This window comes from Bradyrhizobium sp. USDA 241, from assembly GCF_049739505.1.
Taxonomy (GTDB): domain Bacteria; phylum Pseudomonadota; class Alphaproteobacteria; order Rhizobiales; family Xanthobacteraceae; genus Bradyrhizobium; species Bradyrhizobium liaoningense.
In genome coordinates, this window is sequence record NZ_JBMGPZ010000004.1 from 226,069 (window position 1) to 281,894 (window position 55,826).

At 64.5% G+C, this 55,826-nt stretch carries 52 protein-coding genes and 5 pseudogenes (1 of these 57 running past the window's edge); 20 read left to right on the forward strand and 37 right to left on the reverse strand.

What is annotated here, in order from left to right; translation table 11 throughout:
* Nucleotides 1-82: 82 nt before the first annotated feature.
* Entirely contained in the window at nucleotides 83-1,897 is a 1,815-nt protein-coding gene (gene mutL, locus ABIF91_RS10795) for a DNA mismatch repair endonuclease MutL (protein WP_424579148.1), read from the forward strand.
* Nucleotides 1,898-1,926: 29 nt separating this feature from the next.
* Here the strand turns inward: mutL and rsmD are convergent, their stop codons facing one another.
* A complete protein-coding gene (gene rsmD, locus ABIF91_RS10800; protein ID WP_028176605.1) occupies nucleotides 1,927-2,481 on the reverse strand; it encodes a 16S rRNA (guanine(966)-N(2))-methyltransferase RsmD in 555 nt (184 codons plus the stop codon).
* Between the two features lies 1 nt (nucleotide 2,482).
* A complete protein-coding gene (locus ABIF91_RS10805) occupies nucleotides 2,483-4,567 on the reverse strand; it encodes a pseudouridine synthase (RefSeq protein ID WP_028176604.1) in 2,085 nt (694 codons plus the stop codon).
* A gap of 119 nt (nucleotides 4,568-4,686) precedes the next feature.
* Between ABIF91_RS10805 and ABIF91_RS10810 the strand changes: the two genes are divergently transcribed.
* Complete coding sequence (locus tag ABIF91_RS10810) at nucleotides 4,687-5,145, forward strand: nucleoside deaminase (protein WP_035678381.1); 459 nt, start codon at nucleotides 4,687-4,689, stop codon at nucleotides 5,143-5,145.
* Here the strand turns inward: ABIF91_RS10810 and ABIF91_RS10815 are convergent.
* From ABIF91_RS10815 to ABIF91_RS10830, 4 genes and pseudogenes are all read right to left on the reverse strand, one after another.
* A complete protein-coding gene (locus ABIF91_RS10815; RefSeq protein ID WP_028176602.1) occupies nucleotides 5,142-6,047 on the reverse strand; it encodes an alpha/beta fold hydrolase in 906 nt (301 codons plus the stop codon). The genes ABIF91_RS10810 and ABIF91_RS10815 overlap by 4 nt on opposite strands.
* A gap of 221 nt (nucleotides 6,048-6,268) precedes the next feature.
* Complete coding sequence (gene purD / locus ABIF91_RS10820) at nucleotides 6,269-7,552, reverse strand: phosphoribosylamine--glycine ligase (RefSeq protein ID WP_424579149.1); 1,284 nt, start codon at nucleotides 7,550-7,552, stop codon at nucleotides 6,269-6,271.
* Between the two features lie 641 nt (nucleotides 7,553-8,193).
* Complete coding sequence (locus tag ABIF91_RS10825; RefSeq protein WP_038952271.1) at nucleotides 8,194-9,462, reverse strand: IS256 family transposase; 1,269 nt, start codon at nucleotides 9,460-9,462, stop codon at nucleotides 8,194-8,196.
* Nucleotides 9,463-9,994: 532 nt separating this feature from the next.
* Nucleotides 9,995-10,309, reverse strand: a pseudogene (locus ABIF91_RS10830) (transposase); the annotation flags it as partial.
* Nucleotides 10,310-10,370: 61 nt separating this feature from the next.
* Here ABIF91_RS10830 and ABIF91_RS10835 point away from each other — a divergent pair.
* Nucleotides 10,371-11,597: an IS256 family transposase gene (locus tag ABIF91_RS10835; protein WP_038960272.1), complete on the forward strand. Its 1,227-nt coding sequence runs from the start codon at nucleotides 10,371-10,373 to the stop codon at nucleotides 11,595-11,597.
* 73 nt (nucleotides 11,598-11,670) lie between these two features.
* Here ABIF91_RS10835 and ABIF91_RS10840 read toward each other — a convergent pair.
* The 6 genes and pseudogenes from ABIF91_RS10840 to ABIF91_RS10865 form a co-directional block, all read right to left on the reverse strand.
* Nucleotides 11,671-12,429, reverse strand: a pseudogene (locus tag ABIF91_RS10840) (IS630-like element ISRj1 family transposase); the annotation flags it as partial.
* 55 nt (nucleotides 12,430-12,484) lie between these two features.
* Nucleotides 12,485-13,549, reverse strand: coding sequence for an IS630-like element ISRj1 family transposase (locus ABIF91_RS10845; RefSeq protein ID WP_026192128.1), 1,065 nt, complete (start codon nucleotides 13,547-13,549; stop codon nucleotides 12,485-12,487).
* Between the two features lie 55 nt (nucleotides 13,550-13,604).
* Nucleotides 13,605-14,365, reverse strand: a protein-coding gene (locus tag ABIF91_RS10850) for an IS5 family transposase (protein WP_110115998.1) whose coding sequence is annotated in 2 segments (ribosomal slippage) — nucleotides 13,605-14,026 and nucleotides 14,026-14,365 — 762 coding nt in all. Because the reading frame shifts where the segments join, the coding sequence is not laid out codon by codon here.
* Between the two features lie 75 nt (nucleotides 14,366-14,440).
* Entirely contained in the window at nucleotides 14,441-15,505 is a 1,065-nt protein-coding gene (locus ABIF91_RS10855; protein ID WP_026192128.1) for an IS630-like element ISRj1 family transposase, read from the reverse strand.
* A 273-nt stretch (nucleotides 15,506-15,778) separates the two neighbouring features.
* Complete coding sequence (locus ABIF91_RS10860) at nucleotides 15,779-17,047, reverse strand: IS256 family transposase (RefSeq protein WP_424578651.1); 1,269 nt, start codon at nucleotides 17,045-17,047, stop codon at nucleotides 15,779-15,781.
* A gap of 281 nt (nucleotides 17,048-17,328) precedes the next feature.
* A pseudogene (locus tag ABIF91_RS10865) lies at nucleotides 17,329-18,437 on the reverse strand (IS3-like element ISRj2 family transposase); the annotation flags it as partial.
* Between the two features lie 107 nt (nucleotides 18,438-18,544).
* Here ABIF91_RS10865 and ABIF91_RS10870 point away from each other — a divergent pair.
* The gene (locus ABIF91_RS10870) at nucleotides 18,545-18,766 is read left to right on the forward strand and encodes a hypothetical protein (protein ID WP_155252034.1); all 222 of its coding nucleotides are present in this window, start codon (nucleotides 18,545-18,547) and stop codon (nucleotides 18,764-18,766) included.
* A gap of 224 nt (nucleotides 18,767-18,990) precedes the next feature.
* On the opposite strand, the pseudogene ABIF91_RS10875 reads toward ABIF91_RS10870, so the two are convergent.
* Nucleotides 18,991-19,282 (reverse strand): annotated as a pseudogene (locus tag ABIF91_RS10875) (transcriptional regulator); the annotation flags it as partial.
* A gap of 104 nt (nucleotides 19,283-19,386) precedes the next feature.
* Here ABIF91_RS10875 and ABIF91_RS10880 point away from each other — a divergent pair.
* The gene (locus ABIF91_RS10880) at nucleotides 19,387-20,154 is read left to right on the forward strand and encodes an IclR family transcriptional regulator (protein ID WP_028181264.1); all 768 of its coding nucleotides are present in this window, start codon (nucleotides 19,387-19,389) and stop codon (nucleotides 20,152-20,154) included.
* Nucleotides 20,155-20,345: 191 nt separating this feature from the next.
* On the opposite strand, the gene ABIF91_RS10885 is transcribed toward ABIF91_RS10880, so the two are convergent.
* The 5 genes from ABIF91_RS10885 to ABIF91_RS10905 form a co-directional block, all read right to left on the reverse strand.
* Nucleotides 20,346-20,534 (reverse strand): hypothetical protein, encoded by a 189-nt coding sequence (locus tag ABIF91_RS10885; protein WP_035678281.1) that lies wholly within the window; start codon nucleotides 20,532-20,534, stop codon nucleotides 20,346-20,348.
* A gap of 199 nt (nucleotides 20,535-20,733) precedes the next feature.
* The gene (locus tag ABIF91_RS10890; protein ID WP_028181263.1) at nucleotides 20,734-21,315 is read right to left on the reverse strand and encodes a DUF1349 domain-containing protein; all 582 of its coding nucleotides are present in this window, start codon (nucleotides 21,313-21,315) and stop codon (nucleotides 20,734-20,736) included.
* Between the two features lie 154 nt (nucleotides 21,316-21,469).
* The gene (locus ABIF91_RS10895; protein WP_424579150.1) at nucleotides 21,470-22,228 is read right to left on the reverse strand and encodes an SDR family NAD(P)-dependent oxidoreductase; all 759 of its coding nucleotides are present in this window, start codon (nucleotides 22,226-22,228) and stop codon (nucleotides 21,470-21,472) included.
* Nucleotides 22,225-23,400, reverse strand: coding sequence for an ABC transporter substrate-binding protein (locus tag ABIF91_RS10900; RefSeq protein ID WP_085966611.1), 1,176 nt, complete (start codon nucleotides 23,398-23,400; stop codon nucleotides 22,225-22,227). Before ABIF91_RS10900 ends, ABIF91_RS10895 begins: the two co-directional genes overlap by 4 nt.
* Before the next feature lie 149 nt (nucleotides 23,401-23,549).
* A complete protein-coding gene (locus tag ABIF91_RS10905) occupies nucleotides 23,550-24,350 on the reverse strand; it encodes an acetoacetate decarboxylase family protein (RefSeq protein ID WP_202802238.1) in 801 nt (266 codons plus the stop codon).
* 172 nt (nucleotides 24,351-24,522) lie between these two features.
* Here ABIF91_RS10905 and xseA point away from each other — a divergent pair, with 172 nt between their 5' ends.
* Nucleotides 24,523-26,145 (forward strand): exodeoxyribonuclease VII large subunit, encoded by a 1,623-nt coding sequence (gene xseA, locus ABIF91_RS10910; protein WP_028181259.1) that lies wholly within the window; start codon nucleotides 24,523-24,525, stop codon nucleotides 26,143-26,145.
* Between the two features lie 153 nt (nucleotides 26,146-26,298).
* Here the strand turns inward: xseA and ABIF91_RS10915 are convergent, their stop codons facing one another.
* Together ABIF91_RS10915 and ABIF91_RS10920 are read right to left on the reverse strand one after the other, a co-directional pair.
* Complete coding sequence (locus ABIF91_RS10915) at nucleotides 26,299-26,448, reverse strand: hypothetical protein (protein WP_162832052.1); 150 nt, start codon at nucleotides 26,446-26,448, stop codon at nucleotides 26,299-26,301.
* Between the two features lie 251 nt (nucleotides 26,449-26,699).
* A complete protein-coding gene (locus tag ABIF91_RS10920) occupies nucleotides 26,700-27,524 on the reverse strand; it encodes a dienelactone hydrolase family protein (protein ID WP_028181258.1) in 825 nt (274 codons plus the stop codon).
* A gap of 195 nt (nucleotides 27,525-27,719) precedes the next feature.
* Between ABIF91_RS10920 and ABIF91_RS10925 the strand changes: the two genes are divergently transcribed.
* Nucleotides 27,720-27,947 (forward strand): DUF2093 domain-containing protein, encoded by a 228-nt coding sequence (locus ABIF91_RS10925; RefSeq protein WP_028181257.1) that lies wholly within the window; start codon nucleotides 27,720-27,722, stop codon nucleotides 27,945-27,947.
* Between the two features lie 16 nt (nucleotides 27,948-27,963).
* Here ABIF91_RS10925 and ABIF91_RS10930 read toward each other — a convergent pair whose 3' ends face one another.
* The gene (locus ABIF91_RS10930) at nucleotides 27,964-28,275 is read right to left on the reverse strand and encodes a hypothetical protein (RefSeq protein WP_028181256.1); all 312 of its coding nucleotides are present in this window, start codon (nucleotides 28,273-28,275) and stop codon (nucleotides 27,964-27,966) included.
* A 497-nt stretch (nucleotides 28,276-28,772) separates the two neighbouring features.
* Between ABIF91_RS10930 and ABIF91_RS10935 the strand changes: the two genes are divergently transcribed.
* A complete protein-coding gene (locus ABIF91_RS10935) occupies nucleotides 28,773-28,970 on the forward strand; it encodes a hypothetical protein (protein ID WP_035678297.1) in 198 nt (65 codons plus the stop codon).
* Between the two features lie 254 nt (nucleotides 28,971-29,224).
* On the opposite strand, the gene ABIF91_RS10940 is transcribed toward ABIF91_RS10935, so the two are convergent.
* The 8 genes and pseudogenes from ABIF91_RS10940 to ABIF91_RS10975 form a co-directional block, all read right to left on the reverse strand.
* Complete coding sequence (locus ABIF91_RS10940; RefSeq protein ID WP_028181254.1) at nucleotides 29,225-29,560, reverse strand: GYD domain-containing protein; 336 nt, start codon at nucleotides 29,558-29,560, stop codon at nucleotides 29,225-29,227.
* A gap of 252 nt (nucleotides 29,561-29,812) precedes the next feature.
* Nucleotides 29,813-30,738, reverse strand: a pseudogene (locus ABIF91_RS10945) (IS630 family transposase).
* A gap of 103 nt (nucleotides 30,739-30,841) precedes the next feature.
* A complete protein-coding gene (gene lpxK / locus ABIF91_RS10950) occupies nucleotides 30,842-31,858 on the reverse strand; it encodes a tetraacyldisaccharide 4'-kinase (protein ID WP_028179578.1) in 1,017 nt (338 codons plus the stop codon).
* The gene (locus ABIF91_RS10955) at nucleotides 31,851-33,167 is read right to left on the reverse strand and encodes a 3-deoxy-D-manno-octulosonic acid transferase (protein WP_028179577.1); all 1,317 of its coding nucleotides are present in this window, start codon (nucleotides 33,165-33,167) and stop codon (nucleotides 31,851-31,853) included. The genes lpxK and ABIF91_RS10955 overlap by 8 nt, the downstream gene beginning before the upstream one ends.
* A complete protein-coding gene (locus tag ABIF91_RS10960; RefSeq protein ID WP_028179576.1) occupies nucleotides 33,160-33,879 on the reverse strand; it encodes a lysophospholipid acyltransferase family protein in 720 nt (239 codons plus the stop codon). Before ABIF91_RS10960 ends, ABIF91_RS10955 begins: the two co-directional genes overlap by 8 nt.
* Entirely contained in the window at nucleotides 33,876-34,118 is a 243-nt protein-coding gene (locus tag ABIF91_RS10965) for a DUF4170 domain-containing protein (RefSeq protein ID WP_028179575.1), read from the reverse strand. Before ABIF91_RS10965 ends, ABIF91_RS10960 begins: the two co-directional genes overlap by 4 nt.
* A gap of 60 nt (nucleotides 34,119-34,178) precedes the next feature.
* Nucleotides 34,179-34,997: a 3'(2'),5'-bisphosphate nucleotidase CysQ gene (locus ABIF91_RS10970; RefSeq protein WP_028179574.1), complete on the reverse strand. Its 819-nt coding sequence runs from the start codon at nucleotides 34,995-34,997 to the stop codon at nucleotides 34,179-34,181.
* Nucleotides 34,984-36,387, reverse strand: coding sequence for a TldD/PmbA family protein (locus tag ABIF91_RS10975; protein WP_028179573.1), 1,404 nt, complete (start codon nucleotides 36,385-36,387; stop codon nucleotides 34,984-34,986). Before ABIF91_RS10975 ends, ABIF91_RS10970 begins: the two co-directional genes overlap by 14 nt.
* A 265-nt stretch (nucleotides 36,388-36,652) precedes the next feature.
* Between ABIF91_RS10975 and ABIF91_RS10980 the strand changes: the two genes are divergently transcribed.
* Complete coding sequence (locus ABIF91_RS10980; protein WP_035696821.1) at nucleotides 36,653-37,171, forward strand: DUF6101 family protein; 519 nt, start codon at nucleotides 36,653-36,655, stop codon at nucleotides 37,169-37,171.
* A gap of 112 nt (nucleotides 37,172-37,283) precedes the next feature.
* Here the strand turns inward: ABIF91_RS10980 and ubiA are convergent, their stop codons facing one another.
* Nucleotides 37,284-38,216 carry a 4-hydroxybenzoate octaprenyltransferase gene (gene ubiA, locus ABIF91_RS10985; protein ID WP_028179571.1) on the reverse strand — a complete coding sequence of 311 codons (933 nt, stop codon included), beginning with the start codon at nucleotides 38,214-38,216 and terminating at the stop codon, nucleotides 37,284-37,286.
* Nucleotides 38,213-38,875 (reverse strand): hypothetical protein, encoded by a 663-nt coding sequence (locus tag ABIF91_RS10990; protein WP_028179570.1) that lies wholly within the window; start codon nucleotides 38,873-38,875, stop codon nucleotides 38,213-38,215. Before ABIF91_RS10990 ends, ubiA begins: the two co-directional genes overlap by 4 nt.
* A 209-nt stretch (nucleotides 38,876-39,084) precedes the next feature.
* Here ABIF91_RS10990 and ABIF91_RS10995 point away from each other — a divergent pair, with 209 nt between their 5' ends.
* Nucleotides 39,085-39,840: a 16S rRNA (uracil(1498)-N(3))-methyltransferase gene (locus ABIF91_RS10995; RefSeq protein ID WP_028179569.1), complete on the forward strand. Its 756-nt coding sequence runs from the start codon at nucleotides 39,085-39,087 to the stop codon at nucleotides 39,838-39,840.
* 96 nt (nucleotides 39,841-39,936) lie between these two features.
* On the opposite strand, the gene ABIF91_RS11000 is transcribed toward ABIF91_RS10995, so the two are convergent.
* Nucleotides 39,937-40,947: a helix-turn-helix domain-containing protein gene (locus ABIF91_RS11000; RefSeq protein ID WP_028179568.1), complete on the reverse strand. Its 1,011-nt coding sequence runs from the start codon at nucleotides 40,945-40,947 to the stop codon at nucleotides 39,937-39,939.
* A 10-nt stretch (nucleotides 40,948-40,957) separates the two neighbouring features.
* Entirely contained in the window at nucleotides 40,958-41,596 is a 639-nt protein-coding gene (locus ABIF91_RS11005) for a hypothetical protein (protein ID WP_245285464.1), read from the reverse strand.
* 30 nt (nucleotides 41,597-41,626) lie between these two features.
* On the opposite strand from ABIF91_RS11005, the gene ABIF91_RS11010 reads away from it, so the two are divergent.
* From ABIF91_RS11010 to ABIF91_RS11035, 6 genes are all read left to right on the forward strand, one after another.
* A complete protein-coding gene (locus tag ABIF91_RS11010) occupies nucleotides 41,627-41,950 on the forward strand; it encodes a hypothetical protein (protein WP_050995305.1) in 324 nt (107 codons plus the stop codon).
* A gap of 236 nt (nucleotides 41,951-42,186) precedes the next feature.
* Nucleotides 42,187-43,338: an ATP phosphoribosyltransferase regulatory subunit gene (locus tag ABIF91_RS11015; protein ID WP_028179565.1), complete on the forward strand. Its 1,152-nt coding sequence runs from the start codon at nucleotides 42,187-42,189 to the stop codon at nucleotides 43,336-43,338.
* Between the two features lie 3 nt (nucleotides 43,339-43,341).
* Nucleotides 43,342-44,319, forward strand: a complete 978-nt coding sequence (gene hisG, locus ABIF91_RS11020; protein WP_028179564.1) for an ATP phosphoribosyltransferase — start codon at nucleotides 43,342-43,344, stop codon at nucleotides 44,317-44,319.
* 86 nt (nucleotides 44,320-44,405) lie between these two features.
* Nucleotides 44,406-45,452, forward strand: a complete 1,047-nt coding sequence (locus tag ABIF91_RS11025) for a glycosyltransferase family 2 protein (RefSeq protein WP_028179563.1) — start codon at nucleotides 44,406-44,408, stop codon at nucleotides 45,450-45,452.
* On the forward strand, nucleotides 45,449-46,294 hold the full coding sequence (locus tag ABIF91_RS11030) for a ChbG/HpnK family deacetylase (protein WP_028179562.1): 846 nt from the start codon (nucleotides 45,449-45,451) through the stop codon (nucleotides 46,292-46,294). The genes ABIF91_RS11025 and ABIF91_RS11030 overlap by 4 nt, the downstream gene beginning before the upstream one ends.
* A 126-nt stretch (nucleotides 46,295-46,420) precedes the next feature.
* Nucleotides 46,421-47,239, forward strand: coding sequence for a DUF2076 domain-containing protein (locus ABIF91_RS11035; RefSeq protein ID WP_028179561.1), 819 nt, complete (start codon nucleotides 46,421-46,423; stop codon nucleotides 47,237-47,239).
* Nucleotides 47,240-47,353: 114 nt separating this feature from the next.
* Here the strand turns inward: ABIF91_RS11035 and ABIF91_RS11040 are convergent, their stop codons facing one another.
* The gene (locus tag ABIF91_RS11040; protein ID WP_028179560.1) at nucleotides 47,354-48,154 is read right to left on the reverse strand and encodes a L,D-transpeptidase; all 801 of its coding nucleotides are present in this window, start codon (nucleotides 48,152-48,154) and stop codon (nucleotides 47,354-47,356) included.
* A 315-nt stretch (nucleotides 48,155-48,469) separates the two neighbouring features.
* On the opposite strand from ABIF91_RS11040, the gene ABIF91_RS11045 reads away from it, so the two are divergent.
* Complete coding sequence (locus ABIF91_RS11045; protein ID WP_028179559.1) at nucleotides 48,470-49,249, forward strand: protein phosphatase CheZ; 780 nt, start codon at nucleotides 48,470-48,472, stop codon at nucleotides 49,247-49,249.
* Between the two features lie 177 nt (nucleotides 49,250-49,426).
* On the opposite strand, the gene ABIF91_RS11050 is transcribed toward ABIF91_RS11045, so the two are convergent.
* Nucleotides 49,427-49,948, reverse strand: a complete 522-nt coding sequence (locus ABIF91_RS11050; protein ID WP_028179558.1) for a hypothetical protein — start codon at nucleotides 49,946-49,948, stop codon at nucleotides 49,427-49,429.
* Between the two features lie 316 nt (nucleotides 49,949-50,264).
* On the opposite strand from ABIF91_RS11050, the gene ABIF91_RS11055 reads away from it, so the two are divergent.
* From ABIF91_RS11055 to ABIF91_RS11065, 3 genes are all read left to right on the forward strand, one after another.
* The gene (locus ABIF91_RS11055; RefSeq protein ID WP_008544107.1) at nucleotides 50,265-50,561 is read left to right on the forward strand and encodes a co-chaperone GroES; all 297 of its coding nucleotides are present in this window, start codon (nucleotides 50,265-50,267) and stop codon (nucleotides 50,559-50,561) included.
* A 163-nt stretch (nucleotides 50,562-50,724) separates the two neighbouring features.
* Nucleotides 50,725-52,356: a chaperonin GroEL gene (gene groL / locus ABIF91_RS11060; RefSeq protein WP_028179556.1), complete on the forward strand. Its 1,632-nt coding sequence runs from the start codon at nucleotides 50,725-50,727 to the stop codon at nucleotides 52,354-52,356.
* Nucleotides 52,357-52,497: 141 nt separating this feature from the next.
* Nucleotides 52,498-53,709, forward strand: coding sequence for a hypothetical protein (locus ABIF91_RS11065; RefSeq protein WP_028179555.1), 1,212 nt, complete (start codon nucleotides 52,498-52,500; stop codon nucleotides 53,707-53,709).
* Nucleotides 53,710-53,889: 180 nt separating this feature from the next.
* On the opposite strand, the gene ABIF91_RS11070 is transcribed toward ABIF91_RS11065, so the two are convergent.
* Both ABIF91_RS11070 and ABIF91_RS11075 read right to left on the reverse strand, forming a co-directional pair.
* On the reverse strand, nucleotides 53,890-54,288 hold the full coding sequence (locus ABIF91_RS11070; RefSeq protein WP_028179554.1) for an META domain-containing protein: 399 nt from the start codon (nucleotides 54,286-54,288) through the stop codon (nucleotides 53,890-53,892).
* A gap of 134 nt (nucleotides 54,289-54,422) precedes the next feature.
* Nucleotides 54,423-55,826: the 3' portion of an L-lactate permease gene (locus ABIF91_RS11075; protein ID WP_028179553.1), read on the reverse strand. 261 nt of this gene lie beyond the right edge of the window; the window shows 1,404 of its 1,665 coding nt (coding positions 262-1,665); its start codon lies beyond the right edge, outside the window; it ends in the stop codon at nucleotides 54,423-54,425.

The following is a 55,826-nucleotide window of genomic DNA, read 5'->3' on the forward strand; positions in this document are numbered from 1 at the left end:
GCTGTTGCCCAACGCATGCTTTTGACGCAACACGGCCTAGAATAGAACGTCAACGAATCCAAGACCGAGCCCGATCGAACTCATGCCCGTCCGCCAATTGCCCGAACAGGTCGTCAACCGCATCGCCGCCGGCGAGGTGGTGGAACGTCCGGCGAGCGTGGCCAAGGAGCTGGTCGAGAACGCCATTGATGCCGGCGCGAGCCGCATCGACGTCTTCACCGATGGCGGTGGGCGGCGGCGGATCGGCATCACCGACGACGGCAGCGGCATGACCGCCAAGGATCTCTCGCTCGCGGTCGAGCGCCACGCCACCTCCAAGCTCGACGACGAGGACCTGCTTCAGATCCGCACCCTCGGGTTCCGCGGCGAGGCCTTGCCCTCGATCGGTTCGGTGGCACGGCTGTCCATCACCACGCGACATGCCGGCGAACCGCATGCCTGGGCTCTCACGGTCGAGGGCGGCGAGAAGTCCGAGATCATGCCGGCGGCGCTGGCCCACGGCACACGCGTCGAGGTTGGCGACCTCTTCTACGCGACGCCGGCGCGACTGAAGTTCTTGAAGACCGACCGCACCGAGGCGGAAGCCATCCGCGAGGTGGTGCGGCGCCTTGCGATGGCGCGGCCGGACATTGCCTTCACGCTCGCGGGCGAAGAGCGCGCGCCGGTGACCTGGGCCGCCGCCCTGCCTGGCGCCGCCGGACGGCTGACGCGGCTCGGCGATATTCTGGGAGCCGAATTCCGCAGCCACGCCATCGAGGTTCATGCCGAGCGCGAGGGCGTCGTGGTCGACGGCTATGCGGCGGCGCCGGCGCTGACCAAGGCCAACGCGCTCGGGCAATATCTCTTCGTCAATGGCCGGCCGGTTCGCGACAAGCTGATCCTGGGCGCGGTGCGCGCGGCCTATTCCGATTATTTGCCGCGCGACCGCCATCCGGTGCTGGCGCTGTTCGTCACGCTCGATCCGCGCGAGGTCGACGCCAACGTGCATCCGGCCAAGACCGAGGTGCGCTTCCGCAACGCCGGTCTCGTGCGCGCCCTGATCGTGCACGGGTTGAAGGAGGCCCTCGCCCGCGAGGGCCGGCGCACGGCCGCCAACGGCGGCGAGAACGCATTGTCCTCGTTCCGGCCTGCCTTCACGCCGCCGCGCCCGGCGAGCTGGGACTGGCGCGCCTCGCCATCCGCTCCGGTCGCGCCGTTGCCGTCGTTCGAAGGCTCGGCCGCGCCCGCCTTTGCCGAGCGCGCGCAGGCCGCCTTCGACGTCGGCGCGCCGAGTGCCGATGTCCGGATCGAGACACAGCCAGTCGCCGACCTCGTCGATCGCCCGCTGGGCGCGGCGCGCACGCAGATCCACGAGACCTACATCGTCTCGCAGACCCGCGACGGCCTGATCATCGTCGACCAGCACGCCGCGCATGAGCGCATCGTCTACGAGCGGCTCAAGGCCTCGCTGGCGGCGAACGGCGTGCAGCGGCAGATCCTCTTGATCCCAGAGATCGTCGAGATGGACGAGGCGACCGTCGAGCGCCTGCTCGAGCGCAGCGACGAGCTGGCCTCGTTCGGCCTCGCCATCGAATCCTTCGGCCCCGGCGCAGTCGCGGTGCGCGAGACGCCGTCGCTGCTCGGCAAGACCAATGCCGGTGGACTCTTGCGCGATCTCTCCGAGCACATGGCCGAATGGGACGAGGCGCTGCCGTTGGAGCGCCGTCTGATGCACGTCGCCGCCACCATGGCCTGCCACGGCTCGGTGCGGGCCGGCCGAAGGTTGCGGCCGGAGGAGATGAACGCCCTGCTGCGCGAGATGGAAGAGACGCCGAACTCCGGCCAGTGCAATCACGGCCGGCCGACCTATGTCGAGCTGAAGCTGAGCGACGTGGAGAAGCTGTTCGGGCGGAGGTAGCCCCGATGCCGTAGGATCTCCTACGATCTCTACGGCTTCCTCAAGAACACAAACTCCGTATCGTCGTAGGCGCGCCGCTCCAGCTCCTCGTATCCTTCCGGCGTCACGAATTGCGCGGCCTTCGCCTCCTCCACCACCAGCAGCGCCCCCGGCGTCAGCCAGCCGCCGTCGCGCAGGCTCGCGAGCGCCTTCTCCGCAAATCCCTTGCCATAGGGCGGATCGAGGAACACCAGCGAGAACGGCTCGACGGGATGCGCGGGGCCGAGATCGGTGGCATCGCGGCGATAGACCTTGGTGACGCCGCCGAGGCCGAGCGCCTCGACGTTGTTACGGAGCAGCGCACGCGCCTCTGCCCCATTGTCGACGAACAGCGTGAACTTGGCCCCGCGCGAGGCCGCCTCGATGCCGAGCGCCCCAGTGCCGGCGAAGAGATCGAGCACGCGCGCGTCCTGGATTGGATCCTCATAGGCGTGCACGAGGATGTTGAACACGGACTCGCGCAGGCGATCAGCCGTGGGGCGGATGTCGCGCGAGGACGGTGAGGTCAGATTGCGCCCCTTCAAACGACCGCCGACGACGCGCAAGTCAGTCCTCCCGCGGAGTCAGGTCGCGCTTGCCGTGATAGCCGCGCTTGGGACGGCGTGGCGGGCCATGGCCGGCCGCCTCCATCTCGTTGCGCTCGCGCGCCTCCTCGCTGCCGGTGCGCTGCACCAGCACGCGGCGGCCCTTGCGGTCGTTGATCACGGCGCGCTTGCTGGCGGGCTTGCTCTCGCGGGGCGCATCGTCATCGGCCGCAGACGATTTCTGCGGCACGTCGAACTGCGCGCCCGATTTCTCGATCACCTTGTCGCCGAGCTGCTCGCGCAGCACGCGCGAGCGGACCTCTTCGACTTGACCTTCAGGGATCTCGCCGAGCTGGAACGGGCCGTAGGAGACGCGGATCAGCCGGTTCACCTCGAGCCCGAGATGGGCGCAGACATTGCGCACCTCGCGGTTCTTGCCCTCGCGGATCGCGAACACCAGCCAGACATTGGCGCCCTGGTCGCGCTCAAGTGTCGCCTCGATCGGACCGTACTTGACGCCTTCGATCTCGATGCCGTTCTTGAGCTCGTCGAGCTGCGCCTGCGTGACGTCGCCATGGGCGCGGACGCGATAGCGGCGCAGCCAGCCGGTGTCGGGCAGTTCGAGCGTGCGCGCGAGTCCGCCGTCATTGGTGAGCAGCAACAGGCCCTCGGTGTTGAAGTCGAGCCGGCCGACGCTGATCAGGCGCGGCAGGCCTTCGGGCAGATTGTCGAACACGGTCGGACGCCCCTCGGGGTCGTCATGCGTCGTCATCAGCCCGCGCGGCTTGTGGTAGAGGAACAGCCGGGTGCGCTCACGCTCCGGCAACGGCTTGCCGTCGACCGTGACGACATCGTTCGAGGTGATGTCGAGCGCCGGCGAATTGATCACCCGGCCGTTGACGGTGACGCGGCCCTGCGTGACCATCTCCTCGGCGTCGCGGCGCGAGGCGAGGCCCGCACGCGACAGCACCTTGGCGATGCGCTCGCCGGCCTTCTTCGGCTTCGGCTCTTCTTCCCGCCGCGGCCGGCGATCGAAATCACGATCCCGCTCGCGATAGGCGCCGCGGCCGCCGAAGGCCGGGCGCTTCTCGAAGATCCTGCCGTCGTCCTCGTTCTCACGGCGCGGACGATCGCCGAAACGGCCTTCGCTGCGCGGATGCTCGTGCCAGTCGGAACGGCCCTCGGAGCGCTCGCGAGGACGGTTGAACTTCGGGCGATCACCGCCGCGCTCGCCATCGCCGTCGCGACGGGGCCGATCGAATTTCGGACGATCATCGCGCGCGCGATCGAATTTGGGCCGCTCGCGGAACGGACGTTCGCCCGACGGACGATCGTCGCGCGAACGCGAGAAGCGCGGACGGTCCTCGCCGCCTTCGCGCTTCTGCCAGGGCTTGTCCCCGCTGCGGTCACGATCGCCAAAATCCTTGCGCGGGCCCTTGCTGAAGTCCTTGCGCGGCGGCCGGTCGCCGCGCGGTGCCGCGTCGCGCTTCTGCCAGGGTTTGGACTCGCTGCGCTCGCCACCGCGCGGGCGGTCGCCAAAATCACGCGGACGATCGCTGCGATCGGGCGCGCCCCGCGAGAATTTCCGCTCGCCGTCGAACTTGCGGTCCGGACGATCGCCACGCGGCGTATAGGGCCGCTTGTCGCCAAACTTCTTGTCGCCGAACCGGCCGGCCGGACGGGAGTCGTCGCGATCCCGGGTGCGCGGCGGACGGTCGCCGCCATAGGACGGACGATCACCGCGCGGCTTGAACGGCCGCTTCTCGCCATCGCGCGAGGTGCGATCGGAGAACGGACGGTCGCCGCGCGGCTTGAAGCTGCGCTCGCCGCGCCCCTCGCCACCACGGTCGTCACGCTTGAATTTCGGGCGGTCGCTGAAATCGCGGCGCGGGGCATCGCCCTCCTCGCGGCGGCGGAACGGACGATCACCGCGGTCGGCGCGAGGCGGGCGGCTGTCGCGGTCGCCACGGGGCGGGCGGGCATCGCCCCTGCCCTCACGGCCGCGCTTGGCGAACTTCTTCTCGGGGCCACGCGGCTTGCCGGACCGGCCCTTCGGCGGGCCTCGCCGGCCGCGGGAATCGTTGTCTTTGTCGCTGTCGCGAGGCATGAATATTCTCACTTAGGGGGTGGCCAGAAAGCATTGTGCGTGCTCGCTTCGAGCCGCATGCTCAGGCAAATCCGGTATTCACTCTTGCTGAAGGCGGAGCTAGTAGCAGGTTTCTGGCGATGATACGAGGCATGAAAGCCCCTTCTTTCATGGATTTGGCGCTTCTGACGGCCGAAAATGCCGGAAAATCGGGCGAAGTTCCGATCGGATGCGTCGTGGTCCGCAATTACGAGGTCATCGCCACCGCCGCCAACCGGACGCTGACCGACCATGATCCGACCGCCCACGCCGAGATCATCGCGCTGCGCGAGGCCGCCGCGAAGATCGGCAGCGAGCGCCTGGTCGACTGCGACCTCTACGTGACGCTGGAGCCCTGCACCATGTGTGCGGGCGCGATCTCCTTTGCAAGGATCAGGCGGCTCTATTACGGCGCCGCCGATCCCAAGGGCGGCGCGGTGGAATCCGGCGTGCGCTTCTTTGCCTCGCCGACCTGCCACCACGCACCGGACGTGTACTCCGGCGTCGGCGAGAGCGAGGCGGCGCGGCTGCTCAAGGAGTTCTTTCGCGAGCGGCGTTAACCCGCAGAGAAAAACTCGCGCAGCGCCTTCGCGGTCGCGTCAGGATTCTCCTCGGTCAGGAAGTGCCCGGAATCGACCGGCATGCCCTCCAAATTGGTCGCCCATTGCTTCCACGTGTCCAGCGGCGTCGCGGCGGCCTGGGCGATGCCGGCATTGCCCCACAGCGCCAGCACCGGGATCGTGATCTTCTTGCCGGCCTCGAAATCCGCCTTGTCGAGGTCGTAGTCGAAATAGGCGCCGGCGCGGTAGTCCTCGCACATCGCGTGCACCCGGGCGGGATCGCGGAACGGGGCGAGGTAGTGTTCGAGCGCGCGCGGGTCGATGGCATCGAGCGTCTTCGACTTGGTCTGGCTCGCCATCTTGAAGCGCAGGAAGAACTCGCCATTGCTCGAGATCAGCGTCTCCGGCAGCGGATAGGGCTGCGCCAGGAAGGTCCAGTGATAGATCTTCAGGGCATAGGCGCGGTTGATCCGCTCCCAGTAGTTATAGGTCGGCAGGATGTCGAGCACGGCCAGACGCGACAGCCGGCCGGGATGATCGAGCGCGAGGCGGTAGGAGACGCGGCCGCCGCGGTCGTGGCCGGCGAGCGCGAAGTGCACATGGCCGAGGCGCTCCATCGCCTCGACCATGACTTTCGCCATCGCGCGCTTGCTGTAGGGCATGTGCAGCGCATCGCTTTCGGGCATGTCGGACCAGCCGTAGCCCGGCAGATCGGCGATGATCAGCGTGAAATGGTCGGCAAGCTCAGGTGCCACCTGGTGCCACATCACATGCGTCTCGGAGAAGCCGTGCAGGAGCAGCAGCGGCGGGCCCTTGCCGCCGACGCGAGCGAAGATGCGGCCGAAGGAGGTGTCGATCCATTCGGCGGCAAAGCCCGGATAGAGGTCGGCGAGATCGGACATCTTTTGTATCCCTATCTGGTCTCAGTCCCGGAGCCGCCCCGACAGGACAAAAATATCGAAAACAACCCCATGCACAGTAGCGGTATTATCGGCGGGGCTGCTAACCGCAACAGCTGATTGCACATTCTGGAATATCGATGTGGCGGCGCGGTGACACCCCAACCTCGAATCCCGCAATTGATGCGGTTTGCGGCCCGTCCGGAACGACGAGCCAATTGCTGTCAGTTCCCGGCCTTCTCCGCCTCCACCGCCTGCCAGCCGATGTCGCGGCGGCAGAAACCCTCCGGCCAGCGGATGCGGTCGACGGCCTGATAGGCGCGAGCTTGCGCCTCCGTCACGGTCGCGCCCAGCGCGCAGACGTTGAGCACACGGCCGCCATTGGCGAAGATGGCGCCGTCCTTCGCCACCGTGCCGGCGTGGAAGATCTCGACGGTCTCGACCTCTGCGGCTTCCTCCAGCCCCTCGATGCGCGTGCCCTTCTGGTAGTCGCCGGGATAGCCCTTGGCCGCCATCACCACGGTGAGCGCGCTTTCCTTGTGCCAGCGGAGATCAAAGTTCTTCAGCTGGCCGTCGCAGGCGGCGAGCAGCGCCGGCACGACGTCGCTCATCATGCGCAGCATCAAGACCTGGCATTCGGGATCGCCGAAGCGGACGTTGAACTCGAACAGCTTTGGCCCCTGCGTCGTCAGCATGATGCCGGCATAGAGCACGCCGCGGAACGGCGTGCCGCGCTGCTTCATGCCGGCCACCGTCGGCAGGATGATCTTGGCCATGATCGCGTCGTGGACGGCGGGCGTCACCAGCGGCGTCGGCGAATAGGCGCCCATGCCGCCGGTGTTCGGGCCGACATCGTGGTCGAACACGCGCTTGTGGTCCTGCGCGGAGGCGAGCGGGATCGCGGTGTCGCCGTCGCACAGCGCGAAGAAGCTGATCTCACGGCCGGGCAGAAACTCCTCGATCACGACCTCCGCACCGGCCTCGCCGAAGGCGCCCTCGAACATCATGGCGATGGCGTCCTCCGCCTCGCGCACGGTCTTGGCGACGACGACGCCCTTGCCGGCGGCAAGGCCGTCAGCCTTGACCACGATCGGCGCGCCCTGGCTCTGCACATAGGCGCGGGCGGCATCGGCGTTGGTGAATCGCTCATAGGCGCCGGTCGGAATGCCGAACTCGGTGCACAGCGCCTTGGTAAAACCCTTGGAGCTTTCGAGCTGGGCCGCGACCTTGCTCGGGCCGAACGCCTTGATGCCGGCGGCGGTGAGATCATCGACGATGCCGGCCGCCAGCGGCGTCTCCGGCCCGACCACCACCAGCTCGACCGCGTTCTTTTTGCAGAAGTCGATCACGGCAGCATGATCGGCCACATCGAGCGCCACGCATTCCGCCTCCTTGGCGATGCCGGCATTGCCGGGCGCGCACCAGAATTTGGTCACCAGGGGAGAGGCTGCGATCTTCCACGCCAGGGCGTGTTCGCGGCCGCCGGAACCGAGCAGGAGAATGTGCATCGAAGGCTCAGGATGAGGGGTTTTGCTGGGGCGGAGGTCGCATGAATCGGGGTGGGGCTCAAGGGGGACTAGAACGTGCCCGCGAACTCACGGCGGCGTGCATTGCATTCGCGTCGGTTGCTTTGGGTCGCCTTCGGCCTTGGGTGAACTCGCGAATTGGGCATCCCTGATTTGATTCGCGCGGAGTCAAGGAGCTGTGAATAGGTCTAATAACTGCGGGAGGCTTGTCGCCGGACGCCACGTCGCGCGCGAATCTCTTTTAGGATGAGCAAGTCAGCCGAAGCTGATTCGTCTGATGACGAAAAAACCGGGCTAACCCCTTCCCCAAGGAACGCCCGGCTTCGTGAATCTTGGTGACTTCCTGCGACCCTTTTTTGCCCGTCTCTTATAATTCAGTAATACTGAACGTATGAGTCCGGTCAAGGGGTCCAACACAAAGGACTCAAATTTGAGAAAGACGAAGTTTACGTTCGACGAAGCTGTAGACGTTTGGCTGCGTTATTGGAGTGGTCAGCTTCAGCATGAGATCGCTGCCGACTACCGCATCAATGCGGGGCGCGTTAGTGAGATTCTGACTGAGAAGGATCACACCGGAAGCAAGCAAGTCGGAGCTATGGCTGATTTTGGGTGACGCGGCCTGATCAGGCGGCGTGGCTTTCAGTGTTCGGAATGACTTCGATTCCGTCGATGAACTTTACACCGGCGATGACTTTCGGCAACTGGTTCGTGCTCTTCAATCGCCGCCAGGTCTTCGATGCGGCGTCGATGAGCTTGAACACCATCAGCTTCGCAGTTTGTTGCGACAGCGATCCCTTGGTCCGCACCGTTCGGTGGCGCACCGTGGCGAAGACGCTCTCGATCGGGTTCGAGCTGCGTAGGTGGATCCAGTGCTCAGCAGGGAAGTCGAAGAAGGCGAGCAGCGCATGGCGATCCTTGATCAGGCACTCCACCGCACGTCCGTATTTGACGTGGTATTTCTCGACGAAGACGTCGATCGCGGTTTCAGCTTCGGCCCGGTGTGGGGCCAGATAGATGTTCCGCAGGTCGTTCTTCATGGGGCCCTGCACGGATTTGGCGACCTTGTCGAGTACGTTGCTCACTTTATGGCACCAGCATCGTTGGTGCCGCGTGCCGGGAAAGGCCTCGTCCAGTGCCTTCCAGAAGCCGAGGGCGCCGTCGCCGATGGCGAGTTGCGGGGCAATCCGTAACCCGCGTTGCCGCAGGTCGATCAGGAGTTCGCGCCAGCTCTGCGCGCTCTCGCGCACGCCGACCTGGAAGCCGATCAGCTCCTTCTTGCCTTCCGGCGTGGTGCCAATCAGCACCAGCATGCATTCGCTGTGATCTTCCATGCGGGCCTGCAGGTACACGCCATCGGCCCAGATGTAGACATAGCGACGCGCCGACAGATCGCGTCTCTGCCAGCGTTCGTACTCGACCTGCCAATCGGCCTTCAGGCCGGCGATCACCGAAGGCGACAGGTTCGGCGCATCCTTGCCGAGCAGCGCCGAGAGCGCCTCCTGGAAGTCGCCGGTCGAGATGCCGCGCAAATAGAGGACCGGGATCAAGGCATCCAGGCTCTTCGTCCGCCGCGCCCATAGCGGCAGGATTGCCGAACTGAAGCGGAGGCGGTCGCCTGGCCCGCTCGCTCCGCGGTCGCGGACCTTGGGACGAGCGACCTCCACCGGACCGATGCCGGTCGCAATCTCGCGCACCGGACCGTGCCCATGTCGGACCAGGCGCGCTCGACCGTCGGGCAGCGTCAGATTGGCCGTGCTGGCCAGAAACGCGCCAACCTCGATCTCGATCGCCCTGGCAAGCAGGTCCCGCGCGCCGGCACGAACGATATCGGTCAGTGGATCATCAACCGCGGACGGCTGACGGAAAGCAAGAACATTGGTAGTCTCGGTCATGGCGTATCGCTCTCCTCGAGAGGTTCTGGCAGGCTCGTCACCCGCCTCGATACGCCGCCTTCCTCACACCGTCATCACCCAGATTCCGCCATAGCTCATTGGCTTCTCGGGGCAGAACGAGATGGCTTGCGTCTATTGACAGAGGAGGAGCATGAATCCGTGATCCTCTACGCGAGTTTCCAAAGCTTGCTGATCATCTCAATATTCGCGCGCGCTGCTAACCTCACCAATCCTGACAAAGACAAGCTGTACGGTACCAGCTTTTACGTCGATAAGGCTTGGTGCATTTAAAAAGTGTGGGGTGGCGGACAGGGGCATCGGATGTACCTTGAACCTCCCTTCTACCTACCCGAGGAGCATCCGCTTCATGGGGCAGAACCGATCGTATTTCGTCGGTCCTTTGAGGGCATGTCGAATTACGACCCACCGATAGAGCTCAGTCAGCAGCTCGTTCACTCACTTGGGTTGCACTTCATTGCCGAGCGGAGCGCGTACTGTCGTCTAAATTCGGAGGGTGACCTAGTACCCGGAATCAGAGCTGAGTGATACGGCGGCCTTTGAAACGGCGTTGACGGACCTTTTTCTTGGTCCAGACGAAGGGCTCGGCTCTGTCGTTGTATGCGTTGACGTAGGCATCGATGTGTTCCTGAAGCTGCTTGAGGCTCGTGAAGGAGGTGCCGCTGAGCGACTGCCCCTGCAAGATGGAAAACCATACTTCGACCTGATTGAGCCATGACGCACTTGTCGGCGTGAAATGAAATTGCACGTTGGGGTGGGCCTTGAGCCAGTCCTCGTTCTTTTTATGGGTGTTGAGGTTGTCGAGGATGACGTGAAGCTTGCGGTTCGGAGGGTGTCAGTAACTCGGTGTAAGATGGTTTCTGTGAGTTTACCTTTGACAGGAGACTCACATGGCTACGGATTTTTCACCTGAGATTTTGGACCAGCTTCTTGCCGGGGGCAGCCTCAAGCCAGAAGACTTAGCCGGCGAAGACGGGCTTTTCAGACGACTGAAGAAGGCGCTTCTGGAGCGCGCACTGGGTGCGGAGCTGACCCACCACCTTGGCTATGAGAAGGGCGACCCGGCGGGCCGCGGGTCGGGCAACAGCCGCAACGGCACAAGCAGCAAAGCGCTGTTGACGGACGACGGCGAGATCGAGATCGAGGTGCCGCGCGACCGCGCCGGCACGTTCGAACCGGTGATCGTCGCGAAGGGCCAGACCCGCTTCGACGGCTTCGACGAGAAGATCATCAGTCTCTACGGGCGGGGCATGACGGTACGGGAGATCCAGGGCCATCTGGCCGAGCTCTACGGCACCGAGGTGTCCCCCGATCTGATCAGCAAGGTCACCGACGCGATTCTCGACGAGGTCCGCGAATGGCAGAGCCGGCCGCTGGAAGCGATCTATCCGGTGGTCTTCTTCGACGCGCTCAGGGTCAAGATTCGCGATGAGGGGATGGTCAAGAACAAGGCAGTCTACGTCGTGCTGGGCATCACTGCATCGGGCGAGAAAGACGTGCTCGGGCTTTGGATCGAGCAAACCGAAGGCGCCAAATTCTGGCTCAAGGTCATGAACGATCTGAGGAACCGCGGCGTCGCCGACATCCTGATCGCCGTCGTCGACGGTCTGAAGGGCTTTCCCGAGGCGATCAACAGCGTCTTTCCCAAGGCGATGGTCCAGACCTGCATCGTGCATTTGATCCGCAACAGCCTATCCTTCGTGTCCTGGAAGGATCGCAAGGCGATCCTTCCCTCGATCAAGGCGATCTATCATGCCGAGAATGCCGACGCCGCTCTGCTCAGGCTCGAGGACTTCGAAGCCGAGTGGGGCAAGCGCTATCCCGCGATCGGGGCGGCCTGGCGCCGGGCGTGGGAGCACGTCATTCCGTTCTTCGCCTTCGCGCCGGAGATACGCAAAATGATCTATACCACCAACGCGGTCGAGGCGCTGAACCGTTCGCTGCGCAAGATCATCAAAACACGCGGCAGCTTCCCCAACGACGAGGCGGCGATGAAGCTGCTTTACCTCGCCATCAGAAATGCCGGCATCCATTGGCGACGACCGGTTGCATGGACGGCCGCAATGGGCCAGTTTGCCATCCAGTTCGGCGAGCGCTTTGCAGGCTCAGCGGACTGACCCCATGGGGTCAGTCCGCTGACCCCGCAAACCCCTCACAGAGACGCTCTTACACAAAACTTCTGACACTCCCGCGGTTCGGAAAAGTCGCGGTGACGCTGTTCATGAAATCGAGAAACTCGACGCGGCGCCGGCGTTTTGAATGGGTCGCGATGATCTTTCCGGTGGCGACTTCGAGCGCCGCAAACAATGTTGTGGTGCCATGCCGCTTGTAATCGTGGCTTTGGCCGGTCAAGGCGCGGCCATTGGGCAACTTCAGATAACCCTGCGCTCGCTCCAAAGCCTGGATCGAGGGCTTCTCGTCCACGCACAGCACAATGGCCTTCGCCGGCGGCGCGACATAGAGGCCGACAACATCGGCGGCTTTGGCCGTAAAGTTCGGGTCGTTGCTCTCGCACCAGGACTTGCGAGCCACCAGGTCAATCTTGTGGCTGCGCAGGAACCGCCAGACATATTGGACATCGACATCGCCCAGCGCCTCGGCCAGCAGGGGGCCGGTCCAGCGCGCAAACCCTTGCGGTGGCGGCTTATCCAGCAGCTTCAGAATCCGCTTGTCGGTCGTCTTCGTATAGATCGGCTGCTTGCCAGGCCGCGGCTTGTCTTGCAGCCCTTCAAGGCCATGGTCGGCATAGCGATGCCGCCAAAGGCTGACAATCCGCGGCTGGACCCCAACTTCCTTGGCGATCGACCGGGTGCTGCGCCCATCCGCCGCCAACAGAACTATCCGCGCCCGCTTCAAATCGCGCTGCAACGTCACCGGTGAGCGACAGCACGCCTCAAGCACCTTGCGATCTTTCCTCGAAAGGTGGACTTCTCTTGCTTCGGGTATCATCCCGACCTTGAATCACGACTCACGTTCCAAGAAAAGTGGGTACTAGTACCCGGAATCAGAGCTGAGTGATACGGCGGCCTTTGAAACGGCGTTGACGGACCTTTTTCTTGGTCCAGACGAAGGGCTCGGCTCTGTCGTTGTATGCGTTGACGTAGGCATCGATGTGTTCCTGAAGCTGCTTGAGGCTCGTGAAGGAGGTGCCGCTGAGCGACTGCCCCTGCAAGATGGAAAACCATACTTCGACCTGATTGAGCCATGACGCACTTGTCGGCGTGAAATGAAATTGCACGTTGGGGTGGGCCTTGAGCCAGTCCTCGTTCTTTTTATGGGTGTTGAGGTTGTCGAGGATGACGTGAAGCTTGCGGTTCGGAAAAGCCGCGGTGACGCTGTTCATGAAATCGAGAAACTCGACGCGGCGCCGGCGTTTTGAATGGGTCGCGATGATCTTTCCGGTGGCGACTTCGAGCGCCGCAAACAATGTTGTGGTGCCATGCCGCTTGTAATCGTGGCTTTGGCCGGTTAAGGCGCGGCCATTGGGCAACTTCAGATAACCCTGCGCTCGCTCCAAAGCCTGGATCGAGGGCTTCTCGTCCACGCACAGCACAATGGCCTTCGCCGGCGGCGCGACATAGAGGCCGACAACATCGGCGGCTTTGGCCGTAAAGTTCGGGTCGTTGCTCTCGCACCAGGACTTGCGAGCCACCAGGTCAATCTTGTGGCTGCGCAGGAACCGCCAGACATATTGGACATCGACATCGCCCAGCGCCTCGGCCAGCAGGGGGCCGGTCCAGCGCGCAAACCCTTGCGGTGGCGGCTTATCCAGCAGCTTCAGAATCCGCTTGTCGGTCGTCTTCGTATAGATCGGCTGCTTGCCAGGCCGCGGCTTGTCTTGCAGCCCTTCAAGGCCATGGTCGGCATAGCGATGCCGCCAAAGGCTGACAATCCGCGGCTGGACCCCAACTTCCTTGGCGATCGACCGGGTGCTGCGCCCATCCGCCGCCAACAGAACTATCCGCGCCCGCTTCAAATCGCGCTGCAACGTCACCGGTGAGCGACAGCACGCCTCAAGCACCTTGCGATCTTTCCTCGAAAGGTGGACTTCTCTTGCTTCGGGTATCATCCCGACCTTGAATCACGACTCACGTTCCAAGAAAAGTGGGTACTAGGGTCCAGACTCAATTGAGCCAATATGCGACGAGAGCGGCGAGATGAACAGCGGCCAAAAAATTACGGGCGAGCTTGTCATATCGCGTGGCGATGCGCCGGAAGTCCTTGAGCCTGCAAAAGCAGCGTTCGATGACATTTCGTCCTTTGTAGGCGCGTTTGTTGAAGCGATGGATGACGACACGGTTAGATTTATTGGGGATTACGGGCTTGGCGCCACGACGAATGATTTCGCCGCGAAGCTTGTCGCCATCATACCCTTTGTCGGCGAGGAGCACGCTCATGGGTGGCGCGAGCGCCAGGACATCGGGAGCCGCAGCGATATCGGCATCCTGGCCTGGAGTCAGATGCAGGACGACCGGCCGGCAGAGCGGATCGCTCAGCGCATGGATTTTTGTCGTGCGGCCTCCGCGCGAGCGGCCGATTGCTTGATTGTGCTCCCCCCTTTTCCGCCGGAGGCACACCGGTGAGCTTTAATCGAGGTCGAGTCGAGCGACAGTACGACGCCGTCTTCGCCAGGCTTGGCCAGCGCTTCGAAGATTGCGCACCATCGTCCTCGCTTGGCCCAGCGATTGAAGCGATTGTAGATCGTCGTGTAAGGGCCGTATTCACGTGGACAATCACGCCATCGTGCACCCGATTGCAGCATGTGAATGATGCCGCTGACGATGCGTCGGTCGTCGTCCCGATCCGGCCCCGTCAGTCCCCTCGGCAGATGCGGTTCGATACGCGCCCATTGCCTGTCGTTCAGCCAAAACAAACCAGCGCGCATTCTCTCGCCTCCGAATCAACACGTAGGCAAGAGAATCACGTTGCGCTATTTAGGTACAGACCCTAGTACCCGGAATCAGAGCTGAGTGATACGGCGGCCTTTGAAACGGCGTTGACGGACCTTTTTCTTGGTCCAGACGAAGGGCTCGGCTCTGTCGTTGTATGCGTTGACGTAGGCATCGATGTGTTCCTGAAGCTGCTTGAGGCTCGTGAAGGAGGTGCCGCTGAGCGACTGCCCCTGCAAGATGGAAAACCATACTTCGACCTGATTGAGCCATGACGCACTTGTCGGCGTGAAATGAAATTGCACGTTGGGGTGGGCCTTGAGCCAGTCCTCGTTCTTTTTATGGGTGTTGAGGTTGTCGAGGATGACGTGAAGCTTGCGGTTCGGAAAAGCCGCGGTGACGCTGTTCATGAAATCGAGAAACTCGACGCGGCGCCGGCGTTTTGAATGGGTCGCGATGATCTTTCCGGTGGCGACTTCGAGCGCCGCAAACAATGTTGTGGTGCCATGCCGCTTGTAATCGTGGCTTTGGCCGGTCAAGGCGCGGCCATTGGGCAACTTCAGATAACCCTGCGCTCGCTCCAAAGCCTGGATCGAGGGCTTCTCGTCCACGCACAGCACAATGGCCTTCGCCGGCGGCGCGACATAGAGGCCGACAACATCGGCGGCTTTGGCCGTAAAGTTCGGGTCGTTGCTCTCGCACCAGGACTTGCGAGCCACCAGGTCAATCTTGTGGCTGCGCAGGAACCGCCAGACATATTGGACATCGACATCGCCCAGCGCCTCGGCCAGCAGGGGGCCGGTCCAGCGCGCAAACCCTTGCGGTGGCGGCTTATCCAGCAGCTTCAGAATCCGCTTGTCGGTCGTCTTCGTATAGATCGGCTGCTTGCCAGGCCGCGGCTTGTCTTGCAGCCCTTCAAGGCCATGGTCGGCATAGCGATGCCGCCAAAGGCTGACAATCCGCGGCTGGACCCCAACTTCCTTGGCGATCGACCGGGTGCTGCGCCCATCCGCCGCCAACAGAACTATCCGCGCCCGCTTCAAATCGCGCTGCAACGTCACCGGTGAGCGACAGCACGCCTCAAGCACCTTGCGATCTTTCCTCGAAAGGTGGACTTCTCTTGCTTCGGGTATCATCCCGACCTTGAATCACGACTCACGTTCCAAGAAAAGTGGGTACTAGAGGAGGTCATCAAAGTGTTTCGCGACGCTGGCACCGGTGACTTTGACCGCAGTAGGACACTCGTGCTGATCAAGGCCAAACCACTGGCAGAATTTATGGCAGTAGGTGGATACGCTCTTTATCGGAAGTTCGACCTGACGAGGTTTCTGCCGGGATCATTTACCCATTGGGACAATGCCGAACGCCACTTCGAGGAGAGCTATGCGGGATTTTGGGTGACGAGGCGATCAGGCGGCGTGGTTTTCCGGCACTTGGATGACCTCGATGCCGTTTTCGAATCTGACACCTGCGACGACCTTCGGCAACTGATTTGTGCCTTTCAGCCGCCGCCAGGTCTTTGATGCGGCGCAGAGCAGCTTGAACACCATCAACTTGGCAGTCGTTGACGATAACGAACCTTTCGTGCGCACCGTTCTGTGCCGGACCGTCGCGAACACGCTTTCGATGGGATTCGTCGTCCGCAAGTGGTCCCAATGCTCGGCGGGGAATTCGTAGAACGCAAGCATTGCGTCGCGATCTTTCGTCAGGCACTCGACCGCCTTGTCGTACTTCGCTCCGTATTTCTCGGCAAAGACATCGATCGCCACTTCGGCCGAAGCTCGGTTGGACGCCAAATAGACCTCGCGCAGGTCCTTCTTCATGCTGGCCTGTACCGACACTGCGACTTTGTTCAAGATATTCGCGGTTTTGTGCACCCAGCACCGCTGATGTCGCGTGGCGGGAAAGACCTCGTCGAGCGCCTTCCAGAAGCCGAGCGCGCCGTCACCGACGGCGATTTCCGGGGCGATCTTCAGCCCTCGGGTTTTCGCCTCGACGAGCAGTTCGTGCCAGCTCTGCGTGCTCTCGCGCACGCCGACCTGGAAGCCGATGAGTTCCTTCTTGCCTTCCGGCGTCGCGCCGATCAGCACCAGCATGCATTCGCTGTGGTCTTCCATGCGAGCCTGCAGGAAGACGCCGTCCGCCCACACGTATACGTACCGGCGCGCCGACAGATCGCGCTTCTGCCAACGCTCGTACTCGAGCTGCCACTCCGTCGTCAGTCTGGAAACCACCGCCGGAGAAAGATTCGGCGCATCCTTGCCCAAGAGCGCCGCCAGCGCCTCCTGGAAGTCGCCCGTCGAGATGCCTCGCAGGTACAGAACCGGCAAAAGTGCATCCAAGCTCTTCGTGCGCCGTGCCCACAACGGCAGGATCGCCGAGGTGAAGCGGATCCGCTCGCCATCGCTGGTCACCGCGCGATCGCGAATCTTTACCCGGGCGACTTCGACGGCGCCGATCCCCGTCTGGATCGTCCGCACTGGACCATGGCCGTGTCGCACGAGGCGGTCGCGGCCATCGGGAAGCTTCAAGCCCTTCATCGCGGCGAGAAACGCCTCGGCTTCCATCTCGACAGCCTGCGCAAGCAGCTGCCGAGCTCCAGATCGCAAAATATTCGTCAGTGGATCGTCGATCTCATCGGGCTGACGCAGTGGGACAATGTTGCTATGCTCGTTCATGGCGTATCGCTCTCCTTGAGGTTCTGGCAGGCTCGACACCCGCCTCGATACGCCGCCTATCTCATTCCGTCATCACCCAGTTTCCCGCATAGCTCCTTCGAGGAGCCCGACCTTAGAGCTGGCCCCGGTTGTTTGGACAGCGCCCCGCTGGATTTAAGTGGATTCCTGCCGGGTTATGCTGAACGCGGGGCTTTACGGTTTTGTCGTTGCGTCGGGAGGGCGTAGCCCGACCAGAGCGACGACAAAACCGTCGGCGACGGCCATGCGGCCATCACCATAGCTTGCGTGCCGAAGTAAGCCTCGTCGGGCGTGCGCCCGTCAAGGCTCGAGTGAGGGCGTCCCTGATTGTAGAAGGCCAGATACTTGGCAATTGACGCTCGCGCCTCGGACACGCTGTCGTAGGCGCGGAGATATACTTCTTCGTATTTGACCGTGCGCCAGAGCCGCTCGACAAACACGTTGTCGCGCCAGGCGCCCTTGCCGTCCATGCTGATGGCGATCTTCGCGTCCAGCAGCACATCGGTGAACTCGAGGCTGGTGAACTGGCTGCCCTGATCCGTGTTGAAAATCTCGGGCCTGCCGTGCTTCGCCAACGCCTCCTGGACCGCTTCGACGCAGAAGGCCGCCTCCATTGTGATCGAGACGCGATGGGCCAGGACCCGTCGGCTGAACACATCGACGACCGCCGCGAGATAGACGAAGCCACGCCGCATCGGAATGTAGGTGATGTCCATTGCCCACGCATGGTCGGGCCGCTCGATCTTCAATCCGCGCAACAGGTACGGGTAGATCTTGTGACCCGGAGCCGGCTTGCTCGTGTTCGGGCGACGATAGACCGCCTCGATCCCCATGCGCTTCATCAGCGTCGCGATGTGGCGGCGACCGGCGTATACGCCCTCCCGCCGCAGCAACGATCGCAGCATACGCGCTCCCGCGAAGGGATAATCGAGATGCAGCTCATCGAGCCGACGCATCAAGGCAAGGTCCTCGGCCGAAACTGGCCGAGGTTCATAGTAGACCGTGCTGCGAGCCAGCTTCAGGACCTTCGCCTGGCGCACGATAGAAAGATCATGATCGCGGTCGATCATCGCTTTGCGCTCAGCAGGCCCGCCTTGGTGAGCGCGCCGGACAAAAAATCGTTTTCCAACGCCAGCTCGCCGATCTTGGCATGTAACGCCTTCAAATCGACCGGCGTCTCGGCCGATGTCTTGTCATGCCCAAACACGCCGGCGGCGCCTTCCAGGAGCTGGTTTTTCCAGATCGTGATCTGGTTCGGATGAACATCAAACAGTTGCGCCAGCTCCGCCAGTGTCTTGTCGCCTTTGACCGCAGCCAAAGCAACCTTCGCCTTGAATGCCGGAGAATGCGTCCGGCGGCTCTTCTTCGTCATCTTCGCTCCTGATTCGCAGCAAGAATCCTCGCCGCTGTCAGGCAGAAAATCCACTCAAGCTACTGTCCGAATTTGCGGGGCCAGCTCTCCTATGACGGGAGCGTACAGTGAGTGATTTCCAGTTAGCCCTCCGAATTTTTGCCGGAATGTTTGCCCTCTGCGCTGTCTTGGCAGTCGTGGTTTTGGCTATCGACGCTTGGTCGCACATCCCGCTGGCAAGCGACCTCATCAAAACATTCTCGGCGATCATGCTTTCCTGCGTCACAGGAATTGGCGCCCTCTTCGCCGGCCAAGGAATCGAGAGGCGAAGGAAGCGGCAAGGCGATTGACAGTGGGGATTACGGTGACAGTGTACTAATCTCTGGTAGCATCTCGTGCACTGTCACAGCAATTCCTGTCATCCCGTCGCCGCGATTCCGTCGTTGCTCTTTCGCTGTCATTCCGGGGCGCGCGCCAGCGCGAACCCGGAATCCATTGAGCGGCAGCGTCGGCGGTGGAATGGATTCCGGGCTCGCGCCCAAGAGGGCGCGCCCCGGAATGACGGCGGAGGCCAAACCTGCTTCCCCGCGATAATCTCCTGCAACGTCGCCACATGCCGCGCGAACGCGCCGTGGCCAGCGGCCGTGGCCGCCACCGTGGTCTGCGGCATCTTCCCCACGAACGCCTTGTCCACCGCGACATAACCGGCCCGCGCCAGCGTCTCGATATGTGCGCCGAGATGGCCGTCGGTGGCGCCGGTTTCTTCAGGCGGCAAATTCGAGGCCTGATACCGCCGGCAGCGCGCCGAGGGCCGCCATGATCTTCAACCGCAGCGGCTGGTGGATGATGTGCTCGAGCTCCGCCAGGGCGCTTGTTGGCGATCGACTTTTCGCCGTGCAAGCAATCGGCTACACGGGAATTGCATTTGCCCCGTGCGCTTCGCGGCGGTGGACCCCAACAGGCCTGATCGATGAATCCTGAGAAGCCGCAGCCGGGCGCTCCTGCCCTCGAAAAAGGGCTGGACCTTCTGGAGGCGCTGGCGAGCGCTGCACGTGGGATGAGCCAGAAGCAGCTCGCCGAACGCGTCGGACGCTCCGTCAGCGAGATCTTCCGGATGCTGGTGGCGCTGGAGCGCCGCGGCTATGTCGCGCGCGACCCCGCGACCGGCGAATACACGCTGACGCTGAAGCTGTTCCGGATCGCCTCGCAATTCCCGCCGACCGAGCGGCTGCTGAAGGCGGCGCTGCCGGTGATGGAGCAGCTGGCCTCGCGCGTGCAACTGTCCTGTCACCTCACGGTGCTGCACGGCGAGCAGTTCATGGTGATCGCCCGGATCGAACCGGAATGGCTGATGGGCTGGTCGGTCAAGGTCGGCGCGGTGTTTCCGCTCACCCAGCAATACGCCTCCGCGAAGGTCCTGGCGGCCTTCCAGCTCGAGGGCCGGCGCCAGGAGCTTGCGCAGGTCATCGCGACCAATGACCGGATCAGCACCAAGAAGGCGCTTGCGGCGCTCGACCGCATTTCGGCGGAGGGAGGAAACTTCTCCAACGACGACGGCTATACGCGCATCCTGGCCTATAGCTGCCCAATCATCGAAGCCTCCGGCCGCGCGGTGGCCGCGATGACCGTTCCGCTGGTGAAGCAGGAACAAATTCCAGCCGCGGAAGCCAGCACCATCGCCGCCGAGCTGCGCAGCGCGGCCAGGATCGTCTCCGAGAAGATCGGCGGTGTTTCCTAGAGCGTGATGAAATCAGGTCTGATTGTTACAACGTAAGTGCGCTCCCTCGCCCGCTTGCGGGAGAGGGTTGGGGAGAGGGTTTCCACAATGGGACACTCCCCCAGAGGAGAAAGCCCTCACCCGCGCCTTGCGCGACCTCTCCCGCAAGCGGGAGAGGTTGCACCGAGCCCGTAGAACCGGGTCTGCTGCTTTCACCCTTTTTGTTTCTCTTCTGCGCTTTTCCCATCGGAGCTTTTGGAGCGCTCTTCGAAGCGATCAGCCCCCTTGGCTAGATCGTGCCCCATCTTGCTCTCGTTTTTCGCTTCGTCCCTGGAAGCTGCTTCACGCAAGCCTTCGGCGGCCTGTTGCCCTGCCTTCGATGATTTTCGTTCGTCATCCATTGGTGGCTCCTTCCCGATAAGACGCCTCCCAGGAAGCCGCTGGTCGATCCCGGATTGGACGTATCAACGTTCCAATCAGATCACCTGGACATTGTTCCCGATTCCGTTGACGCGCTTGGTCGAGCCGCGGCACTTACCAGCCGAACAGCAGGGGCCGGCATCGATGCGCCAAGCGCGCTTCGACGCGGGCCGGTGCTCATCACCCAAGATCGTGAAGCTCCTTGCCGAGCGGCGGCGTCAGCCGGAAATCGGAAAAAGCGACTTCCAATCCCGAACGCTCCGGCGTGCAGGCCATGGGTCCGACAAGATAGGAGGAGCTTTCGGCGAATGGCGCAAGCCGCATCAGGGGCCATGTCTTGCCATCGCTCGATGCCTGCAAACGAAGAACGCCATGCGCAATCGTGACGCGCAGCCGGAAGTCGCCGGGGTCGTGCTCATAGGGGGCTGTCGCCCAGTCCGATTGTCCCGCCGTCAGCACGCTGGACAGCATGGCACGCCCGTCCGAAAACTCTATTCCAGCCTTGAGCCAGCGCCGTTCGTCGATGCGCACCATCAGGCCCGCTTGATCGTAGAGCGCTTTGAAACTACTTCGGACGCGAAGTTCGGCCGTGAACGCATCTCCCGCCTGAAAAGCGAGGAAGTGTCCGCTATCGCGGACAAAGCCGTAATGCGTTTCGCGCCAGAAATCGGTGGCCTGGTCTGTTTCCAGCCCGAGGTAATTGTCCTTTTCGGACCACTTTCTCGGCTCGTTCAACCAAACGCCGCCAGACTGACCAAACATCCTCATGCTCCATCGAACGCCCGTGCACCACCTGAGCACAACTCGTCCGTCCGCGCCCAGGTCCGCCTGGGGGTCACAAGCGGTCACGCCTGGCCGATCGACAGATGTCCGCTTCAATCCTCCGGAGGCGGAGGTGTCTGGATGCGCGCGCGCCTCAGGCCAGCGTCGTCCCGCCGTCCACGACCCAGGCCGCACCATTCAGGTGCGCGGCCTCGCCGGACGCGAGGAAAGCAACGACGTTCGCGACATCCTGCGGCCGGCCATGCGCCGTCGCACGGCTTTGGCGCAATGCAATGCCGCCGTCGCGCGCCTGGCTTTCCAATTCCCGGATCATGCGCGACTCCACCGGTCCGGGCAGAACGGCGTTGACCCTGATCCTGGTCCCGGCGACATCGAGCGCCGCCGTGCGTGTCAGCCCGAGCACGGCGTGCTTGGAGGCGACATAGCCGGCGAGGCCTGCGCGCCCCCGGATCGCCGAAGTCGATGCGGTGTTGATGATGGCGCCGGTGCCGCGCTGCATCATCCTGGCGAGCACGTGCTTGAGGCCGAGGAACACGCCCTTGACGTTCACTTGCAGCACGCGATCGAAGGTTTCGTCGGGATATTCGTGGAGAGGAGCGACGACGCCCTCGATGCCGGCGTTGTTGGCGAAGATGCCGATCGGCCCCAGGCGCGTTTCGACCGCCTCGACGAACGCGATCGTATCCGACGCGAGCGAGACGTCCGCGCGAATGGCGAGCGCCCTCGCCCCGCCCTGCTCGACCAGTTGCGCGGTGGCGCGTGCGGCCGCCTCGTCGCGGTCGACGATCGCGACCGCGGCGCTCATCTGCGCCAGCCTGAGCGCAATCGCACGCCCGATATCGCCCCCGCCGCCTGTGACCAGCGCGACTGGCGGCCGGTCAGTGCCGCTCACGACTTCAGGAACTCGCAGCCGCCATCCGCGAGAGGACGCCAGGCCTCGGCCGGCGCGATGGTCTTGACCAGCTTGTAATAGTCCCAGGGATATTTGGAAGCTTCGGGGGTCTTCACCTCGAACAGATACATGTTGTGCAGCTTGCGACCGTCGGCGCGCACGCTGCCCTTGCCGAACAGGGGATCGTCGGTCGGCAGCTTCTTCATCTGCTCGACCACCGCCTTGCCGTCGCTGGAGGCCCCGAGCGCGTCGACGGCCTTGAGGTAGTGCAGCGTCGTGGCATAGGCGCCCGCATGCAGCGCGGTGGGATAGCGGCCGTTGTTGCGCGGCGCGAAGCGCTTCGTCCAGGCGCGCGTGTCGTCATTCAGATCCCAGTAGAAGGATTCGGTGAACTGCAGGCCCTGCGCGATCTTGAGGCCGAGCGAATGCACGTCGCTGAGATACAGCACCGTCGCGACGACGCGCTGGCCACCTTGCGGAATGCCGAACTCGACCGCCTGCTTGATGGAGTTGATGGTGTCGCCGCCGGCATTGATCAACGCGATGATCTCCGCCTTCGACGACTGGGCCTGCAGCAGAAAGGAGGAGAAGTCCTGCGTGTTGATCGGGGTGCGGACCCCGCCGAGAACCTTGCCGCCGGATTTCTGCACGACGTTCTTGATGTCGCCTTCCATGGCATGGCCGAAGGCATAGTCCGCCGTGAGCAGGAACCAGCTCTTGCCGCCGCTCTCGACGACGGCGCGCGCGACGCCCGACGAGAGCGCGTAGGTATCGTAGGTCCAGTGCACGAGATTGGGCGAGCAGGACTTGCCGGTCAGGTCCGACGACGAGGCGCCGGACACCAGCAGCGTCTTGTTGTTCTGCTGCACGATGTTACGGACCGCGAGTGCGACAGCTGAATTCGGCGCGTCGACGATGACATCGACCCCCTGGCGATCGATCCATTCGCGCGCGATGTTGGCGCCTACATCGGCCTTGTTCATGTGATCACCGCTGATGATCTCGATCGGCCGGGTCATCTTCGGACCGGACGCCTGGAAATCCTCGACCGCCATTTTCGCCGCCAGCAGCGAGCCCGGGCCGGTGACATCGGCATAGAGGCTGGACATGTCCGTCAGCACGCCGATGCGGAGCGGCTTCGTCTCCTGGGCCCGTGCGCCGAGGCCCGTCATGCCCAGCGCCAATCCGCCGGCGCCGGCCAGCAGCCGGCGGCGGCTCACCCGAAATCGTCCTTCCATGTCGAATCCCTCCTTTGCCTCGTGCGTGTTTCTTCCCGGTATTTGCCGCCCGCACGTCCATCGCGCGCAGGCTGATCTTGTCGTCAGGGAATGAGCCGCTCGATGAGCCGCCGGTCCTCGACCTCGAATCCGCCGCCATAGACCTCCGACACCATGAAATGCGCGCCGAGGATTTCCGGCTCGAGATCGGCAATCGGATCGTACTCGCTGGCGTGCAGCGTCATCGCGGCACGCCCCGGCACCGGCTTCGAGTATTTCAACGGGGTGCGGCGATAGGCGATGTCCGCATAGGCGATGCCGAGCCGCTCGGGATGCGGCAGCCGGCGCACATGGATTTCGCCGGCCGGCAATTCGTCGCCATCGACGATGCGGACGACGGGTGCGGATGCATCCGGCGTGAAGGCGAAATCGGCCAGCGGAATACCGCGGCGCCGGACCCATCCGGTGATCGAGCCGTCCGGATGCTCTTCGAAGGCGTAATGGGCGTCCTTCTTGGTGTAGCCGAACACCTCGCGCCCGGCGCAGATCCCCATGGGATCGCTGCAGTACATGAAGATGTGCGTCTCGGTGAACAGCCCCTTGTAGCGGACCGGCACCGAGATCATCAGGTCGAACATCTCGCCCGCGTGGACCGCCAGGGAGTGGCCGGGCGAACGCATGAAGCGGAAGGCGACGCGATCGCCGGCGATCTCGAACGGCGTGTCGGCCAGCAGGGAAGCGACCTTGCCCGGCGCGACGCGGGTCATGATCTCGACAGTCCGCAGGGTGCAGCCCCACTCGACGGGATAGGCCGGTGAATAGGGCGGATTGACCCCGCTGTTCGGCTTGAGCCGGTACTGCGCAAACATGCGTCGAGCTGGATCGTCGGGATCGGCCACGGTCATCGGGTCCGCCTCCTCTCTTTGTTCATATATGATTTTTAACTTTCATATATGAAATACAAGGCGAGTCAAGCAGCCGACCCCAGAGCGGTTCCGCACTCGTCGAATCGATTGGCGCCGGCTGGCGAAAATCCCTAACGTCGCCCTCAACCCCAAAACGCCGAATCGCTTCCCGATGCCGCCTGCGGAACAACTCAACAACGCGTTCGAATTCACCGTCTCCGAGCTTTCGCAGTCCCTGAAGCGGACGGTGGAGGACACCTATGGCCATGTCCGGGTCCGCGGCGAGATTTCGGGCTTTCGCGGCGCGCATTCCTCCGGCCATTGCTATTTCGCGCTCAAGGACGAGAGCGCCAAGATCGAGGCGGTGATCTGGAAGGGCGTGCACGGACGGATGCGCTTCAAGCCCCAGGAGGGGCTCGAGGTCATCGCCACCGGCAAGCTCACGACCTATCCGGGCTCCTCGAAATACCAAATCGTGATCGAGGCGCTGGAGCCGGCCGGCATCGGCGCGCTGATGGCGCTGATGGAGGAGCGCAAGAAGAAGCTCGCCGCGGAAGGCCTGTTCGACGAGGCGCGCAAGCAGCTGCTGCCCTGGCTGCCGGAGGTGATCGGCGTCGTGACCTCGCCGACCGGCGCCGTCATCCGCGACATCCTGCATCGGCTGGAGGACCGCTTTCCCCGCCGCGTGCTGGTGTGGCCGGTGAAGGTGCAGGGCGACGGCTCGGCCGAGCAGGTCGCGGCCGCGATCCGCGGCTTCAACGCGCTGCCCGAGGGCGGCAAGATCCCGCGGCCCGACGTGCTGATCGTCGCGCGCGGCGGCGGCTCGCTGGAGGATCTCTGGTCGTTCAACGAGGAGGTCGTGGTGCGCGCGGCCGCCGACAGCATGATCCCGCTGATCTCGGCGGTGGGGCACGAGACCGACATCACGCTGATCGACTTCGTCGCCGACAAGCGCGCACCGACGCCGACGGCGGCGGCCGAGATGGCGGTGCCGGTGCGCAGCGAATTGTTCGTCGAGGTCGCCGATCTCGGCCGCCGCACCCGCGCCTATTGGCAGCGCGCCCAGGAGAGCCGCCGCAGCGAACTGCGCGCCGCCGCTCGTGCATTGCCGGCGGCGGGCGATCTGCTCGCGATCCCGCGGCAGCGGCTGGATTCGGCGGGCGCTTCGCTGCCCCGCTGCCTCAAGGCCAACACGCATGCGCATTTCCGCCGGTTCGCCGCGGCCAGCGCGAAGCTGACGCTGCGGGTGCTGCACGGGCAGATCTCGCAGGCCGATCATCGCCTCACGGTTTGCGGCGAGCGGCTTGGTCTCTCCGCGCGCGCGCTGCTGCGACGGCGGCGCGACCGCTTCGCGGGACTGGAGGTGCGGCTGCGCGCCTCGAAGCTTGCGAATGCGCAGGCCCAGCGCAACGCGATTGCCCGCCAGCGCGAGCGCACCCATCGCCTCGGCGAGCGCGCCGGCCGCGCGCTGGTCACGCTGCTGCAGCGGCTGGAGGCCCGCGTCGAGAACAGCGGCAAGCTGCTCTCCGCGCTGTCCTATCGCAGCGTGCTCGCGCGCGGCTTTGCGCTGGTGCGCGACGAGGCCGGCCATCCCCTGCATGCGGCGGAGTCGATCGGTCCCGGCGCTCGCGTCGAGATCGAATTCGCCGATGGCCGCGTCGGCGCGACGGCGGATGCGGATCGCGCGGCCCCCGCCGCAAAGCGCGCGCCGCCGCAACCCAAGCCGGCTGCACAGGATGCCAAGCCCGCGCCGAAGCGCCTGGCCAAGCCGGTGGATCAGGGCAGTTTGTTCTGAGGCACGAGGACGGCGCTCCACCCTCGCTGTCATTCCCCGCGAAAGCGGGGAATCCAGTACGCCGCGGCTCCTCGGTAAATCACAGCCGCCTCGGCGTACTGGATCGCCCGGTCAAGCCGGGCGATGACAGCGGAGTGTGTGGCTACAGCTCGCCTACCGGCAGGACAGTCCCGCGTCGATCGTGGTCCAGAAGCCGCAATGTTCCGGCGCCAGCATGGGCGCGCCGGCGCGGGCTTCGAACAGGAAGATCGCGACGGTGAAGACGATCAGGGCGGAGGCGAAGAGAACGATGCGGTTGCGCATGTGAGATGCGTTTAATCCACATCGTGGTCGAATGATGGCACGGCCATGTGCTGAAACCGCGGCAATGCGCGTTCCGTAGATTCACGGTCGGCCATTTCCGTGCAGGGCGGTGGTCGATGCGGGGCTGCCCGCCTGACGTTGTTCCCCGGGCGGCCCCGCTTTGATGGGCCCCGTAGCCCGCATGAGCGCAGCGATATGCGGGAACAGTCTTCCCGGATGTCGCTTCGCTCATCCGGGCTACTGGAGCTTCATCACCGCGCCAGCCAGCGCGCGACGTCCTTCTGCGATTCCGCGCGCGCCTCGGCGTCCATGCCGAAATGGCCGCGCTCGGGCGCGGCGGCGTCGCTGCTGCCGGCAGGTGCGTGCAGCGGCATGTTGGCGCGGTCGAAATCGTGATCGGCGCCGGGATAGACCACGATGCGCGCGAGCGCGCTGCGGCCGCGCGCCCCGTCCACCATCTGGCGGCAGGCCGGCGGCGACGACACGTCGTCATCCGCGCCGATCAGCACAAGCGTCGGTACCCGCGTGCTCCACCCCAGGCCCGCCGAGATCCGGCAATCCGGATAGAACGCGATCGCGGCGCGGAAATCCGGACCGAGATCGCGCGCTGCGCTCTGCGGGCGCACGGCCCAGAGCAGTGCGCTCGCGCCGTTGGCCCAGCCGATCAGGCTGACGCGGTCGTGCGCGACCCAGGCCTGCTTCATCAGCCAGGCGCGTGAGGCCGCGATATCGGCGACGCGTTCGCGCCGCGCCTTGACATGCATCTCCCTGACGCGGCATTGCGGCCCGAGCTCGCGCGAGCCGTAGCTGTCAGGCAGCAGCACCGCATTGCCCGCCTTGAGCAGGCGCTCGGCCCAGTCTCGATAGCGCGGCAGCACGGGATCGGAATGGCCACCGAGGCCGCCGCAGCCATGCAGCGCGATCACGGTCGGAAACGGGCCTGCACCTTCCGGCTTGTAGAGCTGCGCATGGAGGACCCCGGACGCGAGCGGAATGTCGACCGGCTGCGGCGCCGGTGCGGCATGCGCGGCCGATATCAGCAGCGTCAGGAACAGGGCGGTCAGTCGAAAGCGCATCGGACTCTGCCGGAGAAGATGCCGGAACCAGCGATCCTTCGCTCGAAGCCTTATCACGCAGAAACGGCGGTAAAACATCACGAACCGGTGGGTTTGACGGGCGGACAAGCCACCCTATCTATGCTACATCCAAGCCAACACATCGTGCCCTCCAGGGTTCTTCCTGGAAGGGGCCTTCCACGGAGACTTTCGACCGTGCTGAACAAGTTCGGCCCCTCGGGCCATGGCGAAGCGCAGGTGCAGTATCTCGACGGCGATTTCCGCGTGATCTCGCCGGGGACTTTCGTGCGCTGCGCGATCACCGACACGCGGATCCCGCTCGACGAGTTGAAGTACTGGAGCGTGGATCTGCAGGAGGCCTACGCCACACCCGTCGCGGTGCTGCAGCGGCATTTCCCCGGCGCGCTCAAGCCGCAGCCGTAAGGCCCGCGGCGCGCGGCTATTGCTGCGCCGTGCCATCCGACGAGCCTGCGCAGGTCTTGACGAAATCCTTCCGGGCCTCTCCGACGATTTTCTGATCGATCGCCTGCTTCAGGCAATCGACCCGCGCCTGCGCCATGCAGAGCTGCCGCTGGTCGCGCCTGTCCTGTCCCTTCAGGTTCTGCGTCGTCGCCAGGCACGTGACCCGCTTGGTTGCGGGAACCGGCACCGTCACTGCTGGAGCAGCGGACGGCATCGTTTGCGCAGCAAACACAGGCGCAATGATCAGACACACAAGGCTGGCGGCGACAGTCGCGGACGGCAATTTCATCGCATTCTCCCGATCGTCCGAACCGATAGAAGTCTTGCGATGAATGCCGCCTGAATGACCTGCAAGACCGAGAAGACGCAGCAACGCGCCCGGTGCAGCTTATGACGAAGCACAGGCATTAGTGCTTCGCGTCCCGACGATGTTCGCGTGCCTGATCTGGCGGTCTCGCAGCCGTGATCTCCGTGCCGCTCCGAGTTGCATCGAACAGTTGCGTGCACTCCGCGGCGAGTCATTTCACGCTGTGGTTGGATTCTTCGTTGCCGTTCGGCGCCCTAAAGTTGTTTGATGAAATCTTGGCGAAACAGATCGCTGCTAAAGTGCATGTTAGGTAATCAGCCCTGTTCCATTTTGCGCGCAGACGATCAGATCAAACCAAACAGCCATCGAGCTTCGGAATTGGCACAGTCTGTGAACGGGCTCATACCGAAGAGCCATCTGACGGGCTATGATCATCTCGAAAATTCGCGGTGGAATTTCTGTAAATTGAAAGTCAAACGATGGGGGTGATCATGCCCACCATACTAGACCTGCTCTATCGTGAATATTGCCGCGCCCGTCTCGCCGAGATGCGCAAGCAGCTTCTGATCGCAGCTGAACGCTCTGAAGCTCGCGAAGCGGAACATCATCCTGCGAAGCAGGACGATGATGAGAGAACGGACGCACGCCGCAAGACCGGTCAGGGCATGCCGAACTGAAGCGGCCGCAAGACCGGCGATCACTCCCGTATGGCAGTGACCAGGCAACTGGCGAACAGTTTGGGAGTCAGCAATGAATACACCCGAATGCTACACTGTCATCGTGGCCTGCATGTCGTGCGCGACCATCGTCGCATTGATGGCGGTCGGGGCGTGGTGAGCAAGCGCCCTCGTTGCAGACATGGTTCTGGCTTCGACATGAGCACAGCCGCCGCGTCGTTTCGGCTGCGGCGGCTGCGCGTCAGATCCGGATATCAGCTTCCAGGCGGGGTATACGAAGAACGCAGCTTCGCCGCGTTCTGACGGACCTGCTTGATCTCGTCCTGCGTGAACAACCTAACCAGTTTCACGTCCTGCAGGGTGCCCGCCGTGACGGTCAGGCCGGAAATGGCCGGAGCCGCACTGGGATCAGGCACATCGAAGATCACCAGAACGCCAGGGCCGTCGGCCGCAACGCTGTACATTGAAATCAGCTTTCCACCGGCCGCTTCAATGAGCTTCCTGGCGGCCTCCTGGCGATTGGTTGCCGGGTTTTCCAGGATGGCGTTGAGAGCGCGTGGTGTGTATTGGCCGGTGAGGCAAAAATGCATGGCATGTTCTCCTCTGCTCTTGGCAATGACTCTCCCTGCCGCTCCGAACTGGTCGTTGCGGCCGTCGCATCTGAAATAATAAGATCGCGCCCGCCGTGGGCATAAACGCCGTCTATGATTGCCGGGAGTTCGGCACGTCCTGGTGACGGCTCTCATGAAAGGCTACATCAACTGCCAAGAGCGCGGAAGAGAATTCGTCACCCGCGACACGTCGCTGTATGAGCTATGGCAGAGACGCTTGCCTAGAGCATTTCATGTTTTGATAGAAGCGTATCCAGCGTTTTCGAAGTAGTTGCTGCATTCGTTGGGCTGGATGGTTGTGATGAGGTCGCCGATATGGCGGCAAATGTCGTCAACCGTGCGTTTCTGGGCGGGCGAAGGTCTGTTCGATCGGATTGAGGTCGGGGGAGTATGGCGGCAGATACCAGAGCCTGGCGCCGGCCGCTTTGATCAGGCTGCGCAGGGCAACAGACTTGTGGCTGCCGAGATTGTCCATGATGACGATGTCGCCCGGCTGAAGCTGCGGGACGAGAACCTGCTGAACATAGGCGCGGAAGCATTCGCCGTTGATTGGGCCGTCGAACAGGCAAGGGGCGGTGAGACGGTCACAGCGCAAGGCGCCAAGGAATGTCAGCGTCCGCCAATGACCAGGTGGCGTGAAGCTCCGCACCCGCTCGCCTTTTGGCCCCCATCCGCGTAATGGAGCCATGTTGGTCTTGATCCAGGTCTCGTCGATAAAGACCAGGCGTCGAGGGTCGAGATTGGCCTGCCATGAGCGCCAGCGCTGGCGTCTACGTGCGATGTCGGAGCGAGCCCGCTCGAGCGCGAGCAGCGTTTTTTTTGAACCGCAGCCCTTCGCGGCGCAGGAACGTCCAAACCGCATTGTGGGAGACCTTGACCCCGCGCGCGGCGAGTTCGTCCTTGAGGGCGTGCAGCGTCAAATGCGGCGTCTGACTGATCCTCTCCTTGATGAAGGCGCGATGCGGCTCAAGAACGGGCTTGCGATGGCCGCCCATCTTGCCAGGGGCCACTGAGCCGGTCGCTCGATAACGTTGCGACCACTTCACAACTGACGACACCGCAACGCCAAACCGCGATGCCACCGAACGACAGCTCTCGCCCTTTGCAACCGCCGCAACCGCCCGTTTACGCAGATCATTGGATATCGGTCGGACCATCGGATGCTGGCCTCCAGCCCAGCCAGCATCTTGAATCATATTCGTCCGAAATCGGGAATCCCTCCCGATTCAATCAAGCCATGAACCGCTCTAGTGCATGAGATCAACGCGCGCTGAACCGCCGCTCGCGCGCCCTGTAGAGATGATCGCTGATCAATTGCCGCAGCTTTGCCGGCTCGTCGAACTCGAGCTGAACTGCGAATGGCACGATGCCCTCGGGCACGTCCGCGCGGCCACGCAGGCGTGCAAGGTCTTTCTCCGTCGTCACCAGCGTGAGCTGCTCGCGCCGCGCGTCCGCTGCAAGCGCTGCGATCTCGTCCTGCGAAAACACGTGGTGGTCGGCGAAGGCGCGCGTGCGCGCGACCGCGATGCCGCTGGCGTGCAGGCTGCGAAAGAAGCGCTCGGGGTCGCCGATGCCGGCGAAGGCGAACACCTTCTTGCCAAGGAGCTGCGCGACCGAGTCCGCATTGGGCTTCAGGCGAGCCCGCAGCTCCGGCTTGTCGCGCTTGGCAAGCTCGGCCGCGACATCGTTGGCGGCACGGCCATCGCCGATCAGCACCAGCGCGTCGGTGCGCGCGAGCTGCGCCTGCAACGGCGCGCGCAGGGGGCCGGCGGGAAACACCTGGCTGTTGCCGAGGCCGCGCTCGCTGTCGATCACGATCAGCGACACGTCCTTCAGAAGGCGCGGGTTCTGGAAACCGTCATCCATCACGATCACGGTGGCGCCCTGCGATTTCGCCAGCGCGACGCCGTCGAGGCGGTCGCGCGCGACTGCGACCGGGACGTCACGCGCCATCATCAGGGGCTCGTCGCCGACGTCGGCCGCGGTATGACGGGCGCCGTCGACCATCACCGGACCCTTCAGGTGCCCGCCATAGCCGCGGCTGAGCACGACCGGCGTCTCGCCGAGCTCGCGAAGCAGCTTCGTCAGCGCCAGCACGGTCGGCGTCTTGCCGGCGCCGCCGACATGGTAGTTGCCGACGCAGATCACGGGAATGCCGGCGTCCACGCCGTCGCGCTGCATGCGCCATGCGGTGACGGCGCCGTAGAGCGCACCCAGCGGAAAGAGGACATGCGATAGCGGAGAATGTGGCCGGTACCAGAAGGCCGGCTCACGCATTCGCGGCCCCCATCTCGATCCGCAACTGCAGCAGATACGGCTCGAGCGCGGTCATGGTGCGGTCGAGCGCACCGCCGAGCTGCTCGACCACGCCTGCGCCTGCGCGTTGCATCTTGTCGCGCACCATCGGCTCGGCCAGGAGCAGGCCGAGCTGCTTGACCAGCGCCTCCTGGGTATCGGCCTGGCGCGCCCCGCCGCTGCCGTCGAGCGCTTCATAGACGTCGGCGAAGTTGAAGACGTGCGGACCGTGGACGATCGCCGCGCCGAGCTTGATCGCCTCGATCGGATTCTGGCCGCCATGGTGGATCAGCGACCCGCCCATGAACACGATCGGCGAGAGACGATAGAACAGGCCGAGCTCGCCCATGGTGTCGGCAACATAGACGTCGGTCGTGGCCGTCGGCAGTTCCTCGCGCGAGCGTGAGCTCGGCGTCAGGCCGGAGGACGTGACCAGGCCCGCGATCGCGGAGCCGCGATCCGGATGCCGCGGCACGATCACGGTGAGAAGCTGCGGGAAGAAACCAACGAGGCTGCGATGCGCGGCGATCAGCATCTCGTCCTCGCCCGGATGGGTCGAGGCCGCGACGATGATCGGACGCCCGCGCGTCATCGCCATCAGCCGTTCGAGCTTTGCGGGATCGGCCGGCGGCGCCGGCACGTCCAGCTTCAGATTGCCCGTGGTGACGACGTCGCGGCCGCCGAGCGCGGAAAAGCGCTCGGCATCAGTCTTCGACTGCGCAAGACAAATGTCGAACCGCGACAGCAGCGCCGAGATGGTGCCGTGCATGCGCCGCCAGCGCGGGAAGGAGCGCGGCGACATTCGTCCGTTGATCAGCACCATCGGCACCCGGCGCGCCGCCCCGGCGAGGATCAGGTTCGGCCACAGGTCGGATTCGATGAACAGCGCCAGCGACGGCTTCCAGTGATCGAGGAAGCGCGCGACATAGCGCGGAGAGTCGTACGGTACGTATTGATGGATCACGTCAGGCGGAAAGCGCTTTGCCGCCACCGCCGCCGAGGTGACGGTGCCCGAGGTGAGCAGGATGCGCAGATTGAGATCACGCAGGCGCCCGACCAGCGCCGCGGCGGCCAGCACCTCGCCGACGCTGGCGCCGTGGATCCAGACCAGCGGGCCATGCGGCCGCACGTCGCGGGACAGCCCCCGCCGCTCGCCGACGCGCGCGGGATCCTCCTTACCCTGTTTCAGCCGCCGCTTGATCAGTGCAGGCGCAAGCGGCACCAGGCCGGAGGCCAGGCGCCGATACATCCGCAGCGTGATCGGCAGCGCAATGGGCAGCGACTTAGGCATCTTCCGGTCCCGGACGGCCGAGTTGGGCGTAGGCGCGGCGGGTCGCTTCGTTCAACGTGTCTTCCAGCTCCTGCCGCAACGCTTCCATCGTGGCGGCGTCGGCATCCGGAGGAACGTGGATTTCCTTGATGCCGACCAGTGCGCCGCGCCCGAATGGCAAATTGATGGTGGTGCGGTCCCAGTTCTTGAGCCGGACGAAGCGACTGGTCGCCATCGCGAAAGGCATGATCGGCCGTCCCGATTCCCGTGCCAGCATGATAATGCCGAGCCCCGCCACGCGCGAGCGCTTGGGGACATCGGCGGTCAACGCGACATTACAACCGGCCTGAAGCGTCCGCACCATTTCCTTGAAGGCGCCCACACCCCCCTTGCGATGGAACGCGCCGCCATGGTCGCCGGAGCCGCGGATGGTGCCGATGCCGAGCCGTTCGGCCGCGATCGCATTGAACTCACCGTCGCGATGCCGGGAGATCAGGACCTTGGCCCGATAGGAGGCCTTGTTCTGGTTCTTGATGAAGGGCGTCAGGAAATGCTGGCCGTGCCAGAACGCGAAGATCGCAGGGAGCTGCGGCTCGACGCGTTCATAGACGTCCGGGGGATCGAACGTGAACCTGTTGGTCCGCCAGACCAGACGCAGATATTCGGCCGCCAGGACCCCAACGGCACGCTGAAACCAGCTGCTTCGCAGCGTATTGCGAAGCAGTCTTTTCAACGCGCCGGTTCTTGATTCGGGTCGAGCAGCCGGTGGAGATGGACGATGAAATAGCGCATCTGGGCGTTGTCGACCGTGCTCTGCGCCTTGGCCCGCCAGGCGGCGTGGGCGGCGGCATAGTTCGGATAGAGGCCGACGATGTCGACGTCGTCCAGATTCTTGAAGATGTTGTGCTCGAGATCGACGAGCTCGCCGCCGATGACGAGGTGGAGCAGTTGTTGCGGGGCACTATCTGGCATGAGTTCTTTTCCTAACGGGCTGCCCGGCAAAGCAGTGTCCGACAAGCACGACGAAGCGCTTCAGGCTAAGGGACGGTTGCGAAAATGCGCGACAATGCCCGCATGACGATCGCGTCCCGCTGCCACCAGCACTCCGTGCGCCACTTCCCGGCGGTTATAGAGGATGGGTTCTCCGGAGAGGTCGCTCATCCTACCATCCGCTTCCTGCACGATCAAATCGGCCGCCGCAAGGTCCCAATCATGGCTGTTGCCCCCCGCAAAAGCCGCATCCAGCGCGCCATGGGCCACCCGGCACAGCCGCAACGCCAGCGAGCCGATTCGCCGATGCAGCTTGATCTCGCCGAGTGACGGCTTCAGCCGCTCGACCAGGGGCTTCGGGCCGGCGACGCGGGCGAAGTCGAGCTCGGATCCGGACGTCGCCCGCACCGGCTTGTCGTTGAGCGTCGTGCCCTGGCCGCGCACCGCGAAGAAGAACTCGTCGCTCGCTGGTGCAAACACCGCGGCGAGAACGGGCGAGGCGTCCTCCACCAGCGCCACGCTGACGCACCACTCGTCATGACCGCCCAGATAATTGCGCGTGCCGTCGATGGGATCGACGATCCATGTCAGCCGCCGCGATAGCCGTGCCGCATCGTCGGCGCTCTCCTCCGACAGCCAGCCATAGTCGGGTGTCGCCGCGCGCAGGCGCGCTTCGAGGAGATCGTTGACCGCGATGTCGGCCTCCGACACGGGGGAGGACGCGCCCTTGGTCCACCTCCTCAGCTCGGTGCGAAACATCGACTGCGCGAGCGCGCCCGCTTCCCGCACCGTGTCCTTCAGCAGCGCCGCGTCGCGGATCAGGATGGTTTCATCGAGAGAGTGCGCGTCAGCGTCCGCCAAGCGTCAAACCCTCGATGCGCACCGTCGGCGCATTGATGCCGTAGCGGAACTCGAGATTGTTCGCGGGCTGCATCGACTTGAAGATCTCGAACAGATGCCCGGCGATCGTGACTTCGCTGACGGGATAGGTGATCTCGCCGTTCTCGATCCAGAAACCGGAGGCGCCGCGGCTGTAATCGCCGGTGACGCCGTTGACGCCGGAGCCGATCAGATCGGTAACGTAGAAACCCTGCTTGATGTCGGAGATCAGCTCGGCCGGTGTCGGCGTGCCGGGCTCGAGATGCAGATTGTACGGCCCGGGCGACGGCGAGGAGGAGACGCCGCGATGGGCATGGCCGGTGGTGGCGAGGCCGAGCTCGCGCGCGGTGGCGCAATCGAGCAGCCAGGTCGTCAGCACGCCTTCGTCGACCAGCGCGGTCCTCTTCACCGCGACGCCCTCTGCATCGAAGGTCTGCGACCGCAGGCCGCGCTTGCGCAAGGGATCGTCGATGATGCGGATGTTCTTGGCGAATAGCTGCTGGCCGAGCCTGTCCTTCAGGAAGCTGGTCTTGCGCGCGATCGAGGCGCCGTTGATGGCGCCGACGAGGTGGCCGACCAGGGAGCCGGCAACACGCGGATCGAACACGACCGGGACCTTGCAGGTCTCGACCTTGCGCGGATTGTAGCGCGCCACGGTGCGCTCGCCGGCGGAACGGCCGACCGTCTCCGGCGACAACAGATCGGCGCCGTGCGGCGCCGAGGTGAAGTCGTAGTCGCGCTCCATGCCGGTGCCTTCGCCCGATATGGCGGTGGCGGAAATGCCCTGGCTGGAGCGCAGATAAGAGCCGTGGAAGCCGGTCGAAGTCACGAGCACCATGCCGCCGATGCCGGCGGAAGCCGAGGCGCCGCCGGATTTGGTCACGCCCTTGACGGCGAGCGCCGCAGCCTCGGCCGCGAGCGCGCGGCGCTCGAGCTCGGCGGTCGCCGGCACATCGGGATCGAGCAGGTCGAGATCGGGGAAATCGCGCGCGAGCAACGCGGGATCGGCGAGGCCGACATATTTGTCGTCGGGCGCCACGCGCGCCATCGCGACCGCGCGTTCGGCGAGCTTGGTCACGGCATCGCCGCTGACGTCGTTGGTCGATACCACCGCCTGGCGCTGGCCGACCAGCACGCGCAGGCCGACATCGTCGCCCTCGGACCGCTCGGATTCCTCGACACGGCCGTCGCGGACCTCGACGCCCTGCGAGACGCCGCGCACCGCGACCGCATCGGCCGCATCCGCCCCCGCGCGCCTGGCCGCCTCGACCAGCCGCTGCGCGAGATCGGAGAGCGCGGACTGATCGAACAGGTCGCGATTGGCCTGCGACGATGTTTGGGTCGAAAGCGTCGAGCTTGGTGCAGAGTTCACGAACGAAATCCTGTTGGGGCGGGGGTTCGGGACCGGAACCCACAGATGTGCCCTGGTAGCGCGGACTTCAAGCATTTTCAGCCCGCCAAAAGCTCAGATTCGCAACTTCGGCGCAACGTCTCGTCAATCATGCGCGCCAAGGTCTTGTCAATCATGAGCAGCGGTGACGGTGGGTTAACCAGGCTTTTTAAGCGGTTTCGGAAAGGCACGCGCTAAGGTCCTCGCATCGACCGGGAACATAATCCCGGCGGGGAGAACTAAAGCCGTGAGGCGTCAAACAGCAACATGCGGGATCGCTCCCGCCGGGTCGAGCCGCTCCTTGCGGCTCGACCCCCTTTCCCTTCCGGTCCGCTTCGATGCGCATGACCCGCGCGCCGACGGACATGTCAGGCAGATCGAGCTTCATCGCGAGCGTGTCGTGCTGCGCCGTGCCGTCCGCGGCATGCAGATGGCGATCAACGTGCGCGTTGCCGACTTCACCGGCGTCGCCTTGCGCGGCAATGACGACGCGCAGACGCTCGTCCTCGTGCATCGCGATCCCTCGCTGTCCATTCCGCTGCTGGTCGGCGCCGATGCCGACGAGATCATGCAAGCCTGGGCGATCTGGAGCGAGCTCTTCGCGCTGCCGCAGCTCGACGAAGGCGCCCGCAAGCCCGCGCCGCGCCGTCGCCGCGCCAACGCGATCCGCGCCCGCCGCCCGAAATTCCTGATGCGCCGGCGTGTCGCCATGGCGCGCGAGCTGCCGGTTCACCAGGGCGAGCGCGAGATCATCGCGCGGAATTAAGCGGCAGCCCCAGGTGCCGTAGGGTGGGCAAAGCGAAGCGTGCCCACCTTTTTTATCAATCATTGAGAGATGGTGGGCACGGCGCGAGAGCGCCTTTGCCCACCCTAGAGAGCTACGCCGCCCGCATCACTGCGTCGGCCAGCAATCCCGCAAACAGCAGCAAACCTGCATCGCGGTTCGACTTGAACAGGCGCAGGCACAGTCCGGGATCTTCGATCTTCAGGCGCACGATCTGCGAGGCCAGATGCACGGCGAAGGCCGCGAGCCCGAGCCAGGCCGGCCAGCGCACATCGCCGGACGCCAGCGCGATGCCGATCAACATCACCGCGAGCCCGTAGAACAGGATCAGCGCCTGGTGCGTATGCGCGCCGAACAGGCGCGCGGTCGACTTGATGCCGATCAGCGCGTCGTCCTCGGCGTCCTGATGCGCATAGATCGTGTCATAGCCGATCACCCAGGAAATCGCGCCGGCATAGAGCACGAGCGCGGTGACGTCGATGTGTCCGAACGTGACGGCAAATCCCATCAAGGCGCCCCATGAGAAGGCAAGCCCGAGCACGATCTGCGGCCACCAGGTGATGCGCTTCATGAAGGGATAGATCGCGACGATCAGAAGCGAGGCGATGCCGGTCGCGATCGCGAAACGGTTGAACTGCAGCAGTACCAGGAGGCCGATCAGCGCCTGCGCGACCATGAAGGCCAGCGCCTGCTTCGTGGTCACCTGCCCTGACGGCAACGGCCGCGAGCGCGTGCGCTCGACCTTGTCGTCGAGATCGCGATCGGTGATGTCATTCCACGTGCAGCCCGCCCCGCGCATCACGAAGGCGCCGATGAAGAACAGCACGATGGTGAGCGGCAGGCCGCGGACGTCATGCGCCATGCCGGCGGCGAGCGCCGCCGACCACCAGCATGGCATCAGGAGAAGCCAGGAGCCGATCGGACGGTCAAAGCGGGACAGGCGCAGGTAAGGCCGCGCCCAATGCGGCGCGAGCGTATCGACCCAGTTGCCGGTGGAATCGGCAACGCGGGCGGATGTCCCGCTCATCGGGTCAGGACGTTGCCGTTGAGTGTATCGAAGGTGCTGCCGCCCTTCTTGCCGGCATTGGCCTCGGGCGCCGAACCCGACCCCAGCACCTCGCTCAGCGACGGGCCGGCCGGACGCGCCTGTTGCTGCTGCATCTGCTGCGCGACGTTGCAGACCTTCGCCGCCATGGCCTCTGTGTTCTTGTGACCGTCCTTCATCTGAGCGCCCACCTGCGGCGGGATTCCGCATTTGGCGGCGTGGGCCTCGATGTACTTGATCATCTTGGTCTCAGACTGGCTGAAATTGCGAATCAGCTTGCAGGCCTCGTCCGGCGGCGCGTGACGGTCGCTCGCCGCCTTGATCAGCTTGCCGCGCTTCTCGGCTTCTTCGCGCAGGGGCATGAACGCCTTCATGCAGTCCTCGCCGGGACCGGCTTGCGTCGGCGGAGCCGCGCTGAAGGCGCCGGCACCGCCGACCGGGGCGGCGCCGTTCACCGGAAACGACGATTGCGGCGTCGTGCCGACGGAGGCGACGGGCGCCGCGCCGTTCACGGGCGGAAAGGGGGAACTGGTAGCAGCCTGGCCGGGCAGCGGCGCCGGGAAGGCGCTTTGCGCATGGGCGCCCGCGGCACCCATGGCGACCATGGCGGCAGTGATCGGAACCATCAGACGACGGATCATGAAGGCAGTCTCTCCGGCAGGAGCTTACGGGGGCGGCGTCTTCTCAATTGAAGCGCGACCAGCGTGTTCGCTTTTCTACGATTCCTGCCGGCCCTTAACAACCCGTGGAATAGGGCAAGAGCGCGGCGCTGGGACGCACCAATTCGGCGATATTTACCCCCAAAACTACTGGTTTCGGTTAAGAACGGCGGCGAATCGGACCTCTGACGATGCCCTCCCACGATTTTAGCGCTCCCCGCCTGTTCGTCGATGCCGCCCTCGTCCAGGACGCCAGGGTGCCGCTCGACCGCGACCAGAGCAATTACCTCGGCAACGTGCTGCGGCTTGCCGCCGGGGCCGAGGTCCTGGCCTTCAACGGCCGCGACGGCGAGTGGCAGGCGGCGATCGAGGGCCGCAAGCGGCCCGATGGCCTCGTGATCCTCCAGCAGACCCGGCCCCAGGACCGGCTACCCGACCTCACTTACGTCTTCGCCCCGCTCAAGCATGCCCGGCTGGATTACATGGTGCAGAAGGCGATCGAGATGGGCGCCGCCGCCCTGCAGCCGGTCCTGACACGGTTCACCCAGGCCTCCCGGGTCAATACCGAGCGGATGCGCGCCAATGTGGTCGAGGCCGCCGAGCAATGCGGCATCCTCAGCATCGCCACCGTGGCCGAGCCGGTGCCGCTGGAGCGCTTCTTGGGCCAGCGCGCAGCGGGCCGGTTGCTGATCTTCTGCGATGAGGCGGCGGAGGTCCAGGACCCCGTTCAGAGCCTGCAAAGCACCCGTGAGGCCGGCGGAGGTATTGACGTGCTGATCGGCCCCGAAGGCGGCTTCGCCGAGGAGGAACGGGCACTGCTGCTGCGGCAGCCCAAGATCCTGCGGCTGGCCCTCGGCCCCCGGATCATGCGAGCCGACACCGCCGCGGTGGCGGCCCTGGCGCTGGTGCAGGCGGTGCTGGGCGACTGGGGCGGTGGACGCGGCTAGCCATGATCCGGAAAAGTGTGCAGCGGTTTTCCGAAATGATCATGCTCAAACAATAACCTGAAGCGCGATGACGATTCATCCTGATCGCATCGCGCTTTAGATCGCTTCCCGCATCGCGCGGTGCAGGGTCTCGGACGGCAGCTCTCCGAAGGCCGCCCTGTAACTCGCCGCGAACTCGCTCAGATGCCAGAAGCCGTGCGCAATTGCGCAGGCCTTCACACTGCGCCGCCCGGGACCGATGCGCAGCTGCTTGCGCACCGACCAGAGCCGCAGGACCCGGCTATAGCGATGCGGGCTCATGCCGCAGATGGCCTGTGTCGCGCTCTGGAGAGTCCGGACGGACACGCCCACCTGCGCGGCCAGTTCGGGCGTCCTGGGCCAGACCGTCAGGTCTTGCCGGATCAATCTTTCCATGTCCGCGACGATCCGCCGATAGCCATCCGTGGCGGACGACGCAGGTCCGCCGCTCGCGCTGGTGCGCAGCGCAGCGTCCATCGTGCCGAGCAGGGACTGCTCGACGGCGGTCAGCGACATCGGCTCGTTCAGGAAGTCCGGGTCATGTGCCGCGATTTCCAGCGTGACGGAGATCAGGCGGCGCAGCGAAGCAAGAACGTCCGACGGCGGGTTCACCAGGCGATAGCCGTCACCCAGTTGCGCCCAGGGTTCGCGCTGCGGCGGACTGAGATACACGACGGCCATCAGCCGGCCCTCCGGCTCATAGACCAGGCAATCGGAGCTGCCTGTCAGAACGACGATGGAACGGCCCATTGATTGCCCGTTGATGCGGGCCGAGGTCACGTGATCCATCGGCACCACGACGGCGGCGGCATTCGTCAATTGATAGCCGCGAACGATCCTCGGGAAAGTCTTCACCAGAGAGAGGGTCAGGGTCGGCAGGCTGAGCCGAGCCCGCATGATCGCCGTCGCCCCGACCGACAACGGCATGCTGGAAGCGCCGGCATATCTCTCGGTCTCGCCGAAATGGTCGATGTCGTATGCCCTGAGCTCGAGGGCCGACGATGGCTTGAGCTCCTGGAAGGACATCAAGCGGTCCGTCGCCAGCTCTCGCGCCCCGTCGCGCGCAGTATCGAGATGGCCTTGATCCATATCGTGTCGCTTACTTTGCCTTCTTTGCGGCCGTCGCGCCCCTGGAGGCGCGCAGATCATCCGGCCCGCTGATGCCGGCACGCTTGAGATCGCGAAGCAGCTTCGCGAGCAACAGCATGTTCGTCTTCTGCAGTTCGTGGTTGTTTCCAAACCTGAATGCGTTCTGCTCGGTCACGATGAGTCCGGCCTTCGTCTCGGCGAGAATCTTCCGCCTCTTCAGTCCTGTCACGCGACGGCGAACCGTCTCCAGTGGCAGGCTGAGGAAGCGGGAGAGTGCGGCACGAGAGACCCCCTGCTTGATCACATCCGGTTCGACGGCATGAATGCTGGAGAATTTCTCGTCCAACACCGGATCGTTCATCACGTGGATGACATTGGCGTTCAGGACCGCATGAATGATCAGAAGGTCCAGCGGATCGAATTCGTCGTAGTGCCGGAACAACTCGCTCATCGAGAACAGCATATAGGCTAGCGTGTGCCGCGAGACCGTCCGGATAATATCTGAAGCATTGCGCATGAATCGAAAACCAACATTCATCTTGTAGACGATGGTTACGGCGAACGGATCATCGGCCATACCCAAAATGAGTATGCGACGACTTGCCAGCCGTCCGTAGTTTCTCATTGTGACGCCGGCCTGCTGCTGCACCTGGACATCGTTGTCGACGAGACCTTCGACGTGCCTGCCGGATCCCTGGCCGCCAAGACTTCATTGCGCGAGCGCGCATCCAACAGGTTCGACGATGCCGGCGCCGCCGGGGTGGCGATCGCGATGGAATACATGACAATGAATGACGACCTTGTGCCCGAGGCGCGATCATGCGAGTCGCTGCGACTCATCAAGGCGTTTCTCCGCCTCGCGGACCCCGGCAGAAGGGGAAGGGTCCTCGTCCTGGCGGAACAACTCGCGGAAGCAGCGGGGGCCGCGACGGCAGGGTCGACCTTTGCCGTGACCGAGGCATCATTCGTGGAACCGGCTCCAGTCCCCGGCCCAACCGAATGAAGCCGACCCCCTCGTCCGGCGCGTCCCGCGACGAAACGTGATCCATCGGAATTCGGTATCAAATTACCTGATCGATGCCACTTTCCACACCCTGCCGACGGGGCCGGCGTCGCTCCAAACTCGCTAAGCGATTGATCCTTTGGAGGTCGAAACCGCTTTCGGGCCATGCTAAGGGCTGCGCCAACTCCCATTCCTTCCTTGCCCTGCCCGGTTCCACCGGGCCGATGGACCCTGAGATGACCGCGACTGCCACCTCAAATGCTGCCGGCTCCGCCGCCTGGGCGGATACGCTGCTCTTGTCGTTCGCGCAGGCCGGTTACGTCAGGGCCGAGCCCGCTATCCTGCAACCGGCCGAGCCGTTCCTGGATCTCTCGGGCGAGGACATCCGCAAGAGCCTGTACCTCACCACGGACCTCTCGGGCGAGGAGCTCTGCCTGCGCCCGGACCTGACGATTCCCGTCGCGCGCGACTATCTCGCCTCGACCCGCGCCGGCCAGCCGGCCGGGTTCAGCTATCTCGGCCCGGTGTTCCGCTACCGTAGCGGCCAGGCCAGCGAATTCCTGCAAGCCGGCATCGAATCGTTCGGCCGCCAGGACCGCGCTGCGGCCGATGCCGAGATGTTGGCCCTGGCGCTGGAGGCGACCGCCGCCTTCGGCGTCCGCGATGTCGAGATCCGCACCGGCGATGTCGCGCTGTTCAACGCCCTGCTGGACGCACTCAACCTCTATCCGGTCTGGCGCCGCCGCCTGGTCAAGGATTTCAACCGCAAGATCAGCCTGGAGCAGGATCTTGAGCGGCTGGCAGCCGCCAGCACCGCGACACGCAGCGAATACGAGGGCGTGCTGGCCGCCCTCGCCGGCTCCGATCGGAAGGCGGCACTCGCCTTCGTGACCGATCTGATGTCGATCGCCGGCACCACCAATGTCGGCGGGCGCACCACGGCCGAGATCGCCGATCGCTTCCTCGAGCAATCGACGCTGAAGGGCGGCGCACTGCCGCGCGAGGCGATCGCCGTGCTCAAGCGCTTCCTGTCGATATCAGGCAATCCCGACGACGCCATCGCCGAGCTGCGCGCACTCACGACCGAGGCGAAGCTCGATCTCGCCCCGGCGATCGATCAGTTCGAGAGCCGCGTCGGCTTCATGGCTGCGCGCGGCATCGACGTGAAGCAGACCCGTTTCTCGACGGCGTTCGGGCGCGGGCTCGACTATTACACCGGCTTCGAATTCGAGCTTCATCACAGGGGCAACGGCGCCGAGCCGCTGGTCGCCGGCGGCCGTTATGACGGGCTGATGACCCAGCTCGGCTCGATCGCGCCGATCCCCGCGGTCGGCTTCTCGGTCTGGGTGGATGCGCTGACGAAGATCGGCCGCAAGGTGGGAGCTTAAGTCATGAGCGCGCCATTCGTTCTGGCCGTTCCCTCCAAGGGCCGCCTTCAGGAGAATACCGAGGCCTTCTTCGCCCGCGCCGGTCTCAAGCTGTCGAAGGCCGGCGGCGCCCGCGACTACCGCGGCACGATCGCAGGTCTCGACAATGTCGAGGTCGCCTATCTCTCGGCGAGCGAGATCGCCTCGCAACTCGCCCGCGGCTTTGCGCATCTCGGCGTCACCGGCGAGGACCTCGTGCGCGAGAACATCGCCGATGCCGACAAGCGCGTGTCGCTGATCGAAGGGCTCGGCTTCGGCTATGCCGACGTCGTCGTCGCGGTGCCGCAGGCCTGGATCGACGTCCGCACCATGGCGGACCTCGACGATGTCACCACCGGCTTCCGCGAGCAGCATCACATGCGGATGCGGGTCGCGACCAAGTTCGTCAACCTCACCCGCGGCTTCTTCCAGGCCCACGGCATCACCGATTACCGCATCGTCGAAAGCGCAGGCGCAACCGAAGGCGCGCCGGCGGCCGGCAGCGCCGAGCTGATCGTCGACATCACCACCACGGGCGCGACGCTCGCCGCCAACGGCTTGCGGGTGCTCGACGACGGTACAATCCTGCGCAGCCAGGCCAATCTGGTGGCATCCAAAGGGGCCGACTGGTCGCCGCAGGCGCGAGAGACGGCGCGTGTCATCCTCGATCACATCGCGGCGCGGGCGCGGGCCAACAAGTACCGCGAAGTCCGCACCCGCTTCCGGCAATGCGACGCCGCCCTGCTCGGCGAGGCCCATAGCCGATACGGCGTCGAGGCTCCGTTCGGCGGTCCGACTTCGTCAGGCATGCTGACGCTGCACTGCCCGCCGGGTCAACTCTATGCGCTGGCGAGCTTCCTGCGCGAGCATGGCGCCGAGACCGTCTCGGTGGTCTCGCTGGACTACGTGTTCGATCGGGAGAACCCGCTGTTCGCCAAGCTCGAGGCGTTCCTCGGGCAGTGAGCCCAGGGTTCGTTCAGCATAGCGACAGCAAGCGGCAGCTACCATATTCTGTTGAGAACATCTAAACGCCTCTGGAACCTTGATCGATGACGCTGGGCTCTGACGTTTCCGGCATGACGACCACCGCAGCGAGCGCCGCCGCGAAGGGGCTGTCGATAGTCGTCCCCGTCTACAACGAGGCGGCCGGCCTCGCTGCCCTGCATCAGCGCATCTGCGATCTCGCAAAGACGCTGCGGCAGCGCTATCGGCTGACTTGCGAGGTCGTCTACGTCGACGACGGCAGCAAGGATGCGACGCTGTCGATCGCGCGGTCGCTGCCGGCCGACGCGGTCGACGTCCAGGTCGTGTCGCTGTCGCGCAATTTCGGCAAGGAGGCCGCGCTGATGGCGGGCCTCGACCATGCCCGGCTCGGTGCCGTCATGTTCATGGACGGGGACGGCCAGCATCCGCCGGCGCTGATCGAACAGCTGGTGCGGCACTGGATCGATGACGGCTATGACGTCGTCTACACCGCCAAGGCGCATCGCGACAACGAGCCCTTCTTGCGCCGGGTCGCGGTGCACGGCTTCTACGCGCTGATCAATTGGGGCGCACGCCAGAAGATTCCCGAGGACGCCGGCGACTTCCGCCTGCTCTCGCCGCGCGCGGTCGCCGCACTCAGGCAGTTGCCGGAACGCAACCGCTTCTTCAAAGGCCTCGCCAGCTGGATCGGCTTTCGCCAGATCCGCGTCGACTACGAGCCTGCGGCGCGTGTCCATGGCGTCACCACCTTCAACGCCGCAAGCCTGCTCGGCCTCTCGATCGAGGGTCTGACCTCGTTCTCGGTGGCACCGCTGCGCTTCGCCAGCCTGCTCGGCGTCATTCTCGCCGGAGGTGCCTTCCTGTTCGGCCTGTCGATCCTCTGGGAGGTGTTCACGACCGGCAAGCAGGTGCCCGGCTATCCCTCGCTCGTGATCGGCCTGATGACGATCGGCGGCGTGCAGCTCATCATGATCGGCATCGTCGGCGAATATATCGGCAAGATCCTTTCCGAGCTGAAGGCGCGCCCGATCTACTTCGTCGCCGAGCACAGCGAGAAGCACTCCGAGGCCGGCAAGGCCGACGACGCCCCGAACAGGACGGCGGCCGAATGAGCGCGGCCGCGAGCCCGCGGCGAATCTGGCTCTGCGCCGACGATTACGGCATCAGCCCGGCCGTCAACCGCGCCATTCGCGACCTTATCGAACGCGGCCGCCTCAACGCCACCTCGGTGATGATGGTGGGTCCGGCGATCGCGCGCAGCGAGATCGCGGCGCTTCAGTCCGCAGCGAAGACGAACCCGCGCTGCACGATCGGATTGCACGTGACGCTGTCGGCGCCGTTCCGGCCGCTCACCATGCATTTCCGCCCCTTGGACGGCGACATGTTCTACGCCTTTCCCAAGCTGCTGCGCGCCGGACTGATGCGCCGGCTCGACCGGGAATTCTTCCGCAACGAAGTCAAGGCGCAGCTGGCAGCCTTCATGGAAGCGTTCGGACGCGCCCCCGACTTCGTCGACGGCCACCAGCATGTGCAGCTCTACCCGCAGGTCCGCGACGGCTTTGTCGATGCGGTCGTTGAGACTGCGCCAGGCGCCTGGGTGCGCCAGGGCGGCCGCGATCTGCCGCTCAGACAACGGCTGGCCTCACCAAAAGCCATGGTGCTCGACAATCTCAGCGCGCAATTCCGCCGCCGCGCCGGCAGCGCCGGCCTCAGCTTCAACCCGGGCTTCGCCGGCGCCTATGATTTCACGCGCGAGGCCGATTTCGGCGCGCTGATGCGGCAGTTCCTGGAAGGCCTTCCCGACGGCGGCCTCGTGATGTGCCATCCCGGCTTCGTCGATGACGTCCTCGCCGGCCTCGACCCGATGACCGATGTCCGCGAGCGCGAGCATGCTTATCTCGCCAGCGACGCCTTTGCGCGCCTGCTGACGGACAGCAACGTGACACTGGGATGAACCCGGCGAGACGCGGGCCAGGAGGCAGCTTGTCGCATACGGAAATTTAATCCGGCCGGCACTGTTGGGGCCACAATGGAACCCTACATCTCCTGCGCGCTTGATTTTGCGCGAAGGAGACAGATCATGACGCCGCAGGAACGCCAGCTCGTCGACGACCTTTTCGACCGGCTTTCAAAGCTGGAAAATGCACCGCGCGATCCCGATGCGACCGCCGCGATCTCCGACGGTTTGCGCAAGGCGCCCGGCGCCGTCTATGCGCTGGTGCAGACCACGCTGTTGCAGGACGAAGCGCTGAAGCGCGCCCATAATCGCATCCAGGAGCTGGAGGCCGCCCAAGCGCCCGAGCCCGCCCAGTCCGGCGGCTTCCTCGACACCATGCGCGACACGCTGTTCGGCGGCAGCCCCGCGCGCGGCTCGGTTCCTAATGTGCCGCCGCGTGAGCAGCGACCGGTCTGGAACACCGGCCAGGCGATGCAGCAGACGCAGCCGGGCTACGGCCAGCCGCCTTATGGACAGGCTTACGGCCAAGGACCGGTGCAAGGGCCGGGACAAGGTTATGGTGCCCCGCCCGTGGGCGGTGGCGGCGGCTCGTTCCTCGGCACGGCGGCGGCGGCCGCGGCGGGCGTCGTCGGCGGCTCGCTGCTGCTCTCCAGCATCCGCGGCATGATGGGTGGATCGCATCAGCAGGCCTTCGGCGACACCAACGCCGCGGGCGACCGCAGCCCCTGGGGCGGCGGCGACCAGTCGGGCGGATCGCTGTCGCGCGATGCCGGCCTCAACGACATCGGCTCGAACCGGGATTCCCGCCAGGGCTTCTCCGACCAGGCCTCGAACGATCGGGATAACAACGACCAGAACTACGACGACAATCGCGACGACAACATGGACATGGCCGACGACAGCGATTTCGGCGGCGACGACGGCGGCAGCGACTACGCGTGACGCCGATCTACAAGGCATGCAAGCGAACGGCCGCCGATGAGGCGGCCGTTTTCATGAGATGTGTTACTCGAAGGCCCTTCCTTCTCCCCGTAACAAGGAAGAGGGTAGCGACGATCACATCACCACGACCCTGGTGCCGACATTGACGCGGCCGTAGAGGTCGATGACATCCTCATTGCGCATGCGGATGCAACCGGAGGAGACGTTGGTGCCGATGGTCCAGGGCTCGTTGGAGCCGTGAATGCGGTAGAGCGTCGAGCCGAGATACATGGCGCGGGCGCCGAGAGGATTTTCCGGACCGCCTTCCATGTGCCGGGGCAGATCGGGACGGCGCGCGAGCATCTCCTTCGGCGGCGTCCAGTCCGGCCATTCGCGCTTGGCGGTGATCGACTTCACGCCGGACCAGGTGAAGCCGGGACGGCCGACGCCGATGCCGTAGCGCATCGCCCTGCCGTTGCCCTCGACGAGATAGAGGAACTTGTTCGGCGTATCGACCACGATCGTGCCGGGACTTTCCTTGCCGTTATAGTCAACGAGCTGTTTCTCGAATCTAGGATCGAACGGACGCTGCCGCGGGTCGATCGCCTCCTGCTGGAGAGCTGCGCCTTGCATCTGCGGCTCGCCCATCGGCGGCAGGCGGCGTTGATCGTAGTAGGCCGGCTGCTGCTGATACACCGGCTGCTGCGGCGCGTAAGCCGGACCGCGGCCGGGACCGTCGCCGAACAGGAACTCGATGAAGCCGCCACCCATGTTCGAATTGGAAGCGACGCGCACCGGCGCCGGAGGCACCTGCGGCGCGTAGAGCACTGCGGGCGGATCGTTCGGCACGCTGTTGTCGAAGGCGCCGGCGCCGTTGGTGCCGGCCATGAAGGTGCAAGCGCAGCCGAGCAGCGCGAAAGACATTTTCTTGAACATCGACGTACTCTGTACTGTTTCGTCTAGATCACATGCGTCGCGGAAGCTGCCTGGCTGATCGGCGCCCGCGACGTGGTCAATAAAGAGCAAAAGCCGTTTCGTTTGGTAAACGCATCGGCCGTTTGGATTCACCACGTCGCGAGTGGCGGCGCAATTTGACGATCAGCGTTTATTTTCCATGAACGCCGCGCGTCCATGGTTAATCGCTTCTTCGCGCAGCGTCGCCCGCGGCCGCCTGGCAGTTCCCGCTGTGAACTTCGTGTTAAATCGCTTGTGCCTACAAAGACGCGTGAATGAGGTGGGGGGAGTTTCCTGATGGCTGTTCACCGCAAACGTTTTCGTGTCGAGGATATCGTCGGTGGCGAGATGCCCATTCCAGATGTAGTTGAAGAGGCCCCCCCGATGCATAGCGAGATCATGGCCGAGCTGCGCGCGATCCGCGCACAAATGGCGAAGGGCGCCGCCCCACTGTCCGGCAGCGCGGCCATGGCGGCGATCGACGCCTCGACGGCCCACGAGCTGGCCGAAGCGCGCACCATGCTCGAGACCTACCGGGCACAGATCGAGCAGTGCGAGAAGCTGAAGGTCGAGCTCGACCTCATCCACGATGCCATCGATCGCACCAAGCGCGAGATCGCGACGCTGCACGGCAAGAGCTTCGACGGCGGCGAGATGGCCAAGGTCAATGGCGAGCTCGGCGCGGTGGTCGGCGGCACCGAGCAGGCGACCCAGCAGATCCTCGAAGCCGCTGAATCGATCGACCAGGCCGCCAGCGCAATGTCCAAGGTGGACTCGGCCGATCAGCAGAAGCGGCTGGCCGACGACATCCAGGAACGCGTCATCTCGATCTTCGAAGCCTGCAACTTCCAGGACCTGACCGGCCAGCGCATCAGCAAGGTCATGACCACGATGAAGTTCATCGAGCAGCACATCAATGCGATGATGGACATCTGGGGCGGCGTCGACGCCATCAAGGCCCATGTGCCCGCGCATGTCGACAACCGCAGCGACGACGAGAAGCTCCTCAACGGCCCGAAGCTCGCCGGCGACGTCGGTCATGCCTCGCAGGACGACATCGACGCGCTGTTCGACTGAGCGGACGCGGGATACGGAAAAACAAAACGCCGGCGCAAGCCGGCGTTTTTTTTGTTTTGGCCTATGACGTCATTCCGGGGCGGTCCGCAGGACCGAACCCGGAATCTCGAGGTTCTCAGGTGCGCAAGTGCGCACCATAGTTCACGCTTCGCGTGCCCCGGAACGACAGAAGAGAGACTACGCCCGCGGCGCGCAGCGGACGTAGACCATGTTGCCGTAGCGGGTGGCGGCGTCCTTGTCGATGAAGCGGGTGATCAGGACGCGGCCGTCGAAGGAGATGATCTCGCGATCCTGCTCGCCGGGGGTCGGCCCCGCCGGTCCGATGTAGTTCTTGCCGCTCGGCGAGCCCTTCAGGCGCAGTTCCTGCGGCGTCGCCTGGTCGGCCAGATGCATGATCACGCCGCCGGAGGAGCCCGCGGTGATCACATAGGGGTTCTTGCACTGCGCCCGGGCGGCAGCCTCGGTGCGGGCGCGGTCGGCCGGGTTCTGGAACGAGGCGAGACCCCAGCGGCCGACGATCTCGTCCGCGCGGATGGTGGCGGGCATTTCCGGAGCCGTGCCGGGTTCGGCTTCGGGCGGCGGAGAGGACGACGAGAAGGGCGGCAGGCTCATGCCGCCGCCGCAGGCGCCCAGCAACAGCGCCAGACAAGAGGCTGCCGCCAGATTGGCAACCGTGCGCGCGTGAGCTGAACTGATCATGGCATTCCCCCGAACAAGACGACGGCCGCACCCCTCCCGCAGCCAAGCGCAAAACCGCTGCCGGAGCAATGACGTCCTGCTGTACGCCGGCGCCCCGAACGAATTTCCAATGCCACCATCCTATATCCGCCTCAACAATCGCTTAACCACCTTTGCTTGACAGGATCGCGGCCAAGCCATATTTCCGGGCGCACTATTAGCACTCGGAAAGCCCGATTGCTAAGCGCGCCGTTCGGTCTCTCGGGGAGAGGGTGGACGGACGCGCCGCCCCACCGACTTCCACTCCTTCCGAAGCGAGCCTCCAAAGGGAAACGTCATGGCTAAATCCAAATTTCGTCCGCTGCATGACCGTGTCGTGGTCAAACGTATCGACGCCGAGGAAAAGACCAAGGGCGGCATCATCATTCCCGACACAGCCAAGGAAAAGCCGTCGCAGGGCGAGATCGTCGCCGTCGGGCCCGGCGGCCGCGACGAGACCGGCAAGCTGATCCCGATCGACCTCAAGGTCGGCGACCGCGTGCTGTTCGGCAAGTGGTCGGGCACCGAGGTCAAGATCGACAACGAAGAACTCCTGATCATGAAAGAGTCGGACATCATGGGCGTGCTGGCCTAAGGCCATCTGCCTGAACGGCCGCTGAATGCTCCATCGTCATGCCCGGGCTTGCCCCGCCGAAGCGGCTACGGCCGTGCAGGCCGGACAAGCCCGGTAAGACGGAGAGAGCGCGGCAGGAAACAGCACGAACAAGACACATCACGAAACACGAGGAATTGCAGACATGGCTGCCAAGGACGTCAAGTTTTCCGGAGACGCGCGCGACCGCATGCTGCGCGGCGTCGACATTCTCGCCAACGCCGTCAAGGTGACGCTCGGCCCGAAGGGCCGCAACGTCGTCATCGAGAAGTCGTTCGGCGCGCCCCGCATCACCAAGGACGGCGTCACCGTCGCCAAGGAGATCGAGCTCGAGGACAAGTTCGAGAACATGGGCGCCCAGATGCTGCGCGAGGTCGCCTCGAAGACCAACGACACCGCCGGCGACGGCACCACCACCGCGACCGTGCTGGCGCAGGCCATCGTGCGCGAGGGCGCCAAGGCGGTTGCCGCCGGCATGAACCCGATGGACCTCAAGCGCGGCATCGACACCGCGGTCGCCGCCGTGGTCAAGGACATCGAGAAGCGCGCCAAGCCGGTCGCCGCCTCCTCCGAGGTCGCCCAGGTCGGCACCATCTCGGCCAACGGTGACGCCGCCATCGGCAAGATGATCGCACAGGCGATGCAGAAGGTCGGCAACGAGGGCGTCATCACCGTCGAGGAGAACAAGTCGCTCGACACCGAGGTCGACATCGTCGAAGGCATGAAGTTCGACCGCGGCTATCTCAGCCCCTACTTCGTCACCAACGCCGAGAAGATGACCGCCGAGCTCGAGGATGCCTACATCCTCCTGCACGAGAAGAAGCTCTCGGGCCTGCAGGCCATGCTGCCGGTGCTGGAAGCCGTGGTGCAGTCGGGCAAGCCGCTCGTCATCATCGCCGAGGACGTCGAGGGCGAGGCGCTGGCTACCCTGGTCGTCAACCGCCTGCGTGGCGGCCTCAAGGTCGCGGCCGTCAAGGCGCCGGGCTTCGGTGACCGCCGCAAGGCCATGCTGGAGGACATCGCGATCCTCACCGGCGGCCAGCTCATCTCGGAGGAACTCGGCATCAAGCTCGAGAACGTCACGGTGAAGATGCTTGGACGCGCGGGCAAGGTGGTGATCGACAAGGAAAACACCACGATCGTCAAGGGTGCCGGCAAGAAGCCCGACATCGAGGCGCGCGTCGGCCAGATCAAGGCCCAGATCGAGGAGACCACCTCGGACTACGACCGTGAGAAGCTCCAGGAGCGCCTCGCCAAGCTCGCCGGCGGCGTCGCGGTGATCCGCGTCGGCGGCGCCACCGAGATCGAGGTCAAGGAGAAGAAGGACCGCGTCGAGGATGCGCTCAATGCCACCCGCGCTGCGGTGCAGGAAGGCATCGTCCCCGGCGGCGGCGTCGCGCTGCTCCGCGCCAAGAAGGCGGTGGGCCGTCTCACCAACGCCAATGACGATGTCCAGGCCGGCATCAATATCGTGCTGAAGGCACTGGAAGCCCCGATCCGCCAGATCTCCGAGAACGCGGGCGTGGAAGGCTCGATCGTCGTCGGCAAGATCCTGGAGAACAAGTCCGAGACCTTCGGCTTCGACGCCCAGACCGAGGACTATGTCGACATGGTCGAGAAGGGCATCATCGATCCCGCCAAGGTGGTGCGCACCGCGCTCCAGGACGCCTCCTCCGTGGCGGGCCTGCTGGTGACCACCGAAGCCATGGTTGCCGAGCTGCCGAAGAAGGAAGCTGCGCCGGCCATGCCGGCCGGCGGCGGCATGGGCGGCTTCTAGGCTCCGTTCCATTGCAGTATTGCGAAGGCCGCCTCCGGGCGGCCTTCTTTTTTGCCGACCCTGCCTCTCCGCTTTCCAATTCAACCGGCAGCCAAAAACCACTACGGTGGCGCCGATTCTGATTGCTCGAGGTCTTCGTCGATGCGCGCGCTTCCGGTTTGTTCGATTGCCCTTCTGGCGGCTCTGCTCGCCGTCTCGCCCGAGTTCGCCTCCGCCCAGATGAAGCTGTCGCCGAAGGCGACGGCGCCGGGCGGCATCGAGACGCGCTATTTCACCTCGATCGACGGGCTGATGGACGGCAATGCCGACGTGATCCTGAAGGAGACGCGTCAAGGCAAGACGGTCACCGCGGCGGTGCTCGACGTCTGTTACCCGATCGCAAAGAATTCCGACCGCAAGGACCGCTTCGTCGTCAATCTCCAGGTCGCCGGCCAGGCGCTGACGGGAACGACGCAGAGCATCAGTGAGAAGTCACCGGTCAGCGTCAAGCTGACGCGCAAACAGTCCGGCGACACGTTCGAATTCCGCGGCCAGATCGCAATCGGCCAGGCGGTGACCGAGGTCACCTCGCCCGACAATTCCGATCTCAGCGAAAGGGAATTTCTGGACAACCAGACCTCCGACGACGGCATCACGCCGCAGCCGAAGGATTTCACCGACGTCTCGCCGGAAGCGATCGCAGTCAAGGTCAAGCTCGACGCGGCGACCGACTTCCTGAAGGGTTTGAAGGGCCAGGAGGTCGAGGTGACGCTAGCCAGCCTCACCGTCGGCTGCGACGCACTGCGCGCAGGCGAGCAGACCATCAACATGTCGGTCGATCCCGAGCGCGCCGGCGCGCTGCTGTCGAAATTCAAGGCGATGCCGGGCGTCACGGCCGCAGGCTGGACCGCGGGCATGACCGAGATGGACCGCACCATCCGCTTCCCCGCCGCGGACTGGCGCGAGGGCGACAAGATCAACAAGGGCAAGCTCGCGACCGCGGTGGCGAGCGTGCTGAGCAGGACACTCGCGGCAAAGCCGGTCTCGCAGAACTTCAACCCCGCGACCGGCAAGCTCAAGCTGGTGTTCAAGCGGCCGAACCAGGATTTTCCGGCGCTCGATCTCACCGACACGATCGAGGTCGCAGGGCTCGTCTCGCCGGACAAGCCCGGCACGACCGACAAGCTCATGCTCTGGATCGGCAGCCCCGCGACCACGACCGCCGACGAGAGCAGCGGTGCCAAGCTCAATCTGTCCGACGACGCGAGCCTGGACGAAGAAGGCGATCTGCCTGACGACAACGGCTCGATCGAGGCGCTTGCCAAGGAGCTGAAGGGCCAGCGCTGGGACGCCGACAAGTCGGAGTGGAAGTAAGTCGAGCTCTCGTGCCCCGGACGCCATAAGCGCGTTGACGCGCGTCTTCGACGCGCTATGGCGAAGCGCTGCGAGCCGGGGCCCAGAGGTCGCAAGCGGAATCGCGGAGAGAAAACCGGGTCCCGGCTCTGCGTCGCATCGCTCAGGCGATGCGTCTTGTCCGGGACACGAGAGCGTGCCTCAATTGCCGTTGACGCGAAAGTGCAGCGGCTTGGGGCCGATCAGCGTCAGCACGTCGCCCTGTCGCCTCCAGGTTTCGACGCTGCCGAGCGCGGCCACGAGTTCGTCGTCGGCCTGCGCCTTCGCCGGCGGACAGGAACGGTCCTGGATCTGGCCGGGAACGAAGATCACGGTGTTGCCGGCAACCGAGAACTGGCCCTTGCCGCCCTTGCACCAGAGCTCCAGCACGACTTCGCCATGGTCGCCGATCTCGATGTTCGGAATCCGCTTCGAGCCAGGCTGCGGCAATGCTTCGAGCGTCATCTCGGTGCCGAACGGGAAACCGTCCTCGGCACGCGCGAGCGTGGACATCGCGAGCATTGCAACTGCCGCACACACCAATCGCTTGAGCGAAACCATGAGACCTCTCGACCGACCTGATTTGCGGCACCTTCTATAAGATGGCGATGCCATTGAGAAGGTTCGCCCAGATGCAAAAAATCCCCGCGGGGGCGAACCTCGCGGGGATTTGTGTCGAACGAGGCGCCGGCGGCTTATTTCAGGACCATCGCCGTGAACGGCCAGACATAGGCCTGCAACGTCACGAGCACACCGACGAGGCACGCCAGCACGATCGAGTGCCAGAACACGAAGCGCAGGATGGTGCCCTCATGCCCGTACCAGTTGGTCGCGGTGGAGGCGACCACGATCGACTGGGCATCGATCATCTTGCCCATCACGCCGCCGGAGGAGTTCGCCGCGGCCATCAGGATCGGCGACAGGCCGAGTTGCTCGGAGGTGATCTTCTGGAGGTTGCCGAACAGGATATTCGACGACGTATCCGATCCCGTCAGCGCCACGCCGAGCCAGCCGAGCAGCGTGCCGAAGAAGGGATAGAGCACACCGGTCGCGGCAAAGGCGAGACCCAGCGTTGCGTCGACGCCGGACAGACGCGTCAAGGTGCCGATCGCGAGCATGGCCGAGATCGTGATCAGCGAGATCGCGCACAGACGTATGGTGCGGCCATACTCAGCCACGAGCCGGCCGGGAGCGACGCCCATCAGGACGCCGGAGATGATCGCCGCAAGCAGCATGCCCGTGCCGGTGAACGACAGGTATGTGAAGCTGAACACCGCAGCCTCTTTCGTCGGCCCTGGAGCGACCGGCGGCATCTTGTTGATCATCTGGTGCAGCTCGGGCACGGGATAGTTCCAGACGAAGATCGAGTTCGCCCAGCCCTTGAAGGCGCCGTTGCCCCAGATCAGCATCACGATGCAGACGATGATCCAGGGAAGAAGCGCATTGAAGAGCTCGGCCTGCGTCAGCGGCGTCTTGTCGAGCGGCCTTGCCGCCGCCATGGTCGAGGCCGATTCATCGTGGCCCCGCAGCGCCGGCGACAGCCAAAGCTGCTTCGGTTGCCACACCTTCAGGAACAGGATCAGCGCCCCCATCGAGATCAGCGAGGCGCCGATGTCGACGATCCAGGGATTGATGTAGTTCGAAATCACGAATTGCGGGACGGCAAACGATATGCCGGTGACGAGGATCGCCGGCCAAACGTCCTTCATGCCTTTCCATCCGGCGAACGCCCACACCACCCAGAACGGCACGATCAGCGAGAAGAACGGCAATTGCCGGCCGACCATCGCGCCCAGGATGTAGGGATCGAAGCCAGTGACCGAAGCGAGGCCCTGGATCGGCGTGCCCAGCGCGCCATAGGCGACCGGAGCGGTGTTGGCGATCAGCGACAGGCCGGAGGCTGCGAGCGGCGAGAAGCCGAGCCCGATCAGCACGGCGCCGGTGATCGCGACCGGCGTGCCGAAGCCGGAGGCGCCCTCGAAGAACGCCCCGAACGAAAACGCGATCAGCAGCAATTGCAGCCGCCGGTCCTCGGTGACGCCGCCGATGGCGCGCTTGAGCAATTCGAAGCGGCCGGTGCTCACCGTCACCTGGTAGAG

Bases quoted from the DNA above. Each gene is read 5' to 3' on its own strand.
- mutL (WP_424579148.1), top strand. From the start codon at position 83: ATGCCCGTCCGCCAATTGCCCGAACAGGTCGTCAACCGCATCGCCGCC.
- ABIF91_RS10805 (WP_028176604.1), bottom strand. From the start codon at position 4,567: ATGCCTCGCGACAGCGACAAAGACAACGATTCCCGCGGCCGGCGAGGC.
- ABIF91_RS10810 (WP_035678381.1), top strand. From the start codon at position 4,687: ATGATACGAGGCATGAAAGCCCCTTCTTTCATGGATTTGGCGCTTCTG.
- ABIF91_RS10815 (WP_028176602.1), bottom strand. From the start codon at position 6,047: ATGTCCGATCTCGCCGACCTCTATCCGGGCTTTGCCGCCGAATGGATC.
- purD (WP_424579149.1), bottom strand. From the start codon at position 7,552: ATGCACATTCTCCTGCTCGGTTCCGGCGGCCGCGAACACGCCCTGGCG.
- ABIF91_RS10825 (WP_038952271.1), bottom strand. From the start codon at position 9,462: ATGACCGAGACTACCAATGTTCTTGCTTTCCGTCAGCCGTCCGCGGTT.
- ABIF91_RS10835 (WP_038960272.1), top strand. From the start codon at position 10,371: ATGGCTACGGATTTTTCACCTGAGATTTTGGACCAGCTTCTTGCCGGG.
- ABIF91_RS10845 (WP_026192128.1), bottom strand. From the start codon at position 13,549: ATGATACCCGAAGCAAGAGAAGTCCACCTTTCGAGGAAAGATCGCAAG.
- ABIF91_RS10855 (WP_026192128.1), bottom strand. From the start codon at position 15,505: ATGATACCCGAAGCAAGAGAAGTCCACCTTTCGAGGAAAGATCGCAAG.
- ABIF91_RS10860 (WP_424578651.1), bottom strand. From the start codon at position 17,047: ATGAACGAGCATAGCAACATTGTCCCACTGCGTCAGCCCGATGAGATC.
- ABIF91_RS10880 (WP_028181264.1), top strand. From the start codon at position 19,387: ATGAATCCTGAGAAGCCGCAGCCGGGCGCTCCTGCCCTCGAAAAAGGG.
- ABIF91_RS10885 (WP_035678281.1), bottom strand. From the start codon at position 20,534: ATGGATGACGAACGAAAATCATCGAAGGCAGGGCAACAGGCCGCCGAA.
- ABIF91_RS10890 (WP_028181263.1), bottom strand. From the start codon at position 21,315: ATGTTTGGTCAGTCTGGCGGCGTTTGGTTGAACGAGCCGAGAAAGTGG.
- ABIF91_RS10900 (WP_085966611.1), bottom strand. From the start codon at position 23,400: ATGACGGGCCTCGGCGCACGGGCCCAGGAGACGAAGCCGCTCCGCATC.
- ABIF91_RS10905 (WP_202802238.1), bottom strand. From the start codon at position 24,350: ATGACCGTGGCCGATCCCGACGATCCAGCTCGACGCATGTTTGCGCAG.
- xseA (WP_028181259.1), top strand. From the start codon at position 24,523: ATGCCGCCTGCGGAACAACTCAACAACGCGTTCGAATTCACCGTCTCC.
- ABIF91_RS10915 (WP_162832052.1), bottom strand. From the start codon at position 26,448: ATGCGCAACCGCATCGTTCTCTTCGCCTCCGCCCTGATCGTCTTCACC.
- ABIF91_RS10920 (WP_028181258.1), bottom strand. From the start codon at position 27,524: ATGCGCTTTCGACTGACCGCCCTGTTCCTGACGCTGCTGATATCGGCC.
- ABIF91_RS10930 (WP_028181256.1), bottom strand. From the start codon at position 28,275: ATGAAATTGCCGTCCGCGACTGTCGCCGCCAGCCTTGTGTGTCTGATC.
- ABIF91_RS10935 (WP_035678297.1), top strand. From the start codon at position 28,773: ATGGGGGTGATCATGCCCACCATACTAGACCTGCTCTATCGTGAATAT.
- ABIF91_RS10940 (WP_028181254.1), bottom strand. From the start codon at position 29,560: ATGCATTTTTGCCTCACCGGCCAATACACACCACGCGCTCTCAACGCC.
- lpxK (WP_028179578.1), bottom strand. From the start codon at position 31,858: ATGCGTGAGCCGGCCTTCTGGTACCGGCCACATTCTCCGCTATCGCAT.
- ABIF91_RS10955 (WP_028179577.1), bottom strand. From the start codon at position 33,167: ATGCCTAAGTCGCTGCCCATTGCGCTGCCGATCACGCTGCGGATGTAT.
- ABIF91_RS10965 (WP_028179575.1), bottom strand. From the start codon at position 34,118: ATGCCAGATAGTGCCCCGCAACAACTGCTCCACCTCGTCATCGGCGGC.
- ubiA (WP_028179571.1), bottom strand. From the start codon at position 38,216: ATGAGCGGGACATCCGCCCGCGTTGCCGATTCCACCGGCAACTGGGTC.
- ABIF91_RS10990 (WP_028179570.1), bottom strand. From the start codon at position 38,875: ATGATCCGTCGTCTGATGGTTCCGATCACTGCCGCCATGGTCGCCATG.
- ABIF91_RS10995 (WP_028179569.1), top strand. From the start codon at position 39,085: ATGCCCTCCCACGATTTTAGCGCTCCCCGCCTGTTCGTCGATGCCGCC.
- ABIF91_RS11000 (WP_028179568.1), bottom strand. From the start codon at position 40,947: ATGGATCAAGGCCATCTCGATACTGCGCGCGACGGGGCGCGAGAGCTG.
- ABIF91_RS11015 (WP_028179565.1), top strand. From the start codon at position 42,187: ATGACCGCGACTGCCACCTCAAATGCTGCCGGCTCCGCCGCCTGGGCG.
- hisG (WP_028179564.1), top strand. From the start codon at position 43,342: ATGAGCGCGCCATTCGTTCTGGCCGTTCCCTCCAAGGGCCGCCTTCAG.
- ABIF91_RS11025 (WP_028179563.1), top strand. From the start codon at position 44,406: ATGACGCTGGGCTCTGACGTTTCCGGCATGACGACCACCGCAGCGAGC.
- ABIF91_RS11030 (WP_028179562.1), top strand. From the start codon at position 45,449: ATGAGCGCGGCCGCGAGCCCGCGGCGAATCTGGCTCTGCGCCGACGAT.
- ABIF91_RS11035 (WP_028179561.1), top strand. From the start codon at position 46,421: ATGACGCCGCAGGAACGCCAGCTCGTCGACGACCTTTTCGACCGGCTT.
- ABIF91_RS11040 (WP_028179560.1), bottom strand. From the start codon at position 48,154: ATGTTCAAGAAAATGTCTTTCGCGCTGCTCGGCTGCGCTTGCACCTTC.
- ABIF91_RS11045 (WP_028179559.1), top strand. From the start codon at position 48,470: ATGGCTGTTCACCGCAAACGTTTTCGTGTCGAGGATATCGTCGGTGGC.
- ABIF91_RS11050 (WP_028179558.1), bottom strand. From the start codon at position 49,948: ATGATCAGTTCAGCTCACGCGCGCACGGTTGCCAATCTGGCGGCAGCC.
- ABIF91_RS11055 (WP_008544107.1), top strand. From the start codon at position 50,265: ATGGCTAAATCCAAATTTCGTCCGCTGCATGACCGTGTCGTGGTCAAA.
- groL (WP_028179556.1), top strand. From the start codon at position 50,725: ATGGCTGCCAAGGACGTCAAGTTTTCCGGAGACGCGCGCGACCGCATG.
- ABIF91_RS11065 (WP_028179555.1), top strand. From the start codon at position 52,498: ATGCGCGCGCTTCCGGTTTGTTCGATTGCCCTTCTGGCGGCTCTGCTC.
- ABIF91_RS11070 (WP_028179554.1), bottom strand. From the start codon at position 54,288: ATGGTTTCGCTCAAGCGATTGGTGTGTGCGGCAGTTGCAATGCTCGCG.